The sequence below is a fragment of the Paenibacillus caui genome (assembly GCF_019904135.1).
Taxonomy (GTDB): Bacteria; Bacillota; Bacilli; order Paenibacillales; family Paenibacillaceae; genus Fontibacillus; species Fontibacillus caui.
The window spans coordinates 57,672-109,182 of record NZ_JAIOGQ010000016.1 but is presented as its reverse complement, the minus strand read 5'-3'; the positions used below and the strand labels follow the sequence as shown (position 1 = coordinate 109,182).

The window sequence follows — 51,511 nt, the reverse complement described above, 5'->3', positions numbered from 1 at the left end:
GCATCTGTTTATTCCTTCTTCGATGGATTGGTCGCACAACCATCTTACGGGATATGCAGATGTTTTTTCTATATGTTCCCTAGCATAACGTTCTATGGGGTTCAAGCACTACGTTTTGTGTAGAGCCTTATTTTATTTGGGATATTTTATTACAATGTTAATAGCTTACGGCGTATATATCAATTATGAACTTTCACACATGAAGAAGTCGCTGCAGTGGCAACAGAAAAGTTTTTTAACCCGAGATGATTTTCAAGCTATTGCTCATGCAGGGCAATATCAAACTAGACTTGAACAAACATTTATAATTATTTTTTTAATTTTACTGTGCATTATTCTTGTTCATTACCGCCAAAACAGGAAGAAACAATTTATTTTCTTATTCGCCAATATCCTCTTATTTATTATGTTTTTTACAATTGGATATGTAATTTCACTGAATTCGGAATCAGCAGTAGGTAATTTAACGCAACCTTTAGTGTGGCCTTCATTTATACTCATTTGTCTATTTTTCTTTCTTTTACTAAAACGCAGGAGCAATCATAGTCTTTAATAAAAAACGATTTTCCCACTAAAAACGACCAAAACAGTGTTTATTTTTACAATTAATTGTGAAAGATATTAATTACGAATATACATCAGTTAAGGTTAGCGGACATTTTTTATTCACTAAAAAAGATCATTTCTAAAAATTTTTACGAGTTGTAGAAACCTTATAACCTAAACATTTGTACACAAGTTCAAGAAAATGCGATCCAGTCACCCTCCAACGATTATATTTCTCTCCAAGGTATTCAAGTTCAGTAGCCTGGACCTCCTTACCTTCGGTATCCTGACAGTGAACGTAGATTGGTCTCGTCCTCAGGCGGGATTGACCTGGCGTTTTGAAGCCTTCCTGATGGAATTGATGAAAGAGATGCCAGTCGCAGCAGCAGCCAGACAAGTGAACGAACACGATATGCGGTTATGGAGAGTACTCCGCTATTACGTGAATCGAGCCATGGTAGAGATGGATGTAACGGGAGTCAAACGGATCGCCATTGATGAAACATCAAGTCGGCGCGGACATCAATACATTACCCTGTTTGTGGATGCAGACACGAAACGATTATTGTTTGCAACCCCACCCAAGTGTTGTGCAGGGAGTCGGCGGAATCCGACTTCTTTTTCTATTGTTATCTTAGCATTTTGTATTGTATACCTCTTTAATAGACTAAAGGTTAGAACAATGTTGGAAATTCACCAAAAGCAACAAAAAACGCGACCCTCCGAAACCTCGGAAAGCCGCGCCCTGCTTGACTATGAAGGGATGCTGGTGAAGGGAATTGAACCCCCGACCTACGCATTACGAGTGCGTTTAGTCCTCGCTATTGCTTCGTTTCCTTGCCGTAGCCTAATACGATCATTCAGCCGATAACCTACGGATTCTACGAAGCCCTACGTATCACCCATTATAACGGATGACCCCGCGCGTTTCAACCGGATAAACATTTCGACCGTCGAAACAAAAAAAGCGCCCATCTACGAATTTTTCTCCGTAAATGGACGCTAATATAAATCGGACTCTACCTCCGCAAAATTGACCCCCGCTTAAAAATTTGATTCGCGGAATGTATGTGCGCTTGCCGTAGGGGATCGCGCATACCCCTTGGGGGCAACGCTTCACCATGATAAAGCGCTATGCATCGTTATGCAATGCGACGACCAACGCACTGGTAATACGTAGGCCCTCCAATCGGCCGCAAACCCGCGCCACTACGCCATTATTTCGAGTGTATACGAAAATAGCGTCTATGCACTGTTTATGCAACCGTCAGAAACCGCGCTGTTATGCGATTCTTGCTAGATCGTAATTCTTACATTATACAAACGTTTATGCATCGGCAACCCCCGAGTTTTACGGTAGGCGGACGCCGGGAGCGCGCAGTAGGTAAATCGCGCTCTTAGTCCGAAAGAATCCGAAATAAATGCGCCTGCAATCCGCAAGGTTACACGTTATCACAGGCGCAAGCATACCGGACTATTCCTCGCTTTGCCGGTTAATCATCGCATCCAACTCGCTAATCTCTGCTTGAATCTCTTCGTCGGACTTACGCCGTGTCTCTATGGTTTCGCGCGTATCCTCAACGACAGTTCGATCAGTGAGCAGTCCGTATCTGCGGAAGTATAGATCTAGAGCCTTAACGGAAGGCACACCGTTCGCACCTCCGCGAATCGCCTTCATGAGCTGAACGTTAACCTCTGATCTCATTGCACTGAGTTGTAAGTCCGTAAGGTAGTTAACGTATGCCCCGAATACCTCTTGACTCTTCCATTCAAAGAAGGTACTACGCGCGATTCCAATCTCATCCGCCAACTCTTGCGCCGTCTTCTTCTTGCCGTCCTCATTCAGTAGCTCAGCCCACTCGTTATTAACGATAAGTTGCGCTGCCTTTCGTTGTTGCGGTGTTAGCTGCGATTCAAGCACTCTGCGTTGTCTCGCATTACTCATAGTTTACCGCCTCCCCTTTCGTTGGTATTTGTGTCAGGGCTTCGTCATATGCTGCCTGGAACGCAGCCGGATCGGATGTTAGGCGCTTCATCTCCGCCTCTGCTGCCCGTAGTTCCTCCGTATATCCGACGTGTACCTCGTACATGTCCCAACCTACACCGTGCTCTTTATTCAAAAACGTGCTTATAGCGAAGTGTATGCGGCGCATAGTACCGTTAACGTCAAAATCTGCGGTCTTCCCCTCGTCGATTGCGCAATTAATCCGCTTAATCTCACCGAACACTATGCGGACTCCGGTTGCGTAATGTGCGCCCCGCAAACCGTGAGAATAGTAAAGCAAGCGCTCGTACTCGCGGTATTGTTCAAGTTTGCTAACGTCAACCCTCGTGACATGCCCCTGCGCTAGAATAGATGCAAGCTTAACCGCAATAGCCTTAAAGGGTTCTAAACGCTTGATTAGTGCGCCGGCAAGCGGAAGCTCTACGATTTGAGGACGCGGTAACGGCTCCGGCGGCAGTCCCTGCTCAATACGTATCTGGCGCAACCTCTCCGTAAGCTGTGCGATGTCGCTGCGAAGTTGATCGTTAGTCATGTGCGACCTCTCCTTCCGATTCTAGTTGTAATAGAGCTCCGGTTATTTCGTCGTCAATGGCGCGAAGGATACTCTCCGCGTTGTCCCGATGTACGGACAAAACTGCCGTAATGACCGCGATAAGCTCCGGAATTGGTTTAGATAAATCAAGCGTACATCGTAGTAAATTGGCGTGCTCCATTACGTTCCCTCCCGTTATTTATGCCGGTATATTAACCGTAGCCAAAAGCGAACCGGTCGCGCTGTACATCTTAAGATTCCGAGTCGCGGTATCAAACGCGAGGTTGTAGCCGGCCTCGCTGCGGTCTGCCTTAGCGGCCAGGTCCGCTATATCCGCTTTCGACGCTAGGTCGGCCGCTACCGCGATCTTATTAGATGATGCAGAGGACCCGAGATAAGCGTCGTACGGCAACGTTGCCCTCATCGCTGATATCGTTACGTCAAGGCCGCTCGTTATCCGCAAGTCGTTAGCAGCGTAAACTTCGAGCTGCTTCGTCGCATCGGTGAACGCGATATAAGAATGATAAGGTCCGCTATCTACGAACTCGATGCGTCGGTCATTCGTCTGACCGGTTAATCCGAGATATATATTGTTTCCGACGCGAATGTCACGTGTAATATTAATGTCAGTGTCCGAGGTTATCCTCCCCCCAGTTATTAGCGCGCCGGTAATCGTACTACCCGACGTAATACTCCCGCGAAACGTGCCGTTTCCTGCGTACATATTGCCGGCAGTGTCTACGGTAAATTGGCCGTTTCCTACGTTGATCGAAGAGCCAATAATCGCACCGTCTTTGAAATTGGATTCAGAAATATTTGCCGTTTTCGCGGTTAATTTACTGGCGTAGATGCTTCCGTCCATTGTCGCCGTGTAAGGAAATGATAAGTCATGTACTTTAGTTACCGGCTTACGGTCTTTTATGGCGGATCGATTACATGTGATACCGTCCTGCCCGATTGCAAACATCGTTAAGTAGCCTCCGACAACCTCGTCGGCTACGGATTCAAATGTCCGGAGGGCTGCGAGCTCGATCGGTATTCCGGAGTTAATTTTGCGTACAAATAACGGCAACGCTATGTCTGAGTGCGCGGCTACACCGAAGACATCCGCTTCTCCCGGGTCTTGCTGATTGATTTCGAAGTGATCTCGGTAGCCAAACTGCACGTAAACGGGCACTCCGTCCTTAATCTCGTGGAGGTAGATTCCGAACTCAATTCCGTACCTGGAATCCGCATAACCTGGCGTATCTTTGTGGGCAGCGGAAAAGTCGGCAAAGACCTCTCTCGCCTCACGCTGAATATCCTCGTATGTGCTATCGGGAAGGATGCGGCTAAACACCTCCTCCACTATCTCGCTCATCCCGGACATGAAGATAACACGATTCCCAATCTGGAGGATCTTTTTGTACTCGTCGGTCACAACGTAACTCTTGCCGCCTACCTCGACGCTTACGCGACTGTCGGCCCAAACGAAAATCATATTATCGTGGTATAAAGACAGGCATAAACTCATTCCGTTTCCCCCTTAAAATAGAAAGAGCCCGCGTTTTGGCGCGAGCCCCTTAGATAGTGCGTATTTATTAGACTTTCCGACCGGCTGCAACGCTGGTTTTTAGGATCTGTCCGTGCTTGTATGCGCGCATAATCTCCGTCTCACTGATGCCGTGTACCTGCCGTGCGCCACCTCGATAGAATAGTGCGGTATCCTCAAAGTAAGGTTTAGATAAATACTCCGCCCTGTTTGCGTTGGTTTGGCTAACTGCATCATTGTATATATCGCGCGCATTCTTTCGCATATTATGCAAATCGACTAGCGCTGACAGATACGCATACTTTGCGTCCTCAATTGTCGCAAGCTTAGCGTCTCTATTCTCGATAAAATACCGGTGGGCCTCAGCGCGGCCGGCGTTAATAGCAGCGTCTGCTAACTGTGTGAGCTGACTTGATTGGCTCGTTAATGCCACGGATAACCGCCCTTGCTGCGCAGTGATACCCTCGTCGATCTCCTTTACCTTCCGGGCTAGCTGCACCTCGGCTTCGATACTCGCGGGCGTTGGCTTTGTAAGTGTAGCAGCAGAAGCAGCCGCAAGTTCTGCTTTTGCAGCCGCAAGGTCTCCGTTAAGCTTGTCTAAGGCTCCTCGGTGCGCTGCGGCTAGTTCATCAAATTTGATGTGTTCCGCCCGATACGCGTCTACCGCTGTTTGGACGTTTTGAGGTAATTTCGTCATGCTATCTTCTCCCCTTATTTTTTATTGTTACTCGCCGTGTGCCTGAAGATATCCCTCGTGATCAGATAGGGCCGCTGTAGCCGCGTCACCTAGTGCGGACGAAGCGCCCAGCGTAACCATTGAGTTAATCGGCTTCACCCTGCGGCATGACTCGATTTCGGCGAGCGCTTGTCTTGCCTGCGCCCGGCTATCTGTGAGCGCGACGGATTTAACGTTGTCATACATCGTCCGCAAACTCAGTTGGTTGGCGTGCTTACGGAGTTCTGAGCCCGTTGTAGCAAACTCGTCCAGGATCGTACGCGCTAGATATGGGTCCTTGACGCCCTTCATAAACTCAATCAGCTTTGCCGCAGCCTGCCCGCTGCCAAATACGGTTAGTTCCGTTTTGAGCGCGCCGTATTTCTCGTTAAACTCACGGAGTGCCTCTGCGTCAGGCTTAGCATCTGGCTGCGCGAGAGCTGCGCGGGCACTCTTTTCAGCCGCAGCAAGTTCCGCGTCAATCACAGACTTATTAGCTCGCATAATCTTAGCAAGTTCGACCGCGCCTCTCTCGCGGGCTTCGCGTTGCTTTTGAGCGACTCCGATCGCTGATAGCGTAGCGTCCGTTTGGATTTCACTCACCTCCGCTTTAACTCGGGCAAAAATCCCCTTTGCAGCAGTGATAGACTCCGGGCCATAAATCAATTTTTTTACTTTTGCGATACTTTCAGCGTAATTTCCCATTTTTTAATTCCCCTTTATTATTGGTTTTTGGTTTGTTGTAACTGAGCAGCCGCGCTCGATGGCGGCATTAGCAAGTTTCATTAATTCCGGGATGCTTCGGTCAATCCCCGGCTTATACGCCACGTTAACGTAAACCTGCGTCCATATACTCGCTTCCTGTCCGATGCTGGCGGACTTCATAAATTGTGGCACGTTACCTTTGACGCTCAGCAGGCGCGTACCAGGCCGGACCGTCCGCAGAATATCACGGATTATGACCGGGATTGCCTGGCGCGTTGACGCGTTCCGGATATCGCCCGGGCCATAGTACAACGAACAGACCGCATAAGGCTCGTACCAAACCCGGTCGTCCTTCGCTATGCTGCGCGTAGACAGCCGAGCGCCGGCAGCAATGCGTCCATCACGGAGGTTGATTATTGCCAGATGCGCGTATGTTATTTGCTCCGGATCATAACGCTCCTCCATACGCTTAAACCCGCTTTACATTAATTGCGACATTGCGGCCGGTTCGGTCTTCCGAAATCAAGAACGTGACGCGTATCCCCGACGTAGGACGTCCGGGTCGAAATCGGGCGAGCTGCCGATGTGGAAGAAGATGTCGCCGTGTTCCTGGCTGCGGACGAAGCCGAAACCGCGATCTCCGTTGTAATTGATGAAGCGACCGGCGATTGCATCGGGGTCCGCCAGGCTCTCCGGTTTCTTTGCCGTCGGTGACTTGCCGAGTGACGGGCCTATCAATGCGTTAATTTCGTCCATACTTTCGTTTTTGATGCCGTCCCAAACTTCCGATTCAATAACTCTGCTCATCGTCGCTACTATCTCCCTCTTCGTCTTGTTCTTTTTGCTGTTCATGCCAAACTACTCGCTTATTTAGGTTAGCGGCTCCAAATCGAGGGTGATTAATTAACTCGAAGTCCCATCCTCCGCCCTTCGGCGTGAACTCTACACGGCCCAGAACGTTGCAGTCGTAAATAATCTTGTCAACGTTTAAGCTGCGCTGGAGGGCTTTAATTGTCAATTCCCGGTGCTCTCGGGCGACGCTGTAAAGCGGATAAGGTTCGTAGTTACTAAACCGACGTTCAAGCACGACGCCGGTTCCGTCTACGATCGTTATGTGCGCCCGCGTGCTGGCACCTTGAACGAATACTTGCTGATAGACCGTTAATACCATTCCGACCACACCTCCCGCAGTAGGTCCGCCCTTTCAACTTCGAGCCAAACCGTGCCGTCATATTTTTTCTGTACCTCTCTTACTCCGCGCGCGACCGACTCTTTGACCGCCGCGCCCTCCGACATGTAAGAGCAATCGCGAACAAACTCGTCCAATATCTCACCCGTGTCCGGATCAACAATGGTAAAGAGTGCCGCGCAAGCCCCTCCGTACCCCTTACTCAATTTGAACCGAGAAATTACGTCCACCCCTGCGGGCCCCCTTCGTGTTCAGTACGACAAGTTCTAAGTACCGGCACCTCGTACGCCGTTCCGGCGGCCTAAAGCACTTACATGTCGAGTCGCTCTCCGTGGACAACGCGTCCATTATGTAGCAGGTACGATCCGGCTTCATATACTCGCACCACATCGCGGCCTTCGATTGAATATCGTCCATACTGCAATCACCTTCTTCAATTTAACGCGTTCAATTATTAAAGTATTTGAGCAAAAATAAGACGCTTATTACAGCGCCAGTTTTCCGGACTCCTTCGCCCGCGCAATCGCCGTCATGATGTCATCACCGGTCCCGAACGTCTGCGCGATCTTAATCCGCAGGTCGCGAGATACGGCCCGGCGGCCGTTTTCGACGTCTGACACCAACGACTGGCTAACGCCGAGCGCGTCTGCAAACTCGGCCTGCGTCATGCCGGCCATAATCCGGATTCCACGGACTCCCATCCCGTCCATATCACAAACCCCCTTCGTATATTTGAAATAACGCACATTCCATAAATAAAATAGGAGAGAACATCCGTTCCCTTCCCTCCTTAAGCCGAAATGTCCGAAGTATCACGGGGCCACTCGCAGACACGATTGGCAATTCCTTGGCAGTCTGTAAACGACGGAGTAAGCGGATTTTCATTGGTATTGTACGTAACAATATCTGCAGGTTCTGGTGCTCGATGCCGCGATAATGGTCGGCCATCGTTACGGTTGCTCGTCCACATCCAGTCATCGATCCGTATCGTTGTCTTCTTGCCCCCGCGCTCCAGTTTCGTCGCCTTGGCCGCTATCGCCCGGGACATGTAATCGGAATCTCCCTTCGATTTCTCTGACCGCTGCGAGATGCTTCGCATTTCATTCGGCGCGTAAAAAGGGTATTCGATATCCATCCGGGTCCGTTCGCCCTCCAACTCCGTAGTTCCGTAACGCTCGATTCGCTTACGCATCTTGTCCCGATGCTGGGCGCAGGACTTTCCGCAAACTTTACTATTGCCTGCGCGTGACTTGTCCTCGAACGGATATCCGCAGCATTCGCATAGCTTCACTCCTTCGCCGGTGATTGCCCGAACGTCCGGCATGTATGAGCGGACTATTCCGCTCTCCTGCATCACGGCGGAAACCTCTCCTCCTGACTCAATCGCGGCCTCCACGTCGAGGATGCCTTCAATACACGAAATATCGCCGTTAAAATAGGCGTCATGTTTCCACGCGGCTAGATTATCGAGAACCTGCGCAAAGGCGCTCTCCTGCGCTAATTTTGTGCGTAAAAACGCCCGCGCGCCCGCGCCCATCGGGACTCCGAGCTCCTTTTCGCTAGGCTTGTCGTAAGGATCGCGGATAATGAGAAGACCGCGAGCGTGGTCCTCGGCGAGAATATAGTCGGCCAAGCGTTCGAGACGCGCCTTATCTTCTTCGGCGGGATGTCGGCCGTCTCCGCCTACGTGGTGAGCGTTATAATAAGCAATAGCTGTTTCCGCCATCTCTCCGGCCACTTTCAGGCGCGTTTCAAGAGAATGCGCGGCATGGCGCTCGTAATCCGCTTTCGCGCGGTTCGGGAACATTTCACACGCGGACAGGGCGGAATGACGAGGCAATGGCGCCGACCGTTCGTTATTCTCGATTATGTAGTCGAGGCGTTGGCCCATCTTAGTCAAAGCGTCCCAAAAGGGCGAATAGTTAACGCGGATGGCTCGATTGCCTTCTGTCGTTTCAGGGTTCGTCCCCCAAACAACGAGGTCGCGCCGATCTATGGTAACGAGGTATTCTTCTATTGCCTCCGTATATTCTTCTATAAGCGGCGCGGCGTTGAGGACGTCTGCCCGCACGGTCTCCTTCGCCTTAGCGAAAAGACGAGAAAGCGGAGGCGTAGTAATAACGGTTAGTTCTGGCGTCTGTTTCAGTTCTTCCTCCAACTGACGTGCTGTACCCATGCCACTCCTCCTAACGGAAATTAAATAATTCAATGTCGGGGTATCTTTTATTCTGTCTCCTTTTCTTTTACGCGCACTCAATCCCTAATAAGTACATCTTTTTCCGCGCGGTCCGTGAGTCACGAAGTGGCTCGCGGTATTATTTATTACTCTTACTACTTAGTCTTACTCTTTAATCTTTCTCTAGTTAAATGGATTAACTACGGTTACTAAATAATTCAATAACGGTAGTAAAACTGTTTAATATCCGCTAGAAATCGACCGGTATTCCGTTGTGATCCTGCTCCGGAGGCATTGGCGGTGGGACCTGCGGTTGCTGTTTTTCCAGTAACCGCTGCTTATCGGCGCTTAGCTCCGCCTCAATCTCGGATAATAACCGCCCAAACTCTGCAACCGCCTCCGGATATTGGGCGCGGAACTCCGCTTCGGTCATCGGCTCCAGGCACTCGTATATTCTCTTGTTCGGTACTCGGGAGGATCTTAGTAACGCGGAGCAGTCCGTACATTTCCAGTGTTTTCACGTGCTTGCGGATTTTGTGCGGAGAAAGACCGCTTTGGACCGCCATTTCCTGCTGATTCAGCCACGTTTTGCCGAACATCGCGTGATCCTTGTTACTCTGCCGCCACGAACGGAGATACCCGTAGAAACCAGCGGTCTCTACGGTAAATCCGTCAAGCAGCGGGTACATTCGGTACATGATGTTCGGGACGCGTGGGAACCCTTCGTCGTAGGCGAGCGGCTTAGATACGTCAATCATGGCGTGCCTCCTTTCAGTACGTGCAGTAAAACGGCTCACCGAGCTTCTTGCACATTTCTTCTGCAACTTCGTAATTCGTCTCCACGCTACCGGTATCCACTTTCGCAACCACTGTGCCGTCTGGTCGCGTTATACTAACCGGCGCGCCGTCTTCGGAAAGATCGCAGTCTACGATTAACCGGGCCTTTAAAAAGGCTGCCATGTCCAAGTCCATGTGGTCGAGAAGTCCTCTTCGCGTGGCATTGTGCACAACGAGGTACAAACCGTAAGCATTCTCGATCAAGCGCGAGGCTCTCACGGGGACTCCCTTCTCAAATCGCGCAAGTGTACTGCTGCTCACTCCGATTTCAGTTGCGACCTTCTGTATCGTCAGGTTAAGACCTTTGCGAGCTTCGCGGTAGGCCGCCCCTACCGACGCCCATTCCGGCGCTTTTGCCTTTGTGTATTCTTCTCGTGGTACAAATCCGATAACTGCTCCCATGTTCAATCGTCTCCTTTAGTTTTGGTGTTATAGCGTAACCGATCACTCCGTCTTGCTTTCGTATATTGTCGGCGCTTGTTCCAAGCCACGCCCTCTTTTTCAACGGACGTAGCTTGGCTCTATAACTCGTTCGTCAAATGCAGTAGCACCTTCTAACGTTGAAACAACAAATACGTCCGTATAACATTGAACATCCCCTATAAATTCATTAACGTAAATAAAATATTCGAGGTCTTCCGCCTCTTCTTGACTAACACCGTTAATTCGCAGAAGTTCCTTGTAGACATCCTCCCTAACTTCGTCCTCCAGCCAATGTGAAGCATAGCAACCCTTAATGTCGTTTCCTTGAACGATTTCTTCTTCTAACCAAGCCCTCAATGTAGTGTGCTTCCACAACATGTACGCAGCAGGCGCGCTAAAATTATTTAGATAGGTTCGATTTCTACCGCATTCATTTACTGTCTCGTAATAAAAAATCCTACCTTCGCGGAGCCATTGCTTGTACAATTCCAAGGCTTTGCACGCCATCTGGTATTTGAAAGTTTCGCTAGGCATTTTAACCTTAATACTCATAATCAATCGTCTCCTTTGATTTGGTTTTATAGTCAAGCGGAAACCTCCGCCGGCCTACCTACTCTTTTTGTTGCCTGTCGATCGGGTTCTGTACACTTTTCGCGAAAGTTTTCTGCGTTGGTACTGTATTATCTACACGGAATCATCCATCAGCACACATTTTCGGAATATTCTTGCGCCCTCCGACCTATTAACATCCGAAATGACCAAAGCCGGCCGCACGTTTCCGTTACCCAGCTCCTTATGTTTATATTGACGACGTCCGCGCAGAATATCGGGCGTATTACACGTAGGGACAATATAAGCTTCGTGCCCATACTAATAGATTGCCGGCGCTTCTCAATTCCCTCACACTTTCGCTCCTTTCACATACTTCAACGGACGACTTTTTCGTTTCGCACACTTTTATTACCGTTATTTCTCCAAAGCCGGGGACTTTTGCCTCCCCTTTCTTTCTTATTTAGTCTTTGTCACAGGTGCTCGACTGTCAATCTTGCTGCTCATATTGTCTGTAAAAAATTATTAGAAAAATTTGAAACATAGAGAACACTCGTTCCGTATAACACAATATAAGCAACGGACGATACGGTGCCTGACCGGAGCTACCGGACGTATCGCCCGCTTAGTTGAGGATACGGGCAGAAGCTGCCTGAATAGCGGAGCACCCCCTGCACCTGTCCGTTAGCATCTATGTTAAACGCGCCTGCATTTCGGAGCCCGTGAAGCTCCGGACGCGGTAATAAGCGATCGCCGGCCGGGTGTTGGCGCACCTGACCGGATTTGCCGAGTATTTACTACTCAAAACGTGTCACGTAGCACGATATACTCGCATGGCGATGCCTGACGTTAGCGGTCGTCAGACTACGAGCTTAATTTGTCCGCATGGCGATCCGCGCTGCAACGCGGTACGGACATACTTTTAGCGCGAGCAGCACGTCTCCTCCGCTTATCGGCCGTTGGCGCGGCCGGCATCATCGGGGAACAGTATGCCGGTCATGATAGTAACTCCTTTGCGACGATAATCAGAGCGTAGATTAAACGGATTAAGTCGCGGCGCGGCCTTTTGTTAAGCGTATAGCGCCGTGGAAACTCTAGCATCATGCCCACTCACCCCTTCCACACGGGAAATCACGAATCCACATTCGGCAGCCTGCTTGTCCGTTAACGTCACGGAGCCTAACACAGCCCTCTCGGACACGCCCGCTACTTTCCGGAAGAATCGAGCTGATGCCGAAATCTCCTGCTTTGTACCGAGTAGGCGCGCGATATAACGGTTAAGGCCCGGGACGTATACATAACGTACCTGGTGCGGTATGTCCGCTAATTTCACGTCAATTTTCGGATAAACGACGTTGAATCCTAGCGCAGCAAGTTCGTCCGGTGCGGCATCGATGGTGTCCCCTAGCCAACGGCGGTCGATCGCGGGAAATACTGCGAGAAATAGCGTCGGAGATACGGTGATGTGCTGCGCCTTATTGCCCATTTTGAGCGTCGCGTGGATAAGGCCAGTCCGGTGACTGCGGTAGTAGCCGAGTGTTTGCGTTGGGATAATCGTGTATTTTTGCATAAATGAAACCTCCGTTTATTTGATTTTTACCTTTGTTGCATCCATGAACGCGCGGCTCATTTCACGGATCTCCGAGATTATTTCCGCATCCGACCGCCAGGTCTCCGCTAACTTCGATTCGATCATCCTAGCATGAGCTCTTGCGCATACTCCATAGCCGTCCTCATCGAGTATCTGACGAATCCACGCGCTATAATTTTCGTGCGTCAGCATGCGGGCTTTCTCGTAAGTAGACCGATCGCGGTATCGATGGCGGTAACGTAAGCGTCTGTGAGCTCGTGGAAAACACCTTCCGCGATCTCCACAAACTGCGGGAATGATCGAAACGAGTGACCGGAAAGTGCGGCAGAAGCTCCGGATGCGCGCGCCTGCAGGACGATCTCAGCAGCGACGGCAGCTACTAAAAGTAAATTCATACAAACAACCCCTTTTCAATTGATAAAGTCGGAACCATTTGGTACGATGAACGTAAATAGTCTTGTTAGTTAACATTTCGATATGTCAACATGTTGTGTAATATATGACTACATATTACACCCGCTTTTTCAACATGTCAACATTTTGTGCATAAAATTTTTTGGAGGAGTTTTTATGGAGGAAATCAATATCCGCTGTCGCCTTGGAGATATAATGAAAGAGCGCGGCCTAACTAATAAGAATGTCGTTGAAATGACTGGCGTGAGTCGTAATACGATTACATCACTGGCTGGAAACGCAACGAAAAGGATAGACTATGAAACACTCGGCGCTTTATGCCGTGGGCTCGGGCTTAAGCCTGGGGATTTGCTAGAGTACATTGAGGAGTGACGTGCCATGCCAAAAAGAAAGATAATAACTCCAGACCTTGATTTAGACTGGATCGACGATCGGCCCGTAATACGCTTCCTTAAAGACGGTCGTACCGTTAATTATGTGTATGGGCCTAACGGAGAGGTCACGGAAATCATAATAGACGACTTGGAGGAAGAAAACGAAGAGGAATAACCGGCCGCCCGGCGTTAAAGGGCGGTCTTTTTGTTAAACAAAAGAATAGCGCCCCCGAGTACGAGAGCGCTGATTAGTTCAATTCAGTTATTTCAATCACATCCTGCATGTCGATTTCTGCAAATCCTCCGCCGAAGTAATCTTTGTTACCAGTGTAAAGGTAAACCAAAAACCTGTAGGGGATATCGTCGTCGAGGTCCACCAACGTCTGCTGTGGCATCGCTTCGACGCTTGAACCGTCCGATAGCTTTATCTCTACCCGCTTGTCTATTAATCTCTCAAATTCGTTTCGTACGCTCACTACGGCCTACCTCCCTTTATGATATCTTAACATACTATAGATTTCGGATGAATCGTAAAAGCGCCCTGCCTATTTCGCGGACTGAGCGCTTATTTATCTTCTAGCGCGCGACGTCGAGCGGTTTGTGGCAGCGTACGAGAATTCGGAGAGGCGACGACGTCGTCGCTACCTGTCGGAAAAATCTTCGAAATGCTCACGCCGCACCCTATTCCGTCATCAAGACGTGCATATAGCGAATCTGAGCGTGAAATTAGGCGTTCTGGACACGTGGAGATAGGTTGGTAAAGGTACGGAAATTGATCGTTAATATGTAGGCGTCGGCAAGCTTAGAAATAGGAATGGACTGCGGACTGGTTTATGTACGATTTGACGTAATGGGTTTGTTTTCTTGTTCTTGAATGTTCGAAAGTAGTTTTAAGGGCATTTGTGACCAAGAAAGAAATGAAAAACTCTCAAAATTTAGGACTAAAGAATCAATTAATTATATCAAATTGACTATTTTCAGGTTATAATTGGTAATAATACATAACGGAGGAGGAAATAGATTGAAACGAAGTATAATAACGGTTTTGTTTTTATGTCTTGCACTGACTACAGCTTGTAGTAATAATCCAGAAGCTGATACGCCCCTATCCGTGTCAACCTCTGCGACGCCTGATCCGGCTCTCGTCAAAGAAAACCAGGAACTCAAAGAGAAAGTAGAGGCACTCACCAAAGAGTTGGAAGAAGTGAAAAACGAACCCGGCAATCTCTTAAAACTGGCCCAAGACAACGCTAAAGAATATCCGAATACTGCAAAGGACAAGATCAAGACCTTACTAGAAAAATACCCAGCGTCGGCCGAGGCCGTGACCGCTAAAGAGCTATTAGCTGAAATTGAAAAGAAAGAGAAAGAAGAAGCCGCGATCAAAGTTGCTGAAGAGGCGCAAGCTAAAGCAGAGGAAGCCAGAAAATTAAAGGCAGCCCTTTCTAACACACGAAAACAAAGAGATAGTGTACGAGAGATCGACTGGTATTATGCTAAGACATCAACGGAATATGCTGATGTTAACGAGGCGTATATATACATCGGCAAACAAGAAGGCTCTGACCCTTGGATTCGTTTCCGAATACAGTACGAAGGTGATGACTGGTTATTTATTAACAACTACATATTTAAGGTTGACGGAAAAACATATACGGTAACCCCCGGCCTCACTGACGTGCAACGCGATAACGATGTTAACGTATGGGAATGGTACGATTACGGCGTAACTGATTCTGATATCGATATGCTTCGCGCGATAGCTTCATCTAAGAAAACGGTACTCCGCTATGAAGGCGATCAATATTACAAAGATCGAACGATTACATCCGCTGAAAAGAAAGCAATCCAAACGGCACTTGACGCGTACACCGCACTTGGCGATAAATAACCATTATTGGCGCTTGTTCCCTTCCGGAGCGAGCGCTCTTGTATTTTCGTGCATATATAATTAGGCGCTTTAACCACGCGGAAGGGTAATCGTTAGGGGACGTAGTAGGCGCAGTTATTTCACGGTGAAAATGCCAAAAAGGACTCCCACGGGGATGCTGCGGAGTCCGGTATTTGAGAGGTTTATTCTGTAAAGTTGTATTTTAAGAATTCCATTTTAGATAAAAAGCGAAGAAGGGGTCAGCTATATACAAAACGTCATCCTTGACCCACTCAATGACGGGCTCTCCCTGGTCTCTCTGCTCAAAGGCGATGTCAGACATTTTTTTTAATACTCTTGTTACCTCATTAGCATTAGGTACTTGGCCTATAAGAAGGCTTCTTAGTGCGCTCCTAACTTCTTCGTACTGTATCTCTGTTTTGGGACCCGTTAAAGCAAGAGCTTTTAATACTGCAATATATATGTCACCTTTCGAACCGTCGGTGAACTCTCTTACTACGCGGTCTGTTCGCTGTCTAGGGCCCTTAGCTAGCCTCTCAAAAGCAATCTTGGAAGCCGATTGAGCTATAAGTTTGAAAAAGTTTGTGTAATCCCCTGGCTCCATTATAAATACTGGGGAATCGGAAGCTTCCCGTAGATTATTATTGAAGCATAGATTCAAACAAAAATCCTGAATTAAATGGGGACTGCCAAAGCTCTCCTCTACGAACTGTACTATTGTTTCGTTGGGGCAGTGGGCGTTTAATTCAGGAAATCCCCTCATAGGTATTTCTTTTAGTTCTTCATCCGTCCACAAAGGGATTTGTAATTGAGAGACCCTTCCAGTCATCTCACTTTCTACTCTAACTGCGTCATACGCGCGATGGGGAACTGCAATTATTATGACTCTCAGGCCTTCAAATATAGGGTCCTTTAAGGCCCTTACTATTTTGGACTGAATATCCCGATGAATGTAATGAAAATCATCAACAATTAAGGGCATTTTTGACTCGATTAATGCATCTATTGCAGTAGTTCTTGGGCTTCTCAAATATTGATGAACTACCTTATTTGAGGACGTAGAATTTCTGGAAGCCTTGAACTGACCTTTTGCCTTAGCCACTAAAGCACTAACCTCTCCATCAACACTAACATCAGTTCCATACGATTGCCCAGTTTGGTTCTCCTCGGTGTAATTCCATGGAATTCCTAATCTGTCTAATATAATTGTCCAAAAATCGTCTTCTACTTGTACCTGTCCTCCAGAAACCCATATCCCCTTCTTTAAAGGAATAACTTTTCTACTCAAGACAGTTTTTCCACTCTTAGTAGAACCAGTGACTGATAGTAGCTTATAGCCTGTGTCTAAGTAATCTAAAAGTTGTTCTTCTAATCTATGAGTTTTTCTAGGATTATAGGTTATGTTTGGCTGCCCGCCTGCTATAAAGATTTCTCCAACTTTTTTAGTTGTCACTACGTGCCCCTCTTTCGGATTGTTAATCACTTACTTAAACGTACAAACTGCGCGAAGATAGCGCCCATCCCCGATCTTTACGCTATCTTTCGTAATCTCCGCAATCCTTCCGTGCCAACGAGTTCTCCCGCGACTAAGACAGCGCCGGAGTGCCGTCCATTTGCGCGGTGTAAAAGTGTATATGCGTAGTCCTTTCGTCATAGTATCTAATACTTATTTCGACAAATTACCACCTATTTCCTCCTGCCCGATGATATAATTCCGTTAAAAAAGGAGTAGTTTAATGCAGCAGATAAGACGCACTATTCAAAAAACAAATCGACATTGGAGCGAACTTTTAGACGAATACCTAAGAATGAAGTTGCTCAACGGAATAAGCCAGAACACTCATAAGGATTACATACGGACAGTTAACCTGCTGTTCAAACGTTTCCCGAATGCTTGGGATTCATACTTTAGTCTTGAAGAAGCTGTTATCGCGCACTTAGGGCAGGAAGGAATAGCACCATCAACCTTTAACAGCCGCTTGACTTATCTCCGAACATTCTTTAAGTGGTGTGTTGAAGAAGGCCACCTCAAAAAGAATCCCCTTGCCAATATAAAGAAACGAAAAGAAGGATCGCGCGTTGTCGCGATTGATATTGAAATCCTGCAGAAATTACTTCAAGTTCCCGATCGTAATACATTCGTTGGAATGCGCGATTACTGTCTGATACTTTTAACCCTGGACACTGGCATCCGCCCGTCGGAGGCTCTTTCGCTGCAGCCAAACGATTTTAACTTGCTATCCGGATGGGTTCGCATACCGGCCGGAGTAGCGAAAACGCGCGTTTCCCGTACACTTAATCTGTCTCCGTTCACTGTTGACGCGCTCAAACGTTTTCTTAAGATGCGGCCGCGCTCCTGGGCGAATAAGGTTACGGTATTCTGTGCGGAGTCCGGAAACAAGCTAAATCGTCACGTATGGGGCGATCGGCTCGAACGTCACAGCAAGAAAGTCGGGTTCCACATCCGCCCATATGACCTCCGTCACGCGTTCAGTCTGGAATTTATTCGTAATGGAGCGAGCGCATTTAGCCTCCAAAAGACGTTAGGCCACGTGGACATTACAATGACAAAGCGTTATGTCGCGCTCGTTGATGACGACTTAAAAGCGGATCACGCGAAGGCAAGTCCGTTGTTGAAACTTTTAAATCCGGATAAATAACGAATAAAAGCGCCCGATCCGCGTAGGACCGAGCGCTATTTTTATCGTTTCTTCCTTCCGCGTGATAGACGTATTTTAGACATTGGCGAATACTGGGCGTGGCTGTCGCGGATCGCCGTTTCGTTCAACTTAACGTAGCCCTGCGTTGTCTTAATGTCGGCGTGCGCAACGATTCTTTGTAATGTGAATAAGTCGCCCCCATTGAGAAGGTAATTCGTGCAGAAATAGTCGCGGAATCGGTGCGGAGATACCTTCGTTTTCTTCTGGTCAATTCCGGCATCAATCGCGTACTGGCGCAGCCGCTTACGGAAATGATCCGCCTGTAACCGATCACCGTAGTTTGATACGAAGATAAACGGCGTATCGAAGTAGCCTTGCGTCTCTTCCATTAACCGGATTAGCTCGCGCAGTACCGAAACGGAGACAGGGACAACGCGCGGCTTGCGGTTCTTATTCAGCGGCCCCGGCAACCGTATGCAGCGCGCCTGAATATCGAGGAACGCGGGCTCTAATTGGAGCGCCTCATTGATCCGTAGGCCAGAATCCGCGAGCAAAAGCATAAGTGTGCGGTCCCGATAGCCGGCGTATGTACTTGTGTCTGGCGCGGCCAACAATGCTGCAAGCTGCTCGTCAGTGAATACGCTTTTCTCCGGCATGTCCATGCGCGGTGCCTTTATCTTCTCCGCCGCGTTTTTCTCCGTAAGCCCTTCCGATTCCCAAAACTTGCAGATCGTTTGGAGCGCGCGAAGCCTGGAGGACACGGTCGCCGGTGAGAGTGTTTTCCCATCCTTCTTGCGACATTCTACGCCCTCGTAACGCTTGTGCTCATACGACATATACTCGATGTACTCGCGCAGGGTAACGGTCGTAATTTGACCGACGGAGACCGTTTCCGGATGACTCTCCGATAACCATTCGCGGAAATAACGCCAATAACTCTTATAATCGGCGAGGGTACGCTGCCGCACCCCCTCCGTCCTCTTCGCGCTGTAAAACAAGTCGAATCCGATATCTAACGCCGTTGACCCGATATCCTTGCCGCGCATCGTTCGTTTATTGATTACTGCCGTTTTTCCCGAACGTGGATCTTTCGACATATCAAAAAACCTCCTACAAAAATTATCGTAGGAGGCTCCGTATTCACCGCGTATCTGAACCAACGTTCTTACGAATTATCGCGCGGAATGCGTTGGCCTTTCGTCAGCCTAACCGTGACATTCAACGGCTAACAAACGTTGATCTGGCGGGAAATATTAGCAAGGGATGCTGGTGAAGGGAATTGAACCCCCGACCTACGCATTACGAGTGCGTTGCTCTACCCCTGAGCTACACCAGCAAGTTATTTTGGCGTCAAACAAAATATATTATAAACTCGTCCCGTACATTTTTCAACCCCAAAATAACTGGAATTTTTCCGTCCCCGCAGATCAGAAACAACAAACACTACATCTTCTCGCGCACAGAGCGAAGCTTCTGTTCCGAAGAAGAGGGCTTGTCGCGGCGGTCATCAATCTTGACCGAAGTCGATACACGCTTCGCTCCCTGGTTGAACGGAGCTTCGTGCAGGGCTGCAATCGCGGCGAACACGTTGTCCAGCGGACCTTCAATAATGGTGCTCATCGAGGTCAGCTGGTACTGAATCCCTTCCAGTTTCTCAAGCACGTGCTGCATTTCGGCTACATAAGAGCTTAAGCTCGTCGATCCTGTGCCGACCGGAAGCACCGTTACCTCTGCAATGGCCATTTCATTCACTCCTCGCCTTATGGATGCTTTCATTGTACCAGCACCCGGCCGGTTTGCCAAAATTGCCCTCATTCAAATTTGCAAAAAATTCACAAACACCCGGGAGCCCAATAGGGACAGGCCATACGGGCTTCCGGCGCAGCGCTGTGTGTCTGTTACCTCATTGCGAATCACTATATGTTGGTGTATGATCTTCAAAACACAACGATATATAGTGTATCGTTTAGGGTCATACGAATGTATGTGCATATACTTTACATAGCAATTAACTGCTTATTTGGGAAAGGAGTTTCGGGTCATATGGCACTGCTGAATCCAACTAATAACGTTCGCGAGCAAATGCTGCTGCATGAAATCATTTCACTGGGTGAGGACATTATCGAAAGCAAGGATCTGGAGCTGCTGCGGGAGAATGCCAATCTCAACGGGGAGAGTTTTTCGGGAAAAATGAGTAAATTCGGGAGCGAATATGCCAAATGGTATGCCAAGAACTTTATTATGCCAAAATCCGTCGTTCAGGCGATTGAGGAAAATTACGTTTACGTCCATGATCTGGATCAATACGCGATCGGCACCACAAACTGCATCTTCATTCCGTTCGACAAGCTGCTGCATGAAGGGTTTAATACCGGCAACGGCAGCGTCCGGCCACCGAATTCGATCATGACGGCCATGGCTCTTGTAGCTATTATTTTTCAATCTCAGCAAAATTCCCAGTACGGCGGGGTGTCTGCCAACAAGATCGATTTTGACCTGGCGCCTTTTGTCGCAAAATCTTTCTCCAAATATTTTCGCAAAGGCCTCGAATATTTTGAAGAACAGGACGGGGCGGATCTCGGGGAAATTACGCTGTCCCGGTTCGATCTGAAGCTTCGCTATCCGAAATCGTTCCGATATGCGCTTAAGGAAACGGAAAGCGAGACGCTGCAGGGCGCCGAAAGCCTGATCCATAATCTGAACACGATGTCGAGCCGGGCCGGCGGACAAATTCCGTTCACAAGCATCAACTACGGGACCTGCACTTCACCGGAAGGGCAAATGGTGATCGGTGCGCTGCTGACCTCAACGATCCGCGGGCTGGGCAGCGGGGAAACGCCGATTTTTCCGATCCAGATTTTCAAATGCAAGCAGGGCGTGAACCAGTCGCCCAAAGACCCGAACTATGCGCTGTTCCTGAAAGCGGCCGAATGCTCGGCCAGACGGCTGTATCCGAACTTTGCCAACCTCGATGCGCCGCTGAATCTGCAATATTACGATCCGGCCGATCCGAATACGGAATTTGCCACCATGGGCTGCCGGACACGCGTGCTCAGCGACCGGTTCGGGCGAAACCATCTGTCCGGCAAAGGCAATCTGTCGTTTAATACGATCAACCTCGTTAAGCTGGGCATTGAACACGGAATCGTGCTGGGCCGCAAAAAAACGGCTGACGAACCAGGCTTTTACCACGCTTTGGACCGCTATCTGGACATTGCGCTGGAAGGGCTGCTCCACCGGTTCAGCATCCAGCGCAAACAGAAAGCCAAAGCTTCCGACTTTATGATGCGTGAAGGGGTATGGGAAGGCGGAGAGACGCTGGCTCCTGACGAGCCCGTAGGCGATTTGCTGAAGCACGGCAGCCTGTCCATTGGATTCATCGGACTGGCCGAGTGCATGAAGGCCATGTACGGCAAGCACCACGGAGAAGACGAGCACGTATACAGCAAGGCGCTTGACTTGATCCGGTACATGCGGGAGTACTGCGACCGCAAAAGCGACGAGTTGGATCTCAACATCACGCTCTTCGCCACACCCGCGGAAGGCTTGGCCGGAAAATTTACGAAGCGTGACCGCCACACCTACGGCTCTCTTACAGGGGTAACGGACCGGGAATACTACACCAACTCGTTCCATATTCCGGTATATTATCCGATTCAGGCGGCGAACAAGATCAAGCTGGAAGCGCGTTTTCATGACCTTTGCAACGCCGGCGCCATCTCGTATATCGAGCTCAACGGAAATGCCCGCAGCAACCCGGAAGCTTTTCTGAAAATCGTTCAATATGCGCTTAAGCAGCAGGTCAGCTACTTCAGCATTAACCACCCGATCGACCGCTGCTCAGCCTGCGGATTTGAGGGCATTATCGGGGCCGTCTGCCCTTCCTGCGGCAGCCATGAGGAAGATGTACATATCCGCCGTCTGCGCCGGGTTACCGGTTACTTGACCGGGGATTTCCAAACCCGCTTCAACAGCGCCAAGCAGGCGGAAGTGCGTGACCGGGTGAAGCATACCCCATGAATCTATGCGGCTACTATCCCGAAAGTATTAACGAAGGCGAAGGACTCAGGGCGGTCGTGTTCATCAGCGGCTGCCGCCACCGCTGCAAAGGCTGCTTCAGTCCGGCGACATGGAATTTCGGGTACGGAGAACCTTTTACGATAGAGAAACAGGAGGAGATCATTGCCGATATCGCAGGCAACCCGCTGCTCAGCGGACTTAGCCTGCTTGGAGGCGATCCCTTCTTCTCTGCGGCTGAGGTGAGCGCGTTCATTGACCGGCTTCAGGCAAGGACAGGTCCTATCAATATTTGGATCTACACCGGTTATACCTATGAGCAATTGATCGCCGACCCCTCGTCTCCGGAGTACGGGCTGCTCCGCCGCTGCAGCGTCGTGGTGGACGGGCGCTTTGAAGAGAGCTTGCGCGATCCTTCCCTCCGCTACTGCGGCAGCTCCAACCAAATGCTGATCGACATTCCGGCAAGCCTGGCTGCGAACGAGATCGTGCTTTGGCAGCCGACCTATACCTTTTAATAAGGCATCTCGCAAAGATAAAAACCTGCTCCCGGCAAATAAAGCGGAGCAGGTTTTTTATCGGCTTACACGTTATCGCTGATGAACGATTAAATAAATCCGCCGTTGACCCGAATCGTCTGGCCTGTCACCCACTGGGACTTGTCGCTGGCGAGAAATTCAATGACACTCGCAATATCTTCGGTTTCCCCGAGCCGGCCGAAGGCGTTCATCTTTTTCATGCCCTCGATTTGCTGCTCGGTCTTGCCCACATTGAACAATTCGGTATTCACAGGTCCAGGCGCAATGGCGTTGATCGTAATCTGTTTCGGACCAAATTCCTTGGCAAGCTGCCGGGTAAACTGCTCCACAGCGCCTTTTGTGCCTGCATAAATGCTGTAAGCCGGGAACATTTGGCCCACGACGGACGTGGACAGATTGATAATCCGGCCGCGTTCCTCCATATGCCGCAGGGCCTCCTGGCAGGCAAAATAAGTACCTTTGACATTGATGGCAAACTGCTTGTCAAACTCCTCTTCCGTTACTTCCCCAAGCCGCTTGGTAATCATGATTCCGGCATTATTGACCAGAATATCGATTTGGCCAAAAGCCTGGATCGTCTGCTCAAACAGCGTGGCAATCTCGGATACCTGGCTGATGTCGGCCCGAATGGCCTTCGCTTCTCCGCCCTTGTCCTTGATCTCCTGCACTGCGGCTTCTGCGTGCTCCGGGCTGCTGGAATAATTGATGACCACCTTAGCGCCCAAATCCGCAAGCCGGCTTGCGATCGTGCGTCCAATTCCTCTCGATGCGCCGGTAACAAGCGCCACCTTGCCATTCAAATATTGTTCCATGTTCATCCTTCTTCCTTAGGGTTATAAAATAAAACCTCGGGCCAGCAAATCCCACACCTGTTCGAACTGCCCGTCAATCTCCGGAGCACTCCATTCATACGCATGGGAGGGATGATGAAACCGGGACGTCGCATGAAAAATCGCCTGCGCCAATGCGCCCGCATCGCCGCTTCTGATCTGCCCGTTCTCCATTCCGGCGGCAATCAGAGACTCCAGCTGTCCCGTAATGACAGACAAATGCTGATAGATCAGGTCCGCAGCGGCTTCCGTGACCTCCGCATACATCCTGAACATCTCCGGATCATTCCGGGAAAACTCCCTTTTCAACTCGATGAGGCCGCGAATATACCTTTTCAGATGCTCGGCTTTATTCTCTTCCTGCATGCTGCTCACTTCGGTTAAAGGCGCCACAATTTTCTGCTCCAGCCAGCGCTCCGTTACGGCTTCTTTCAGCGCCGATTTGCTCTCATAATGCCGGTACAGCGTTCCATGGCTTACCTTGAGCATCTTCGCCACATCGGTGACAGAGGTTTTATCGGGACCGTACTTCCGCAAAGCGGCTTCAGCGGCGTCCAAAATTTCGGCTTTGGTTAAAACCGTTGATTTCTTGTTCATGAAAGAAACGGATCACCTCCTAGTTCCTCATTATAGCACACATAATATCAAATGACAAATTTTATTATTTGTCATTTTGGGAATGTTCAACATTTTGCCATAAACTCCCCCATTTTCTTGTACTTTTATCCAAATGAAGTTAGAAACCTAACATTCTTCCGCAGTCTTTTCTTTCTATAATGTTCACATCATTCCAAGGGGTTAAATGGTATATCCGAATTCCTTGGTGCAATCCAACCGACTACCTGGAGGAATTTCAATTTGAACAAGAAAAACATGTTTTTTGCTCTGGTCGCCCTGTTCGTCGTGCTGTTCGGTGCGCTTGTCTTTATGAATAGACAAGAGCGCGCTTCCGAGCTTGAGGGTCTCCCGAATTACACGGATGACAAGGAAAAGATTGTGGTAAACGGCTTCAAGTACGAAGAGCAGCCGCATCTCGGCGATCCCGCAGCCAAGGTGAAAGTGATCGAATTTGGCGATTTCAAATGTCCGGTCTGCCGAAAATGGACCCTGCAAAACTTCGCGAAATTCAAAACGGAATTTGTTGATACCGGCAAAGTGGAATTCTTTTTCATGAATTATGCATTTATTGACCGCGATTCTTATCTAGCCGCCGTAGCCGGAGAAGCTGTGTACCGCCAGAGCAACGACAAGTTCTGGGAGTTCTACGAGAAGATGTACGAGCATCAAGGGAAGGAGACCGAAATCTGGGCGACTCCGAAGTATTTGATCCGGTTCGCCAAGGACAACCTGTCCGGCATTGACCAGGCCCGGTATGAAAAGGACGTGAAGGAGCACACCTACCTGCATCAGGCGAAGGAGGATTTTAAAATCGGGGGATATTACGGGGTTAACGGAACTCCAACCTTTGTCGTTAACGGCAAAGTGCTGCGCACCATGGCTTATGAGGATATTAAAGCCGCGATTGAGCAGGAGCTGGCGGGCGAATGAGATTTCTATGGATGTGCCGAGCCGTGCATGGGAGAAGAACAGGTAGGTCAGCCCGCGATTTAATGGCAAAAAAAGAGGGCTGACCCTGGAAGGCAGCCTGCGGGAGGCTTGCATAACAAGCCTCTCCATCAACCTCCCTGGCCAAAGCGCCCGCGATTCCCGAATTGCCTTTTCTATTTGCCGTCCAGCAAATTGCCGAGCCCGCCGAGCAGGCTGCCTTCTTCCTTTCTGCCGAAGCCGGCGGAAGCGGCCAGAATGCGGTCGGCCATCCGGTTGAACGGAAGCGACTGTACCCATACTTTGCCGGGACCGCGCAGGGTGGCGAAGAACAAGCCTTCGCCGCCAAACAGGGCGGATTTAATCCCTTTGACGAACTCGATATCGTAATCAACGGAAGACGTGAAGGCCACCAGACAGCCGGTATCCAGACGGAGCACCTCACCCGGCGCAAGTTCCTTCTCCATGACATGGCCCCCGGCGTGGACGAAGCCGAGTCCGTCTCCCTCCAGCTTTTGCATGATGAAGCCTTCGCCGCCGAAGAAGCCGGCTCCGAGCTTTCGCTGGAATTCAATTCCGATGGAGACGCCTTTGGCGGCACATAAGAACGAATCCTTCTGACAGATGATCTTGCCGCCGTACTGCAAAAGATCAAGGGGAATAATTTTGCCCGGATATGGCGATGCAAAAGTTACGCTCTGGCGTCCATAGTGACCGGCATGCGTAAATACGGTCATGAACAGACTCTCTCCGGTCAGCAGCCTGCGGCCCGCGCCCATCAGCTTGCCAAGCATGCCGCCACCGCCGCCCCTGCCGTCGCCAAACACGGTCTCCATCCGGATATCCGGATCCATCATCATAAAGCTGCCCGCTTCCGCTATCACGCTTTCGCCCGGATCAAGCTGAACCTCCACGCATTGCATTTCATTACCATGAATCATGTAATCAATTTCGTGAGCACTCATTTTCGAATTCTCCTCCCATTCTAGGACTGATGTTTATTCAAAAATTCCAGCATGCGGCGATAGACGACGACTTCATTGTTGCGCTTGGAAAAGCCGTGGCCTTCATCGTCCAGTACGATGTACTCAACCTCAGTCCCCTGTTCCTTCAGAGCGGCCACGATTTGATCGGATTCCGCCTTGACGACGCGCGGATCATTGGCGCCCTGGATGACCAGCATCGGCCCCCCCATATCCTTCAGATAGGTAATCGGCGAATCCTTGATCAGCCGTTCCTTGTCCCGCTCCGGATGGCCGAGCCACCGTTCCATGATCGGCTTCCAGTCTTCCGGGACGGACTCGATGAACGTGAACAGGTTGCTCGGCCCGAAAATATCGACCGCAGCCCGGAAATACTCCGGATGGCGTCCGGCGAGCAGCAGTGTCATGTAGCCGCCGAAGCTTCCGCCGACGACAAACAGCTTGTCGCGGCTCGAAATGCCCTGCTCGAACAGCCATTCTATCCCGGCAACGCAGTCCAGGCGCGGCCCTTCGCCCCAGTCGCCTTCGACCATTTTCACAAATTCCGAGCCATAGCCCGTACTGCCCCGGAAATTTGGAGCAAAGATGTTGTATCCGTAGGCCAGCATAAACTGGAACATCGCGCGGAAGAACTTGCCCTCAGCCGCCTGCGGCCCGCCGTGCGGCCAGAAGATTGTGTAGCCGTTGGCCGCTTCCGGCTTCGCCTTGAAGAGAAGCGCTTCGATTTCCAGACCGTCAAAAGATGGGTACCGGACTACATCCGGATAAACCAGATCATCCTTCGCAAGGCCCGTTACCCGGTTTTGGGTCAGCGCGGTCCATTTCCCGTCTTCGAGACGGTAGATGTTGAACGGCTGAACAGCGCCCCGCCCCAAGATATACACATTGCCGGAATCCGCGATATGGGTCTGTTCCACGACATCCACCGGAAGGTCGATCGGCTTCGCCTCGCCTGTGCCTGAAGGCTTCACATACATCCGCTGCTCCGTCCCTTTTTCAGTCCAGAAATAAAGGGTTCCGGGCTCCTTGTGCCATTCCAGGGGCCCCACCACTTCACCGGCAATTTGGCAAACAATCGAAAATTCGCGGCTCGCCAGGCTGTACTGCATCACATAAGCATATTCGCTGTCAAAATCCGTGGTAAAGATAATCGTATCGTTATCTGTAAAAATAAAATTCTGGTTCACCTGCACCCGCTCCGGATCGGGAGACAAGGCGATCTGCTCGTCACCAGCCTGGACAAAGGCGATCTGGTGGGTATTCGCATACATTTTCACCAGGATAAACCGGTCTTCATCCGGACTGACCGCTGCCAAAGACGTCGGAGCTTCCTTTCCCGAATAAATCAGCTTGTCTTCGCCGGTAGACAGATTGCGAACCCGGGAGTTCAAATAATTCGGATTCTCTTGGGAGGTCACGTAATAGAGTCTCTGGCCGTCTTTCGACAAATGGCTGAAATAAAACTTGTCCTCCGCCTTTGCCTCGATGAGCTTGAGCGGACTTCCGCCTTCGGGAGGCAAAGCGTACAAATGATAGTTCTCGTCCCCGTCCCGGTCAAACCCTGCGAGAATAAACCGTCCGTCTGGATCCGGCTTTATAAAATTCGCATTTTGATTGTTATATGTAAGCGGGATTGGATACGTATCCGGCAAGTTCATCGCCCACAAATTGGGATGGCCGTTCAGATTGCTGCTGAAAATCAGCCGCTTCTCGTCTTTGGTCACAGCGAAGCTGCGAATGACATACGTTTGAAAAAATTGCTCGACATCCGGTTTCGGAAATTGAATCATTGCAAGGCCTCCTAAGGTTAGATTGCCAAGGCAGCGCTCCCCTTGAACTGAATCACAAAGTCAAAAATTGATACAGTCCTTCCACCTTCTCGTCCGTCAATTCCCCGCTGTTGTCAAAAATCCGGATGGAGGACTCGGGAATATCCCAATTGATTGTCGGCACGAAGTCCACCCGCTGCTTGAAGTCGTCCCAGTGCTCAAGCTTCCACGTATCGCGGTCGGTCTTTCGCTCGATAATCCGCTGCTTCTGAACGTCCATATCCTGCAGCGTCACCACGATGACCTTCACGTCCACATCCGCCTTGCTGCGTCCTGCCGCTGCCAGCACCTCTTCAATCCACGCCTTGTTCTTGAGCTCCGCCGTAAACGGGGAGATCATGAACACGCTCTGGCCTGCCGCGAGATTATCGATACAGATGTCTTTGGTCGTGTCGTACTCCAGATCGCGCAGATGCTTCTTGTAAAACTCCGAATCGCGGTCGTTCTTGTCCAGCCCGTTTGATTCGAGAACCTTCTCAACGAACCGGCCGCCAACCGTATCGCGATCCAAAAATGCCGCAGGCATGCGCTCCGCAAGCTTACGGGCAACCGTGGTTTTGCCTGTTCCGGCTACTCCGACAAAGAATACTAGCTTTTGCAATATCATTCCCTCATTTCTCGTGTTGTTGTGTTGTTGTACAGGGTCACCTGCAAACTTCCGGCGAAGCGCCGTTTCCTAAAGCCAGCTCGGCAATGCCGGCCTGCAGGCGGAGCTTCTTTCTTGCTGTTAATCTCTATTTTAGACGATCGCCTGGGGAAAGTCGAAGATAACCTGTGCGCTGTCCGTAACGTCCCATAGGCGAATGCATATAGCTAGTGCATACGATTTTTTTCAGCAGAAAGGAGTCTTTGCGCTATGAACCCGGTATATCCGTACTATGAAAAAGAAACGGTATGCGAGGAGAAGATCCTTACGTTTCCTCCGCAGCATCAGGACCGTCAGCGGCGAAGTGGTGCATGTGAGGCGGCGGGCAAATGGTGACGACATAATTCGCTTTAATCGCGTCACGGAAGCAATCACAAAAACAGGTGCCGCCTGTCCCGGCTGGAGCAATTGAACCACGGGAGAGGCGGCACCTGTTTTTTTTCACATCAAATCCTTATAGAAGTTGCACAATGTTATCCCTTAACCCTTAACGAATGAAACTGCCTCAGCCAGCACCTTCTCCGCGCTGTATACTTCGCTCACGTCCTCGGCGCGGTTTTTGAACTCGACCAAGCCTTCTGCCGCCTGCTTTCCGACGGTGATCCGCAGCGGAATGCCCATCAGGTCGGCATCCTTGAACTTAACGCCCGCCCGCTCGTCGCGGTCGTCGAGGAGCACTTCAATACCGGCGGCTTGCAGCTGCGCATACAGCTCCTCCGCCAGCTTGCGCTGCGCTTCGTCCTTGGCCGAAATCTGAATCAGATGCACATGGAACGGCGCGATGCCGACAGGCCATACCATGCTGCTTCCGTCACTGCGCTGTTCTGTCACGGCGGACAGGATACGCGAAATGCCGATGCCATAGCAACCCATAATCATGGTCTGCGTCTTGCCCGCCTGATCCAGGTAAGTAGCGCCAAGCGCTTCGCTGTACTTCGTTCCCAGCTTGAACACATGACCCACTTCGATGCCTCTGTGGAACTGCAGCGGCTGGCCGCAGTGCGGACAAACGTCGCCTTCGGCCGCGTTGCGCAGGTCGCCGATCTTCTCCAGCTTGAAGTCGCGGCCGGGAACCACCTGCTTCAAATGGTAATCCCGTTCGTTCGCGCCCACGATCCAGGCTGCCAAATTGGCGGCATCGCGGTCTGCAACTACAGGCAGATCCAGCCCTACAGGTCCGGCAAAGCCAACGACGACACCGGCAGCTACAGCTTCTTCATTCTCGGCAAGGCGTACTTCCTCCGCTTCCAGCAGCGCCATGAGCTTGAGCTCGTTGACCTCGTGGTCGCCCCGGATCAAGACCGCCACCGGCTTGCCGTCAGCGATATAGATCATCGTCTTCACAAATTGGTCGGCAGGAATCCCCAGCGACTCCACCAACTGGCTGATGGAAGATGTTCCCGGCGTATAAATTTTCTCGATTCCTGCAAGCTGATCCACGTTGCGCGGCGGCGCCTCCGCAAACCCGGCTTCCGCCTTCTCCAGGTTGGCCGCATAATCGCAGGCGGTACAGCTTACGATTGTGTCTTCGCCAATCTCGGCTAGCGCCATGAATTCATGGGTTTCTCCCTCGCCCCCGATGGAACCGGAATCCGCTTCTACAGCCCGGAAATCAAGGCCGCAGCGGGTAAAAATACGTTCATAGGCCGCGTACATTTCCCGGTAAACTTTGTCCAAGCTTTCCCAATCCGTGTCAAACGAATAGGCGTCCTTCATCAAAAATTCGCGGCCCCGCAGCAGCCCGAAGCGCGGACGGCGCTCATCGCGGTACTTCGTCTGAATTTGGTACAAATTCATCGGCAGCTTGCGGTACGAAGTGACATCATTGCGAACGAGTGTCGTAATAACTTCCTCATGGGTTGGTCCAAGGGCAAATTCCCGATCATGACGGTCCTTGAGCCGGATCAGCTCAGGCCCGTATACATGGTAGCGGCCGGACTCCTGCCACAGCTCTGCAGGCTGCATCGCGGGCATGAGCAGCTCCTGCGCTCCGGCGCGGTTCATTTCCTCGCGCACAATGTCGGATGCTTTCTTCAGCACCCGCCAGCCCAGCGGCAAATACGTATACACGCCCGCCGCCAGCTGCCGGATATAGCCTCCACGCACCAGCAGCTTGTGGCTGTTCGCCTCAGCGTCGCCAGGCGCCTCTCTCAGTGTAGGAATTAACAATTTGTCCTGCCTCATCTTTTCGTTTCCTCCTTTGGAAAATAAAAAAGAACGCATCTCCGTAGGGACGAATGCGTTCGTGGTACCACCCTAATTTATACGCTGCCCTTCGCTCGTCATTAGAAAAGCTCCGGCTCTTAGGACGGAAGGGACGTATTCTCTGATCTGATAACGGAGATGAACCCGGTACCTGACGGCAAATTCCCGCCGGTACAGCTCGCAAGTAGGGAGCATTTAAGCGTACCGTAAAGCCTCTCAGCGTGTTGCCTGGCTTATTCTCTGAACGGCCGTATTTAAAGCTCATAGCTTGGTCGCAGCTGATTGCATGTTAACCCGTATAACTTCATTTCGTTATTAAGCCTAATTTAACGCGAATCGGTCCGTCCGTCAATGGGAAACATTCGCCCCCGGTTCAAGAAGGCTTCTCCGGCGGCCGGGAACCATTATCCATGATAGGAAGGACTGATCAAGTTCGCTCTGATTCCTTTAAGCTCCTTATTTCCAAGTTGGCCCATTTACGCAGCTTTTATTCCTGCAGGCAGCGCTTGGGCAAGAGGCGAGGCCAGCACGGAAGCCAAATGCTAAAGCGCTTCAATCAGGTCGCCGGCCAGCACGGAAGCGGCATGGCCCCGCCGGGCCGCTGCCTTGTCGCCGGCGGCGCCGTGCAGGTAGACGCCGAGCGCTGCGGCCGCGACGGCGTCGTACCCTTGGGCGAGCAGGCTGGCGATGATGCCTGTGAGCACATCGCCCGAGCCGCCGGTCGCCATGCCGGGATTGCCGGTCGCGTTCACAAAGACGCGGCCGTCCGGCACCGCAACGACGGTGCGGGCCCCCTTGAGCACGAGCGTCACACCGTGCTCCTCCGCAAAGCGGCGGGCGAGGCCGAGGCGGTCGCGCTGCACCTCGGCCGTGGTGACGCCGGCCAGGCGCGCCATCTCGCCGGGATGCGGCGTCAGCACCGTGTCCGCCGCTGTCCGCCGCGGCCAGGCGCCAAGGCCGCCGGCCGCGGCGAGAATGTTCAGCGCGTCCGCATCAAGGACGAGCGGCGTCCGCGCGCCTTCCCAGAGGGCGCGCAGCCAGGCGGCCTCGCCGTCGAAGCGGCCGAGCCCCGGCCCGGCGGCGAGCACGTCGCGCGCGCTCAGCAGCCGCAGCACATCCGCGGCGGCTGCCTCGGACCAGCCCGCCGCGCCGCTTGGGCCGGCCGGGGCGAGCATCAGCTCCGGCACAGCGCCGCACACATGCGGCAGGACGCCGGGCGGCAGCGCCCATGTCGCCAGGCCGCAGCCGGCGCGGAGTGCGGCCCGCCCCGCGAGCAGGCAAGCCCCGGTCATGGCCAGGCTGCCTCCGGCCAGCAGCACATGGCCGTAGGTACCCTTGTGCGCGTCGGGCTGCCGCGGAGCGGCGGGGTCTGCGCCCAGCGCGCTGCGCAGCGATTCCTCCGTCAGCAGAAAGCAGTTATAGCCGGCCTGCTCCGCAAGCGTGTCCGGAATGCCAATGTGGCGGACAACGACTTCTCCCGCTGCCGAAGCCGCCGGATACTGCGTTAAGCCTGCCTTAAGATAAGCGAGGGATACCGTCAGGGATGCCCGGATGCAGGCGCCCGGGATTTCGCCCGTGTCGCTGTCCGCCCCGCTCGGAATGTCCACCGCTATAATCGGCAGCCCGCTGCCGTTGGCTTCGCCAATCAAATCGGCATAGGACCCGCGAGGGGCTCCCTTGCTGCCCGTGCCCAGCAGCGCGTCGACAATGCCGGTATAGGCATCGAACCGGGTTTCACCCGGCTGATACACCTCAAAGGGAATTTTCAGCCTTTCCGCGATGCCGCGCTGCACCTCCGCTTCCCCCGAGAGCGAATCGGGAGAATCCGCATACAGAAGCGTCGCCGGAATCCCAGCACCCAGCAAATGACGGGCGCAAACGATGCCGTCGCCCCCATTGTTGCCTTTGCCGACCAGAATCAGCCATCGTTCGGCTGCGGCAAAACGGGCCTTGTCTTTTTCATGAAAAAGGCTTGGCCCTGGTCCCGTACCGTGAGAAGCCGGCTGAAGCTGTACAGCTCTGCGGCCTGCTTTCCCTTCTATTCCAGTTGCCTCCAAGTTACCCCTAGAGAGTTCAGCATGTCTCTCGCACCAGCTTGCTACTTCCTCCGCCACAGCCCGTCCCGCATTTTCCATCAGCACCAGCGCGGGAATGCCGAGGCCCTCTATCGTTTCCTTGTCGAGCGCGCGCATCTGCTCCTTGTTCACGATCCGCATGACAGACGTTCTCCCCCTTGTTCTCCTGTACTCCCCTTAGTAAGCTGCTGTAAACCGCTCCCGCAAAAATTGCGGGTCCTCGATCTCGTCCAGCAAAGCCACGGCATAATCCTCGGCCGAAATGCGGCTGTTGTCCAGTTCATCCACAATGAGCCGTGTCGTTCCGATCCGGAAGCTCCCGGTCCGCTCTCCCGGCTCGATCACAGCCGGCGGACTGAAGTAGGTCCAATCTACATCCGATTTGCGAAAAATATTATAGGCCTCGGCATGCGCCCGGGCCAGCGGCCTAAGCTCCTCCGGGAATTCCGGCGTGTCCATCAGGACGACGCCCGGGGAGGCCTCCAGTGTTCCGGCTCCCCCAACGACAATGAGACGACTGGCCCCGGAGCGCCTTACCCCCTCTACCAGCGCACGCGCGGCTTCGGACAGTTCATCCTCTGAACCAAACTTCGGGCCGAACGCGCTGACGACAACTTCGTGGCCCGAAGCTGTTTCGGTCACCGAATCCGGCTCAAGGATGTCGCCGGTCACAATATGCAGACGCTGCTCCGAATCCAAATCGTGAAGCCGGGAGCGATCGCGTACGACAGTCGTCACCTCGTGTTCCCGGCGCAGAGCTTCCTCCAAAATCCGGCGGCCAATCGTGCCGGTTGCCCCGTATAATACTATTTTCATATACGCATCCTTCTTTCCTTATCATCCATTTTAACCCATGTATGTTGCACGGCAAGATTTGTCTATTTATCATTATCACCCAAGTGTGCTTTTCAAACACGGCCCCTGCTGGATAAAAGTTGGTCTGCACCGACAGACAATCGGTAAATACCGACTGACATCAGCCTCAACCCTTATTATGACTTCGCTTTTTCTTCTTTTTCTTTTTCTTTTGGATAAAGGACAAATTCGTATTGCTTCCCCTTTAACTGATCTTCATAGAATACAATCTTACGATTCAAGATATCCAGGTTTTGCTCTAACGCTTGAATCTCCAGTTCCACGAGACGTTTGCGCTCTTCAAGTAAATCAAGCCTTTCAGGAATCGTTTTATCCCCCATTGCACGCCACTCGGTATATCGTTTTAGTTCTGTCATTGACATTCCTGAATTTTTCAAATGGAGCAAAAATTGAACCAATCCAATATCGCGTTCCGTATATTCGCGAACATTATTTTCATTTCGATAAGGAGTAAGCAAACCTTCCGCTTCATAGAATCTGAGCGTACTCGATGGTACACCGACAATTTTTCCGAATTCTCCAATTGAATAAGTCATTGTCTCCACCTCGGTTTATGATTTTTTGCTTCTCTACTCATAAGATACACTTAAAGTGAACTTTAAGCGAAGACTAATAAAAAACCAAATAGAGTTTCCCATCATGTGACATTGATGAAAGAATTCTATTTGGCCCTTTTCTTGGTAGCTAATAGTACACCAACAAATGACTAGATGACTTGTTTCGTTGGACGAATCATGATTTCACTTACCGCAACAGTTTCAGGCGTGCTAATTGCATATGCTACTGCATCTGCGATATCGCTTGATTTTAACCCGAAACCTTCTGTACTTTGATTATTTTTCAACCATTCTTGTGTTTCAGGGAAGCGTGTTTCTGAAAGGGGGGCAGTTGGCATGACTCCTGCATTATTGTAGAGTACATCTACACGGCCATATTGTTCGACTGCCAGATCTATCACTGCTTGAACTTCCTCTTTGTTCGATACATCTGCAACAGCGTATGAAATTTCAGCATTGGGTAATGATTCAACAAGAGCTTTCAAGCGATCTTCACGACGAGCAGCAATTACTAATTTTGCTCCATCTTGTGCAAGTTTCTTGGCAGTTGCTTCGCCAATCCCACTTGATGCACCCATAATAATGACAACTTTCCCTTCAATATTTGCCATGGTCATTTCCTCCCTGATTATTAATACAGCTAGACTTTACAACTTAAAGTTAACTTTAAGTCAAGGCAACACCATTCCCAAGTTGTAACTTTATTCGATGTTTTATTTCTTGCGTTAAAGTTTACTTTAAGGCCTATACTTAATCGCGAACAAAAGAAAAATAGGATGGAGGAAAGGACTTATATGGCAGAAAAACAAACAGCGGGACGAGATTTACTAGGAGAATTCGCGCCAAAATTTGCTGAACTTAACGATGATGTCTTATTCGGTGAAGTTTGGTCAAGAGAGAAAGAATTATCTCCTCGCGATCGCAGTATGATCACAGTTTCTGCATTAATCGCTGGAGGAAACTTTGAGCAATTAACACCACATCTTCAAAAAGCGAAGGCAAACGGAATAACAAAAGATGAAATTGCCGAAATCATTACTCATCTTTCGTTCTATGCAGGATGGCCCAAAGCTTGGTCAGCATTTAACATTGCCAAAGAAATCTATAAAAATTAAAAGAAAGCAGGAATTAAAATATGGCATATGAAGAATTAAGCAATAGCACAATCTTTCCATTGGGACAAAAAGTTGAAGCAAACTTTATCGGGGATGCTTACTTACAAATGGTGTTTACCGATGCGACACCCCTCAATGCACCCATCGGGAATGTAACCTTTGCTCCAGGAGCTCGAAATAACTGGCACTCTCATAAAATTGGACAAGTTTTATTAGTTACAGGGGGTGAGGGTTGGTATCAAGAAGAAGGAAAACCAGCTCAACTTCTCAAAAAGGGGGATGTGGTGAATATTCCTCCGCATGTAAAACATTGGCATGGCGCTACAAAAAACAGTTGGTTTGTGCACTTAGCAATTACGCCGGGAGAAACGGATTGGTTAGAACCTGTCGATGATGAAACCTATAAAAAATTATAAAAATTAACGCATCGAGTCAATTGATTCGATGCGTTATTCTTTCTATGTGATAGTGGAAGTACCCAAATTCAATACTTCGGTGTTTTCTAATGCCATCAAATTTGGAGAAAGCAAGACCAGGTTAAGGGTTTTATATCTGGACCAGACGAGTCACCTTCTCCTTTTTGGACATTATGTACTTATCGGCTTAATTGGCTGCTGTATTTACCCAAGTTAGGCCTGCCGCTGCTTGAATTTATATCCTCTTGTGTGCAATAGTGGAAGAAGTAAAATCAAGAGGAGTGAGCTTGGTGTTCCTTACGGATTGGCTTAGTTGGATGGATCATTATCCGCTGCGGGCCGCTGCGGCGCTTACGGCCGCTGTGCTGTTCGCGTGGCTGTACTTGGCTTCACAGCGTTCATGGAGGAAGGCGGACGAGGCCAGGGCGGCAAGGCTGCTGGAAAGCTTGCGTCTGTACGGAGCTGCGGAACATGCGCTGCGGATTCTGCCCTCGGATGATGAAGGCATGCAGAATGAACCGCTGCCGGAGGATGAACGGACAGGCAGTCTTCTGTCCTGTCTTGCAGCCCCTTACATAACGCCCGATTTGCGTTCCCAAATCGGCGCCTACTTGCAGGATTTCGACGCCGCACGCCTTGCGCTGCTGCGCCGGACCTTAAGCCGCGAAGCTTCGCGCCTTGCGGCCGAGCACCTGAAGCTGCTGAACGCCTGCGAGCAGCCCGGCTGGGGCCGCACGCTCTGGCGGCAGCTTCGCCCCGCCCTGCCGTTCGCCTTCCTCACGGCAGGAATCCTGCTCTGCGCCTGGCTGGCGCAGGCGCTGTACGAGCTGCCGGCGCCAGCCAGCGCCGGCTACGGATGGGACCTCGCCTGCACGCTGGCTCGCTTTGTTTCGGGCCTGTTCTCGCTTCTTATGTTCGGACAGGCCCTCCTGGTAAACCGCAGGCCGGCCCCGGGCAGCGGCCTGCTCCGCGGGCTGGCGGCTGTAATCGCCGCCCTGTTCCTGGTCCATCTCGCCGGCGCGGAAGCCGCGCCTTATACGCTCGCCGCACAGCTGCTGCTGTTCTTGCTCGGATTTCGCTGGACCGACGGCAAGCCGCGCAAAGCGCGGCCCTTCCCCGGCCATTATGACCCGGCAGGGTCAGAGGAAGCTCCCGCTTCTGCGGAGGAGCCCCCTCCTTCGAAGCCAACTCCTTGATGCGCGGGAGACGGGCCGAAGGAGAAGGGGAGCTCCCTCGCACAGCCAAAAAAACGGATTCAGCAGCCCGCCCGGGATGGAGCGGCTTGCCGAATCCGTTTTTCATAATTTGGACGAAATTAATGGGCATGCTTTCGGGTGAACCACGCCTTCAGCACAAGGGTGACGAGCGCAAGCAGAAGCAGCAGGGACGCCACCGCAAATGACGCGGAAAACTGATACTCGTTGTACAAGATTTCAACATGCAGCGGCAGCGTGTTCGTTTCGCCGCGGATATGTCCGGAGACAACCGACACCGCCCCGAATTCTCCCATCGCTCTCGCATTGCAGAGAATAATGCCATAGAGCAAACCCCACTTGATATTCGGCAGCGTAATGTGCCAGAATACCTTCCAGCCTTTGGCGCCAAGCGTCACCGCAGCCTCTTCCTCCTGCTGTCCCTGGTCTTCCATCAGCGGAATGAGCTCACGGGCCACAAACGGAAAAGTTATAAACAGCGTGGCCAGAATAATGCCGGGCAGGGCGAACACAATTTGAATATTATGGTCATCAAGCCAGGTGCCGAACCACCCTCTTTTGCCGTAAACGAGCACGTACATCAAGCCGCCGATCACCGGTGATACGGAAAAAGGCAGATCAATCAGCGTAACGAGCAGCTGCTTGCCGCGGAATCTGAACTTGGTGATCGCCCAGGCGGCGGCAATGCCGAACAAGGTGTTCAGAGGTACGGTTATGAAAGCCACCAGCAGAGTAAGGCGCAGGGCCGATAATGCATCCGGATCGGTGATGCTTGCAGCGTAGACCTCCCAGCCTTTCTTAAACGCTTCGGCTATAACAACCAGCAACGGAAGAACTACCAGCCATAGCATAACCAGTCCGGCAAGGGTGATCAGGGTCCATTTCACCCAGGTGGACTCGGACAGCGCCTGATTGCGGGAAACCTGCCGGGCTTTGGCCTGAACAGCCGGAACAGTGCCTGCCATCAATGATTACCTCCTAAAAGTTTTGTATAGCATCAGCTTCCTTGTTCTAACTTCGTTCTAACTTCATCAAAACTGGCTTCGAAAGCATAAGCTTAGCAGTTTAACCATCTCATGCAACCTTGCCTGTAAGCATACTAGCGTGCGCTTTTGCGCATCCAGCGCTGCAGCAGGTTTGTCGCCAGCAGCAGCAGGAAGGAAATGAGCAGCAGAATGATCGCGACTGCCGTAGCTCCCGCATAATCGAACCTTTCCAGCTTGGACATAATCAGAAGCGGAGCGATTTCCGTCTTCATGGGCATGTTGCCGGATATGAATACGACGGACCCGTATTCGCCGATCCCCCGGGCAAATGCCAGAGCGAAGCCGGTCAGGAGCGGGGGAGCCAACTGCGGAAGAATGACGGAGCCAAACGTCCGCAGACGGCTGGAACCGAGCGTTGCCGCAGCCTCCTCCACATCCGCTTCCAGCTCCTGAAGCACCGGTTGAACCGTTCTGACTACAAACGGAATCCCGATAAACATCAAGGCGATAATGATGCCGAGCGGCGTAAAAGCCACCTTGATGCCGAGCGGCTCGAGCAAAGAGCCGATCCAGCCGTTATTCGCATAAATCGCCGTCAGGGAAACTCCGGCAACTGCCGTCGGCAGGGCGAACGGAAGATCCACCAGCGCGTCGAATATGCTTTTGCCGGGAAATGTATACCGGACCAGCACCCAAGCCAGCAGCAATCCGAGTACGGTATCAACCAGCGCTGCCGCGGCTGCGGTTAAAAAGCTGACCCTGTAGGAAGCGATAACCCTCGGGTCGGTAGCCACGCCCCAAAATTTCTCCCAGGTCAGGCCCGTTGAATTGAATAACAGAGCTGATAGTGGAATAAGTACGACGAGGCTCAAATAGAGTATCGTGTAGCCCAGCGTTAACCCAAAGCCGGGCAGTACCCCCCTATTTGATGCTGTTGCTGTCTTCATCTTAGGCACCCTTTCTGTTGAGGTTGAGAATTTGGAGCGGGCTCCTTACTTACTGGCCGGGCGTGTAGATCTGGTCAAAGATTCCGCCTTCACTGAAATGTTCCTTCTGAGCTTTGGCCCAGCCGCCAAATTCATCGTCTATCGTGTACAGCTTGATATCTTGAAACTCGTCTTTGTACTTTTCTTTCACGCTTTCGAGGGTAGGGCGATAGAAGTTCTCGGCTGCGATCGTCTGCCCCTCTTCGGAATACAGGTATTGCAGGTAAGCTTCTGCAGCCTCCCGGGTACCCTTCTTGTCGACATTTTTGTCCACGACCGCTACCGGAGGCTCAGCCAAAATGCTTTCCGAAGGATATACGATTTCGAATTTATCCGGTCCAAGCTCTTTGAGGGACAGCAGCGCTTCATTCTCCCACGCGATCAGAACATCGCCGATTCCGCGCTCCACAAAAGTAGTGGTCGCTCCCCGGGCACCGGTATCCAGAACGGGAACATGCTCGAACAGCTTCTTGACAAACTCCTTGGCTTTATCCTGGTCGCCGTTGTTTTGATGCAGCGCGTAATCCCAGGCGGCGAGATAATTCCAGCGTGCGCCTCCAGAAGTTTCCGGATTCGGGGTAATGACCTCTACACCGTCCTTGATCAGGTCATTCCAGTCTTTAATGCCTTTCGGATTTCCCTTTCTGACCAGCAGTACAATCGTAGATGTATAGGGCGAACTGTTATGTTCAAATTTGCTCTGCCAGCCCTCATTGATCTGGCCTTCCTTTTGGATCGCGTCAATATCATAGCCCAGAGCCAGTGTAACTACGTCGGCATTCAGGCCGTCAATCACCGCACGGCTTTGCTTGCCCGAGCCGCCATGGGACTGCTTGATGGTCACTTCCTGACCGGTCTTGTTCTTCCAGTAAGCGGCAAATGCCTTATTGTAATTCTCGTATAATTCCCTTGTCGGATCGTAGGAAACGTTTAGCAGTTCAATCTTCTTGCTGTCTGACCCCGCCTCTTTGTCTCCGGAGCCGCAAGCCGTAACCGCCACGGCCAAACTAAAAACCAGACTAATCAGAATTCCCTTTCTTAACCCTTTCTTCACAGTATCACCCCTCTAAAGCAATAAATTGGTTTTGAAAAAAGAGATGAAGGTTCGCGTCTTCCAGGGTCAAACCAGGCTGCGCCCGTGTCTGCCAGGCAAGATGCTTACCTCCATCTTGATTGAAAAACTTTCCTGTATTAATCCTACCTGTTTAGTATGTTATATCTGACATTTTATAGTTGTATTTGTCTCGTGTCAAACCTTTTCTATCTGAAATGTATGATTTTTTTATATGGTTTATGAACCTAATACCAAAAAGCCGCTCTGCCAGGCAGAAGCGGCTCTATTATGGCTTCGGGTTTAACGCAAGCCTTCCCAGCCCGCAATGCAGACCGGTTTGGGTACAGGCAGCGTGAATCCGGTTTCGCTTAGCGCTCCGGTTTCCGGATCGACGAAGAACGAAACGATCACATCGCTGTCCTGGTTCGCGGCAAGCAGCAGGCCATTCGGAGTAAGCGCAAAGTTCCGCGGTCCGGCTCCTCCGCTGCGAAACCATTCCGGCTCGGACAGCTCGCCCGTGGCGGAATCGATTCTGAAGCGTACAATGCTGTCAAATCCGCGGTTCGATCCGTACAGAAAACGCCCGCATAAAGAGACGTGAATGTCTGCCGCCGTGCATTCCCGGTTAATGTGTTCCGGCAGCGCGGAAATATGCTGCAGAGGCGTTAAATCGCCTTCCTGCCCATGATAGGCATAGAGCGTAACCGTGTTGTTCAGCTCATTGATGCCGTAGGCCCATTTTTCCGATGGATGAATGACAAAATGGCGCGGTCCCGCTCCGGGCGGAAGGGAAACCTCCTTATGGATTACAAGCCGCCCTTCCTCCAGCCGGTAGATCACGATCCGATCCAACCCCAAATCCGAGACGTACACATATTTCCCTTGCCGATCCGGTATAGCGGAATGGGGATGCGCCTTCTCCTGCCGTCTTGGATTCGGTCCGCTGCCGGTATGCTGAATGCGCGAAGCGGTTTTGCCGATTGCCCCTTCGGCGTCCGGCAAATAACTGCTCACCTGCCCTCCCGTATAGTTGACGGTCACCAGGACATTTGCGGGCGAATAGGCGATGTGGCACGGATGCTCGCCGCCGGTGTTTTCCCGGCTTAACTCCTTGAGCTGCCCCTCCGGAGAAATCCGGTAGCTGACCGCTTCGCCCTCGTCAGTTTCCGTCACGGCATAAAGCGTCCGGCCGTCCTGATGAAGAGCCAGAAACGACGGATTTTCGATTCCGGACGTACTGCTGATTAGTTTCATTTCTCCGCTCTCCGGGTTTACCCCGGCCAAATGAATGCCCGGCTTATCAGCCGGCGAGTAAGAGCCTATGTAGAATAACCAATCCTGACTATTTTTCACATTCGAATCCATGGTACTGCACCCCTTCTCCTTGTGTTCTGCGACGAACCTATGAACCTATATAAGCCTGCACAAATGATTGAATCATGTGTCACTGCGAAGATGGATAGTTCCTTAAGGTCGCTGTTCCCCCCGGATTTCTTTGAATAAGCCTCTTTTACATATTATATTATATTCTGAAACAGGAAGTCCCAAGGCAGGATATGCTATAATGGTTGCATTCGAAATCCATGTATAGAGAGGAAGACCCCAGGTGGATGTCAATAATCTGATGACTCCCGCAACCTTAAGAATAGTGGTTACGCTCTGCACCGTGGCGTTCGCGTTAACCGTTATTTTTGTACGCCTTAAAGCCAGCAGCCGGCCTGTTACCGTGAAAAAAATAGTCATGCCGCCGATCGGCATGGCGACAGGTGCGCTGATGTTTGTATATCCTCCCACGCATATTCCGTTCTGGTGGGGGCTGGCAGCTTTTGCTGCGGGCTGGCTGTTCTTTTCTTATCCGCTGATCCGGACCACAAAATTCGAAGTCAAAGGCGGCGAAGTATTCGCCCAGCGGTCTCCCGGATTTGCCTTTATTCTGCTCGGCCTGCTTGCTGTACGGCTAATCCTGCATGAGTTCATCCAGGAATATGTCAGCATTCCGCAAACCGGCGGCCTGTTCTTTCTGCTCGCCTTCGGTATGATTACCCGCTGGAGGTTATTTATGCTGAAGGAATATCATCTGATTACCGGAAAACAGGCTACCCCCGAGTAAAGCCCATTCTTCGAATAAGCAGCCGGCGGGCAAAATATAAGCCGCTTCGCTGTCCAAGCATCCTTGGCGGCAAAGCGGCTTTATTGTTGAGGCAGTCCGCCAGGGACTGCCCTCTTTCATTTTTATCTAATCTGGTCGAAGGCATCGCTGAACCAGGCCATACGCCTGACGTCAAGCTGTTATGGCGTTTCGAAAGACGGCGAAGCCTCCCGGTTTTCCGGTTCTACGCTTTCTTGTCCCTGCGCAGGAACGAAAAAGCGAGCGCCAGCACCAGAATGGACCCTTTCACGATATCCTGGGCGAAATACGGAACGTTCATCATCGTAAGCCCGTTCAACAGCACGCCGATGAGTATGGAGCCCAGCAGCGTACCGATAACGCTCGGTTTCTTCTCGCCGAACAAGGCGTAGCCAATATACGCCGCCGCTACCGCGTCCATTAGAAGCGGGGCTCCGGCCGATACCTGGCCCGTTCCGATCCGGCTCGTCAGGACGATTCCGCCGACGGCTGCAAGGAGTCCGCTGAGTACGTATGCGAGCACCCGGTAACGGTTGACCGGAATGCCGAACAAATTGGCGGCCTCCGGATTGCCGCCGACCATGTACATATGGCGCCCTATCGTTGTTCTTTCCAGAAACAAGTGCGCAAGGAGCACGATCAGCAGCATCAGAATGACCGCTACCGGAATGCCGAGCAGTTCTCCCTGGCCGATGAACAGGAAAGACGGAATGAAGCGCCCCGTTGCCGCGCCGTTATCCAGCGCCATTCCTTCGTAAATGGTGTATCCTTTGGTATATGTCAGCTGAATGCCGTTCACAATGTACATCACGGCCAGCGTTGCGAGCAAGTCCGGCAGTTTGACTTTCACAACCAGGAAGGCGTTGAACAAGCCTACCGCCACCCCGCATAGCAGCGGAACAAGCAGCGTCACGAACAGCTCCTGGCGATGAAGGACCAAGGCCGAAGCCGCCGCAATCGTGGCCAGGCTGGTGGTCGATCCGACCGATACATCAAATCCGTCCACAACAAGACTGAACGTTACGCCGAGAGCAAGAAAAGTCGTCACCGATATAGCCTTCAAAATATCCTTCAGGTTGTTGTAAGTCAAGAAGTGCTCATTCACAATGGAGAAAAATACGACAACGCCGATTACCGTAATGACGGCTCCATAGCGGAACAAATAGGCGCCAAGCGGCTTTCCGCCCCTCAGGGGGCGCGCTATCTCAATCGTTTCCAACAAATTCAACCTCCTTATCCGCTGCCAGCAGCAGCTCTTCCAGGGTAAGCTCGTGCGCTTCCCGTTCCTCTACGATCTCTCCGCCGGACAAAATGACTATCCGGTCCGATATCCGCAGCGCCTCATCCGGCTCCGCCGTCAAATACAGCACCGAGGTTCCCTGCTCGGCGAGCGATTCAATCATTTGAAATATGGTCTCTTTGGCAGCCACATCGATGCCTTTCATCGGCTCATCAAATAGCGCCAGCTCCCTGCCCTGGGCAAACCACTTCGCGATCGCCACCTTTTGCTGATTGCCGCCGCTCAGTCTGCCGACTTTGTATTCCGGCGATTCGGGTCGAATGGCGAAGGAAGAGATTAAATTCCGGCTGTAATCCGTCTCCTTGCGTTTTGAAATCCAGCCTTGGAAAGAAAGCGCCAGATGAGTCCGGATATCCTCCTTCTTCCAGATCCCCTGCCTGCCCCGTTCCTCCGGAATAAAGGCTAGCCCCGCCTTCACCGCCTGAAGCGAGCTTCCGATCCGCCGAGTCGTCCCTTTCACCTGAGCCTGATAAGGGCGGCGCAAGCCGAACAGTGTCTCGGCAAGCGAAGTTTTGCCGCTGCCCAGCAGGCCGAACACCGTAACAATTTCGCCTTTCCCGATCCGCAGTGACACAGGCTTCGCGTCCCGATGAAGCCGAAGACCGTTCACCGCAAATTGCACTTCGTCAAACGCCTTGTCCTTCCGCTCTTTCCGGATGACGGCAGATTCGCCGTTCGTCATTTTCTCAACTATGTTCTCCAGGGTTACTTTGGACGCCTCCTCCTCAAGAACGGCAGAGCCGCCCCGCAGCACGGTGATCCGGTCCGACAGCGCCATCACCTCGTGCAGCTTATGGGAGACAAAGACGATCCCTATTCCTTGCTCCCGAAGCTTGCGCACCGTTGCGTAGAAGCGCTCCGCTTCGCGCGGATCGAAGGAAGCCGTAGGCTCGTCCAGCAGCAGATACTTGGCCTCATTCGTGACCGCCCGGATGAGGGAGAGCATCTGCTTCTCATAAAGGGACAACAGACGGACCGGTTTGTCGACATCAAGTTCAAGTCCGTACTCGGCAAGAAGCTGACGGGCCCGCAGCCGGTTCGCTTTCTTGGGAAACAGAACCGCTTTCTCTTTCTTGAGCAGCGCGACAGTCAAATTTTCGTGAACGGACAATTGCGGTACAAGCCCGCGGTCCACTTCCTGTGTCAGGAAGACGACCCCATGAGCTGCCGCGTCTGCCGGACTTTTGAAGACGACAGGCTTTCCGTCAATGACTACGTTCCCTTCCTTGGGCGAAAAAACGCCGGCGGCGATATGAAGCAGCGTGCTTTTCCCGGCTCCATTCATGCCGAGGAGGGCATGCACCTCCCCTTTTCGAACGGTAAATGACACATTATGAAGCACAGGTCCGGCTCCGAAATCCTGTCCGATGCCACCCAGCTCCAGCATCACTTTTTCGCACCCTTCTCAAGCTCCGTCATCCATGGAGAGCGGGCTTCGTTGGAATCACCCCAACCCGGTACGTATTTTCCCAGATCGGCAAAAGAAATTTTCTCTTTGGGAAGCGCGGCCCGCTCAACCAGGTGCGGTTCAATAGATACATCCTCCGGCACCTTCTCGCCGGCTATTTTCTGGTAAGCAAGTCTTGCCTGGATTTCTCCTACATTCCCCGGGTTCGTTGCGGAAGCCGCCACCCAAGGGCTGTTCGCTTCCTTAAGCAATGGAAGCTCCTCGTCAGTGAGGTCGATTCCGTACACCTTAATATCCGTGCGTCCGGCCTGCTTCAAGGCTTGAAGCGCCCCGCGTGTGAATTCGTTCCAGTTGGAGTAGATCGCCTGAAGCTCTCCCTCTTTAGGGAACTTCTTAAGCAAAGCCTCTACCTGAGCCTGCGTATCGAGCGATGTATTGGACGTAACGCTGCCAAAGCGCGCCACCTCCTTGATTCCCGGATACCGCTTGTAGAATGCATCGATCATCACCTGTCTCCGCTCCATTGGCAGATAGCCCGCAACCCACAGCACAGCAATGTTGCCTTTCCCGTTCAAATCGCCGGCCATTTTCTTCAGCGACTGCCAGGCAAGCAGGTAATCGTCCTGGTTGATGGAAGACACTCCGGGCAAGCTGAGATCCGTATCATAGGCCACCACGGGAATTCCGGCAGCTACAGCCTTTTTCACGGCAGGCTCGAGCGCCTGTGCCGTACCGTTGTTCACCAGAATCGCGTCGACCTTCTCATTGATGGCCGTTTCGATATTGGAAGCCATTTTGGACAGATCGTTGCCCGAATCATAAATTTTCAATTCGCCGCCGAAGGCGTCTACCTGCTTCTGAACCCCTTTGTTATAAGCATTGAAGAACGAACCCGAAGTAATGCGGGTAACCAGCGCGATCTTAACCGGGTTCTTCAGCTTGTCCGGCAGCTCTGTACTGGAACCGGTACCGGATTGTCCTGTTTCCGCCGGTGAGGACGCTGGCTGTGCGGATGCATCCGCTGAAGCACCCGTACCGGAATTCGAAGCACTCTGATTCGCTGCGGACGATGCAGCGGGGCTTCCTTGCTCATTCGAGCAGGCAGAAAGCAGCACAAATACTAAAATCAAAACAACACTAAACCATTTTTTCATGTTTCTCCCCCGTTCATAATTACCGATTATTCCAAGCACGTTAGTTTGAAATTGATTACCATTTTAGGAGCCTTGGATATGTCTGTCAACACAAAATTTTAACAATTTAAATCGATAAACTCATAAATCCTACTTGACAAATCAGTTTATATGTTTTTATGATCATTTCAACTCATTCAACATTTCATTTTAAGGAGCGCGGTTTAGTTATGGGATTTAAAAAAGTTGACCACGTCGGCGTTGTCGTACGCGATCTTGAAGCAACCCTAACGTTTTATACGGAAGTGCTTGGCTTGGAATTGAAGGAACGGTTCACGCATACGAACGGGGTATTTGAGCTCGCTCTTCTCGGGTTTGGCGGCAGTGACGAAACCGAAATCGAGCTGATTCAGGGGTATAGCGACAAGCTTCCGTCAGAAGCCACAGTCCACCATTTCGCAATTACTGTGGACGACATTGAGCAGGAGTTCAGCCGTCTCAAATCTATAGATCACGTGGAATTTGTTGATCAGGAGATTACGACTCTGCCGAACGGATATAAATACTTCTTCATTTATGGACCTGAGAAGGAATGGATTGAACTGTTTCAAAGATAATTTTTATAAATACGGGTGTAAATGAAAAAAACCGCAGTGAGCCACATCATACGTGACCCCTGCGGTTGTTGTTAAAGCTGCAGAAACTTAAGACTGCTGAATGGAAACACCCTTTTTGAGGGCCTTCATTTCGGTGTTGTTATTGACCAGAAGGGGAAGCACCTTGGTTCCCTTTTCCATTGATGCGGAGCATAAAGGACAAACGGGAGTGTAGTCAAACGTAAAGTTATCCCGCATCCAGCCATTGCAGCTTTCATTGGTGCATGACCAAATGGGCGTAGGCTCCTCGGGTATTTCCTCGAACGTTTTTTTACGGTAATTCATGATATCCCTCCTAGTTCAGAATAAAAGAAAACTGCCCTTAACCTTTCATGTTAAGGGCAGAATCCAAGCACACCATTACAGTTTTACAACGTTGTCCGCTTGCGGGCCGCGGTTGCCTTGTACGATGTTGAATTGAACGCGTTGACCTTCGTCCAACGTTTTGAAGCCTTCGCCGGTGATAGCGCTGAAATGTACGAATACATCGCTTCCGCCTTCAACTTCGATGAAACCGAAGCCTTTTTCCGCGTTAAACCATTTCACTGTACCAGTTTCCATGGGTAAGTTCCTCCTAATGTAAATTAACATGTTCCTTTTCAATTTCCCGCAGTGAACCTTAGCATCTCCCAAAGAGAGCGATTAAGATTTCATCTGACGATGCAAAAAAAAATTCACACATTGAAAAAAGCTCCATCTTCAAAGTGACACTCTTTTCAATATGTGAATATCGCTTCAAAACAGAAATGAATTAATCTCATTATAGCGCCTTTCCCAGAAAAAAGCAAATTCGGCGAAAACGACCAAGCCTTCCCAATGCTTGACGGGACGGGACACGATCCCGCTTCAAATAAGCCGCGTTTGCTTTCGCTTTGTTTCTTATTGTTTAATAAACAAGTGAAGGAGTTGATACGAAAGATGACATTCCCCAATGAAACGTTAAACGTGATCATGAATCATCGTTCTATTCGCAAATTCAGTGACCGGCCGGTCGACACGGCCACGCTGGAACAGATTGTCTCGGCCGGTCAAATGGCTTCAAGCTCAAGCCACGTTCAGGCTTACAGCGTAATTGCCGTTACCGATCCGGAGCGGAAGGCAGCTCTAGCGGAGATGTGCGGCGGACAGGCTTATGTACGGGAGTGCCCCGTCTTCCTTGTCTGGTGCGGTGATTTGCACCGGTTGAAAGACGCTGCAGCCCGTTATACGCCGGAGCTCGCTTCCTACGAGGGCTCGGCAGAGAACTTCATTATTGCAACGGTCGATACAGCGCTGGCTGCCCAAACCGCAGCGATCGCCGCGGAATCGCTCGGGCTCGGCATCGTATATATCGGCGGCATCCGCAACCGGATCGCCGAGGTTTCGCAGCTGCTGGAGCTTCCCGATCTGGTCTATCCGGTATTCGGCATGTGCCTGGGCTATCCGGACCAGTCGCCGATGAGCCGTCCGCGCCTGCCGGTACGGGCAGTGCTGCACATGAACCGTTTTGATGCGGCCACAGCGGACCGGGAGCTTGAGCCATATGACGAAACGATGGTTCAATATTTGTCCGAGCGGACAAACGGCACGAAGGATACTCCCTGGACCCGGTTAATGGCCGATAAATTAACACAGCCTGCCCGGCCCCATATGCGCGAGTATTTGCGAAGCCGCGGATTCAAGCTGGAGTAAGCACCCGGTAACCTCCCGGCTCCGGCTTATGATATAATCATATTTAAGATGAAAGCCTAAGTTGTTTCTTTGGACAGGAGCCTTAAACGTGAGAAAAAAAACAAGTTTTCCAAACCGATTATACAGAGCGTTCAAACTGAATTTTCTGCGTCTCTTCCGGACCCCCGGGGGCGTGAAGAAGATTTCGCTTGGATTCTCCATTGGCTTCGGCCTTGAAATGATCGTCATATCGACCGCCTGCCTCGTCTACCTGATTTTCTATCCGGTAGTCAAGCTTTCCGGCGGCTCCATGCCGGCAGCTATCATCGGCAATGTCGTCGGGAAGCTTACCTTCCTGCCGATCCTGTTGATGCCCTTGGCCAAAATGCTGGGGGAATGGATTTATCCCGCCGCTTCCGGATCCAGCAAAGTGAGGGAAGCCCGGATTCTGGATATTCTTCAGGGAGATTTCTCCGCTGTACAAGCTATTCTCCACGGCGGGCTGCACATCCTGATCGGGATGAGCATATTCGGCATCTTGTCTTCGGTCATTTCCTATTATGTAATCCAGTACTTCCATAACCGGAACGCGAAGAGACGGCTCGCCAAGCGCAGAAGAAGAATGATCGTATCCGAGTCAGCCTGACATAGAGGCTACAGCAATTTGCCTGGACGAAGACGCATCTATTTCACCTCGAATTGACCGGAAGCCATTTGCATTCGAGCGGCATTCTTGGGCGTCACATGCACGATAACATAATAAGAGCCCTTCTCCGCAAATGTTCCCCTTAAGACGTAGCTGTCCTTCTTGTCAAAGCTGGCAGCGGCTTGTAGGTGTTCGTCCGGATTTCCACCTGCTTTCCATATTTCAAATTGAACGGTGGCGTCCGTTACCGGCTGACTCTCTTTCGACACTTTGGCTGTGAGATTCACAGGACTATTGACAGTCACGTTGTCCGGACTAGTCGAAACCACGATTTGCAGCTGATCCCCTTCTTCCGCTTTCGCTGCATCCGCCGCAGCTGTCTTGGCACCAGGCTGTTCAGACGGATTCGCGGCGCTGCAGGCAGAGATCATGAGCAGAACCACCACTAACAGCAGCGCATGTATCCAAGATGGAAGTTTCAATTTGAAAGCTCCTTTCCCCCCTGCGGAACCAATTGAAAGGATTCCATAATTTGCGAGCGGTAACGGAAAAACGGCTGACTGTTTCGGGCTCGCGGTCTCGGCAAATCGATCGTCCATATTTCTTTGATTTGCGCAGGTCGAGGTGTCATTACGATAACTCTGTCGCTCAAATAGATGGCTTCATCAATATCATGGGTAACAAAGACGATCGTCGTGCCGCGATCTTGCCATATCCTTAGCAGTTCATCCTGCAAATTCATCCGGGTAAAAGCGTCCAGGGCTCCTAACGGCTCATCCAGAAGCAGAACTTTCGGATGATTTACCAAAGCTCGGGCAAGCGCTGCGCGTTGGGCCATCCCCCCTGAGAGGGCATGGGGATAGGCTTTCTCAAAGCCTTTCAGGCCGACGAGTTCAATAAAGGCGCTAACCTCCTCCGATTTGTGCTTGAGGATGCCGCGTGCATCGAGTCCGCTCGCCACGTTGTCCCATAAATTTTTCCATGGAAATAAAGTAGGGTCCTGAAAGACCAGTCCCCTCGTGTGATGGGTGCCCGTAATCGTTTCGCCGTCGACGGCAATGGTTCCCTCGGTTGCCTGATCAAGACCGGCGATCAGCCGAAGCAGCGTGGACTTGCCGCAGCCGCTCGGACCGATCAAGGAGATGAATTCTCCCGGCTCGATCCGGAGGTTCACATGATCCAGGGCGACCACGCTATCTCCTTCGCTGGTTTGAAAAGTTCGTCCGACTTGCTTGATATCTATTCTTCCGGATGAAGCGGCCCCTACCATTTGATCAACCCCTTTTGCCATACCAATACTTTATCCCTAGCCTTAAACAACAGCGTAATGATGCCTGAGAACAGCAGCGCCATGATGAAGAGAGCCGCGTATACCTTATAATATTCTCCCCAACCTTGCGCCCACGTAATGTAAAAGCCGAGTCCGGCTTTGACTCCCAGCATTTCAGCTACAATTAGCGTTACGAAGGAGGTCCCGGTGCCCATGAACAAGCCCGTGAAGATGCTCGGGAACGCCGCCGGAATGGCCACTTTGGCAATCAAGTATTTCTCATTGGCGCCGAGAGTTTTGGCCACCTCGAAATAGGATTTGTTCACGTTCGCGATTCCGGTCCATGTCATGACCGTAACCGGAAACCAGGAAGCGAGCACGAGCAAGAAGATGCTGGCCGTGAAGCTCGTTGGAAATATGACAAGCACGATTGGAATCCAAGCCGTTGATGGAATAGGACCTAGTATGCGAAGGACCGGATTTGCCCAATAGCGGAACCGCTGATTCCATCCCATCAAAATCCCCGTAATCAAGCCGAGAACAGTTCCGAGCGCAAAGCCGATAACCAACAATCGGAAGGAATAGACGGCGCTGATAGACAAATTGAAGAAATCGTTAATCAGCCCATCGAGCACTTTAACCTGTGAAGGAAAATACGGCATCGGGAAGAGAGCGAGCTTTTGCGTACACAATTCCCATAAGGCCGACAGCAAAAAGACAGCGCTGATCAATGGAGCCTGCTCACCCAATTTGTTGTCCCATCTGGTGCCAGGGCGAACGGAACCGATGGCAAAGCGGATGAAGTAATACACAAGGAAAATGGTCAGCACAATGCTGTAAACCTGATTCGAAGCTACCTTTTGTTGATCGGGGACAAACAGGTGCAGGAAAAGCGACAAGGCCACCGAGAGAGTCGGCAGCAGTTTTTTTAATCTGATTGCTTCCGCATTGAATATCCCTGCGCGTAAACGCTTATTCAATACGATGTTCTTGGCATTATCCATGATTAGCAGTGCCTCCTTCTTAAACTCAATAATATACATTAAATTCCCATCGGTTAAGTAAGATATTAGTATAGGATGAGCCGGCGGTCTAATCAATATTATTAATATCCTTATAGATAATCCCTGTATTGACTGGAAGTTTATGAGAGCCTATCCTATAATCAATTCCAAGAAATTCAGGAAATACATATTGGAATTATCGGATTAGTTGCCCGGATTTCGGGAGACGGTCCGAATGGACAAATTCATGAAAGGATGTGGAGTAGAACATGAAATCACGTTGGGTAAACCGGAAAGCCATTTTA

59 protein-coding genes, 2 tRNA genes and 1 pseudogene (1 of these 62 running past the window's edge) are annotated in these 51,511 nt (G+C 51.2%); 17 read left to right on the top strand and 45 right to left on the bottom strand.

The features are described from left to right. Positions 1–748 precede the first annotated feature (748 nt). Positions 749–979, top strand: a pseudogene (locus K7397_RS21850) (transposase family protein); the annotation flags it as partial. Positions 980–1,313: 334 nt separating this feature from the next. Here K7397_RS21850 and K7397_RS11550 read toward each other — a convergent pair. From K7397_RS11550 to K7397_RS11465, 18 genes are all read right to left on the bottom strand, one after another. Further along, positions 1,314–1,377 (bottom strand) — tRNA-Thr (locus tag K7397_RS11550). A gap of 643 nt (positions 1,378–2,020) precedes the next feature. Then, positions 2,021–2,491: a phBC6A51 family helix-turn-helix protein gene (locus tag K7397_RS11545; RefSeq protein WP_223068110.1), complete on the bottom strand. Its 471-nt coding sequence runs from the start codon at positions 2,489–2,491 to the stop codon at positions 2,021–2,023. Continuing rightward, positions 2,484–3,083, bottom strand: coding sequence for a hypothetical protein (locus K7397_RS11540; protein WP_223068109.1), 600 nt, complete (start codon positions 3,081–3,083; stop codon positions 2,484–2,486). Before K7397_RS11540 ends, K7397_RS11545 begins: the two co-directional genes overlap by 8 nt. Next, complete coding sequence (locus tag K7397_RS11535; protein ID WP_223068108.1) at positions 3,076–3,264, bottom strand: hypothetical protein; 189 nt, start codon at positions 3,262–3,264, stop codon at positions 3,076–3,078. Before K7397_RS11535 ends, K7397_RS11540 begins: the two co-directional genes overlap by 8 nt. Positions 3,265–3,282: 18 nt before the next feature. Continuing rightward, complete coding sequence (locus tag K7397_RS11530; protein WP_223068107.1) at positions 3,283–4,422, bottom strand: hypothetical protein; 1,140 nt, start codon at positions 4,420–4,422, stop codon at positions 3,283–3,285. 241 nt (positions 4,423–4,663) lie between these two features. Continuing rightward, positions 4,664–5,311 carry a hypothetical protein gene (locus tag K7397_RS11525; protein ID WP_223068106.1) on the bottom strand — a complete coding sequence of 216 codons (648 nt, stop codon included), beginning with the start codon at positions 5,309–5,311 and terminating at the stop codon, positions 4,664–4,666. Positions 5,312–5,338: 27 nt separating this feature from the next. After that, positions 5,339–5,815 (bottom strand): hypothetical protein, encoded by a 477-nt coding sequence (locus K7397_RS11520; RefSeq protein WP_223068105.1) that lies wholly within the window; start codon positions 5,813–5,815, stop codon positions 5,339–5,341. A gap of 222 nt (positions 5,816–6,037) precedes the next feature. Continuing rightward, positions 6,038–6,499, bottom strand: coding sequence for a hypothetical protein (locus tag K7397_RS11515; RefSeq protein ID WP_223068104.1), 462 nt, complete (start codon positions 6,497–6,499; stop codon positions 6,038–6,040). A 57-nt stretch (positions 6,500–6,556) separates the two neighbouring features. After that, complete coding sequence (locus tag K7397_RS11510) at positions 6,557–6,841, bottom strand: hypothetical protein (RefSeq protein WP_223068103.1); 285 nt, start codon at positions 6,839–6,841, stop codon at positions 6,557–6,559. After that, a complete protein-coding gene (locus tag K7397_RS11505) occupies positions 6,825–7,205 on the bottom strand; it encodes a hypothetical protein (RefSeq protein WP_223068102.1) in 381 nt (126 codons plus the stop codon). The genes K7397_RS11510 and K7397_RS11505 overlap by 17 nt, the downstream gene beginning before the upstream one ends. Then, on the bottom strand, positions 7,196–7,453 hold the full coding sequence (locus K7397_RS11500) for a hypothetical protein (protein WP_223068101.1): 258 nt from the start codon (positions 7,451–7,453) through the stop codon (positions 7,196–7,198). The genes K7397_RS11505 and K7397_RS11500 overlap by 10 nt, the downstream gene beginning before the upstream one ends. 255 nt (positions 7,454–7,708) lie before the next feature. Continuing rightward, positions 7,709–7,933, bottom strand: coding sequence for a helix-turn-helix transcriptional regulator (locus K7397_RS11495; protein ID WP_223068100.1), 225 nt, complete (start codon positions 7,931–7,933; stop codon positions 7,709–7,711). Positions 7,934–8,013: 80 nt separating this feature from the next. Next, the gene (locus K7397_RS11490) at positions 8,014–9,399 is read right to left on the bottom strand and encodes a hypothetical protein (protein WP_223068099.1); all 1,386 of its coding nucleotides are present in this window, start codon (positions 9,397–9,399) and stop codon (positions 8,014–8,016) included. A 359-nt stretch (positions 9,400–9,758) separates the two neighbouring features. After that, complete coding sequence (locus tag K7397_RS11485; protein WP_223068098.1) at positions 9,759–10,157, bottom strand: hypothetical protein; 399 nt, start codon at positions 10,155–10,157, stop codon at positions 9,759–9,761. A gap of 13 nt (positions 10,158–10,170) precedes the next feature. Then, positions 10,171–10,638, bottom strand: a complete 468-nt coding sequence (locus K7397_RS11480; protein ID WP_223068097.1) for a helix-turn-helix domain-containing protein — start codon at positions 10,636–10,638, stop codon at positions 10,171–10,173. Positions 10,639–10,737: 99 nt separating this feature from the next. Further along, entirely contained in the window at positions 10,738–11,211 is a 474-nt protein-coding gene (locus tag K7397_RS11475) for a hypothetical protein (RefSeq protein ID WP_223068096.1), read from the bottom strand. 1,066 nt (positions 11,212–12,277) lie between these two features. Then, the gene (locus K7397_RS11470) at positions 12,278–12,778 is read right to left on the bottom strand and encodes a hypothetical protein (protein ID WP_223068095.1); all 501 of its coding nucleotides are present in this window, start codon (positions 12,776–12,778) and stop codon (positions 12,278–12,280) included. A gap of 206 nt (positions 12,779–12,984) precedes the next feature. After that, the gene (locus K7397_RS11465; RefSeq protein ID WP_223068094.1) at positions 12,985–13,194 is read right to left on the bottom strand and encodes a hypothetical protein; all 210 of its coding nucleotides are present in this window, start codon (positions 13,192–13,194) and stop codon (positions 12,985–12,987) included. A 175-nt stretch (positions 13,195–13,369) separates the two neighbouring features. On the opposite strand from K7397_RS11465, the gene K7397_RS11460 reads away from it, so the two are divergent. After that, a complete protein-coding gene (locus tag K7397_RS11460; RefSeq protein ID WP_223068093.1) occupies positions 13,370–13,585 on the top strand; it encodes a helix-turn-helix domain-containing protein in 216 nt (71 codons plus the stop codon). A 6-nt stretch (positions 13,586–13,591) separates the two neighbouring features. Continuing rightward, the gene (locus K7397_RS11455; protein WP_223068092.1) at positions 13,592–13,762 is read left to right on the top strand and encodes a hypothetical protein; all 171 of its coding nucleotides are present in this window, start codon (positions 13,592–13,594) and stop codon (positions 13,760–13,762) included. Positions 13,763–13,835: 73 nt separating this feature from the next. Here K7397_RS11455 and K7397_RS11450 read toward each other — a convergent pair whose 3' ends face one another. Beyond that, positions 13,836–14,063: a hypothetical protein gene (locus K7397_RS11450; protein WP_223068091.1), complete on the bottom strand. Its 228-nt coding sequence runs from the start codon at positions 14,061–14,063 to the stop codon at positions 13,836–13,838. 545 nt (positions 14,064–14,608) lie between these two features. Here K7397_RS11450 and K7397_RS11445 point away from each other — a divergent pair. Beyond that, complete coding sequence (locus K7397_RS11445; protein WP_223068090.1) at positions 14,609–15,478, top strand: DivIVA domain-containing protein; 870 nt, start codon at positions 14,609–14,611, stop codon at positions 15,476–15,478. A gap of 202 nt (positions 15,479–15,680) precedes the next feature. Here K7397_RS11445 and K7397_RS11440 read toward each other — a convergent pair whose 3' ends face one another. Beyond that, a complete protein-coding gene (locus tag K7397_RS11440) occupies positions 15,681–16,931 on the bottom strand; it encodes an ATP-binding protein (protein WP_223068089.1) in 1,251 nt (416 codons plus the stop codon). Between the two features lie 283 nt (positions 16,932–17,214). On the opposite strand from K7397_RS11440, the gene K7397_RS11435 reads away from it, so the two are divergent. Next, on the top strand, positions 17,215–18,138 hold the full coding sequence (locus K7397_RS11435) for a tyrosine-type recombinase/integrase (protein ID WP_223068088.1): 924 nt from the start codon (positions 17,215–17,217) through the stop codon (positions 18,136–18,138). A 41-nt stretch (positions 18,139–18,179) separates the two neighbouring features. Here the strand turns inward: K7397_RS11435 and K7397_RS11430 are convergent, their stop codons facing one another. The 3 genes from K7397_RS11430 to K7397_RS11420 form a co-directional block, all read right to left on the bottom strand. Then, a complete protein-coding gene (locus tag K7397_RS11430; RefSeq protein WP_223068087.1) occupies positions 18,180–19,235 on the bottom strand; it encodes a tyrosine-type recombinase/integrase in 1,056 nt (351 codons plus the stop codon). A gap of 167 nt (positions 19,236–19,402) precedes the next feature. Then, positions 19,403–19,474 (bottom strand) — tRNA-Thr (locus K7397_RS11425). Positions 19,475–19,581: 107 nt separating this feature from the next. Continuing rightward, a complete protein-coding gene (locus tag K7397_RS11420) occupies positions 19,582–19,881 on the bottom strand; it encodes an MTH1187 family thiamine-binding protein (protein WP_223068086.1) in 300 nt (99 codons plus the stop codon). A 300-nt stretch (positions 19,882–20,181) separates the two neighbouring features. Between K7397_RS11420 and K7397_RS11415 the strand changes: the two genes are divergently transcribed. Together K7397_RS11415 and nrdG are read left to right on the top strand one after the other, a co-directional pair. Next, positions 20,182–22,158, top strand: a complete 1,977-nt coding sequence (locus K7397_RS11415) for an anaerobic ribonucleoside triphosphate reductase (protein WP_223068085.1) — start codon at positions 20,182–20,184, stop codon at positions 22,156–22,158. Further along, complete coding sequence (gene nrdG / locus K7397_RS11410) at positions 22,155–22,673, top strand: anaerobic ribonucleoside-triphosphate reductase activating protein (protein ID WP_223068084.1); 519 nt, start codon at positions 22,155–22,157, stop codon at positions 22,671–22,673. Before K7397_RS11415 ends, nrdG begins: the two co-directional genes overlap by 4 nt. An 89-nt stretch (positions 22,674–22,762) precedes the next feature. Here nrdG and K7397_RS11405 read toward each other — a convergent pair whose 3' ends face one another. Together K7397_RS11405 and K7397_RS11400 are read right to left on the bottom strand one after the other, a co-directional pair. After that, positions 22,763–23,506 (bottom strand): SDR family oxidoreductase, encoded by a 744-nt coding sequence (locus tag K7397_RS11405; RefSeq protein ID WP_223068083.1) that lies wholly within the window; start codon positions 23,504–23,506, stop codon positions 22,763–22,765. A gap of 21 nt (positions 23,507–23,527) precedes the next feature. After that, positions 23,528–24,121, bottom strand: coding sequence for a TetR/AcrR family transcriptional regulator (locus K7397_RS11400; RefSeq protein ID WP_223068082.1), 594 nt, complete (start codon positions 24,119–24,121; stop codon positions 23,528–23,530). 261 nt (positions 24,122–24,382) lie between these two features. Between K7397_RS11400 and K7397_RS11395 the strand changes: the two genes are divergently transcribed. Beyond that, a complete protein-coding gene (locus tag K7397_RS11395) occupies positions 24,383–25,072 on the top strand; it encodes a DsbA family protein (RefSeq protein ID WP_237690858.1) in 690 nt (229 codons plus the stop codon). A 173-nt stretch (positions 25,073–25,245) separates the two neighbouring features. Here K7397_RS11395 and K7397_RS11390 read toward each other — a convergent pair whose 3' ends face one another. From K7397_RS11390 to K7397_RS11380, 3 genes are read right to left on the bottom strand one after another with little or no spacing between them, the layout of a single operon-like run. After that, complete coding sequence (locus K7397_RS11390) at positions 25,246–26,034, bottom strand: TIGR00266 family protein (RefSeq protein ID WP_223068081.1); 789 nt, start codon at positions 26,032–26,034, stop codon at positions 25,246–25,248. A 20-nt stretch (positions 26,035–26,054) separates the two neighbouring features. Beyond that, complete coding sequence (locus K7397_RS11385; protein WP_223068080.1) at positions 26,055–27,842, bottom strand: S9 family peptidase; 1,788 nt, start codon at positions 27,840–27,842, stop codon at positions 26,055–26,057. Positions 27,843–27,894: 52 nt separating this feature from the next. Continuing rightward, positions 27,895–28,482, bottom strand: a complete 588-nt coding sequence (locus K7397_RS11380; protein WP_223068079.1) for a P-loop nucleotide/nucleoside kinase family protein — start codon at positions 28,480–28,482, stop codon at positions 27,895–27,897. Positions 28,483–28,737: 255 nt separating this feature from the next. On the opposite strand from K7397_RS11380, the gene K7397_RS21845 reads away from it, so the two are divergent. Next, entirely contained in the window at positions 28,738–28,863 is a 126-nt protein-coding gene (locus K7397_RS21845; RefSeq protein WP_273545614.1) for a hypothetical protein, read from the top strand. Positions 28,864–29,007: 144 nt separating this feature from the next. Here the strand turns inward: K7397_RS21845 and K7397_RS11375 are convergent, their stop codons facing one another. The 5 genes from K7397_RS11375 to K7397_RS11355 all read right to left on the bottom strand — a co-directional run bounded on the left by K7397_RS11375 (position 29,008) and on the right by K7397_RS11355 (position 34,851). After that, entirely contained in the window at positions 29,008–30,711 is a 1,704-nt protein-coding gene (locus tag K7397_RS11375; RefSeq protein WP_223068078.1) for a proline--tRNA ligase, read from the bottom strand. 563 nt (positions 30,712–31,274) lie between these two features. Then, positions 31,275–32,948, bottom strand: a complete 1,674-nt coding sequence (locus tag K7397_RS11370) for an NAD(P)H-hydrate dehydratase (RefSeq protein ID WP_223068077.1) — start codon at positions 32,946–32,948, stop codon at positions 31,275–31,277. A 36-nt stretch (positions 32,949–32,984) separates the two neighbouring features. After that, positions 32,985–33,623: an NAD(P)-dependent oxidoreductase gene (locus K7397_RS11365; RefSeq protein ID WP_223068076.1), complete on the bottom strand. Its 639-nt coding sequence runs from the start codon at positions 33,621–33,623 to the stop codon at positions 32,985–32,987. A gap of 176 nt (positions 33,624–33,799) precedes the next feature. Continuing rightward, complete coding sequence (locus tag K7397_RS11360; RefSeq protein ID WP_223068075.1) at positions 33,800–34,219, bottom strand: MerR family transcriptional regulator; 420 nt, start codon at positions 34,217–34,219, stop codon at positions 33,800–33,802. A 170-nt stretch (positions 34,220–34,389) separates the two neighbouring features. Then, positions 34,390–34,851 carry an SDR family oxidoreductase gene (locus K7397_RS11355; protein ID WP_223068074.1) on the bottom strand — a complete coding sequence of 154 codons (462 nt, stop codon included), beginning with the start codon at positions 34,849–34,851 and terminating at the stop codon, positions 34,390–34,392. Between the two features lie 183 nt (positions 34,852–35,034). On the opposite strand from K7397_RS11355, the gene K7397_RS11350 reads away from it, so the two are divergent. The 3 genes from K7397_RS11350 (at position 35,035) to K7397_RS11340 (ending at position 36,967) form a co-directional block, all read left to right on the top strand. After that, positions 35,035–35,355, top strand: a complete 321-nt coding sequence (locus K7397_RS11350; RefSeq protein ID WP_223068073.1) for a carboxymuconolactone decarboxylase family protein — start codon at positions 35,035–35,037, stop codon at positions 35,353–35,355. A 20-nt stretch (positions 35,356–35,375) separates the two neighbouring features. Next, the gene (locus K7397_RS11345; protein WP_223068072.1) at positions 35,376–35,771 is read left to right on the top strand and encodes a cupin domain-containing protein; all 396 of its coding nucleotides are present in this window, start codon (positions 35,376–35,378) and stop codon (positions 35,769–35,771) included. A 290-nt stretch (positions 35,772–36,061) separates the two neighbouring features. Then, positions 36,062–36,967, top strand: coding sequence for a hypothetical protein (locus tag K7397_RS11340; protein ID WP_223068071.1), 906 nt, complete (start codon positions 36,062–36,064; stop codon positions 36,965–36,967). A 119-nt stretch (positions 36,968–37,086) separates the two neighbouring features. On the opposite strand, the gene cysW is transcribed toward K7397_RS11340, so the two are convergent. The 4 genes from cysW to K7397_RS11320 form a co-directional block, all read right to left on the bottom strand. Further along, on the bottom strand, positions 37,087–37,950 hold the full coding sequence (gene cysW, locus K7397_RS11335; RefSeq protein ID WP_223068070.1) for a sulfate ABC transporter permease subunit CysW: 864 nt from the start codon (positions 37,948–37,950) through the stop codon (positions 37,087–37,089). Positions 37,951–38,084: 134 nt separating this feature from the next. Further along, entirely contained in the window at positions 38,085–38,918 is an 834-nt protein-coding gene (cysT, locus tag K7397_RS11330; RefSeq protein WP_223068069.1) for a sulfate ABC transporter permease subunit CysT, read from the bottom strand. 49 nt (positions 38,919–38,967) lie between these two features. After that, positions 38,968–40,011: a sulfate ABC transporter substrate-binding protein gene (locus K7397_RS11325; protein ID WP_223068068.1), complete on the bottom strand. Its 1,044-nt coding sequence runs from the start codon at positions 40,009–40,011 to the stop codon at positions 38,968–38,970. A gap of 300 nt (positions 40,012–40,311) precedes the next feature. Then, positions 40,312–41,376: a lactonase family protein gene (locus tag K7397_RS11320; protein ID WP_223068067.1), complete on the bottom strand. Its 1,065-nt coding sequence runs from the start codon at positions 41,374–41,376 to the stop codon at positions 40,312–40,314. Between the two features lie 259 nt (positions 41,377–41,635). Here K7397_RS11320 and K7397_RS11315 point away from each other — a divergent pair, with 259 nt between their 5' ends. Next, on the top strand, positions 41,636–42,121 hold the full coding sequence (locus tag K7397_RS11315; RefSeq protein ID WP_223068117.1) for a CcdC family protein: 486 nt from the start codon (positions 41,636–41,638) through the stop codon (positions 42,119–42,121). 223 nt (positions 42,122–42,344) lie between these two features. Here the strand turns inward: K7397_RS11315 and K7397_RS11310 are convergent, their stop codons facing one another. Genes K7397_RS11310 through K7397_RS11300 form a run of 3 tightly spaced genes read right to left on the bottom strand, consistent with a single transcriptional unit; the run spans position 42,345 to position 46,001 of the window. Then, positions 42,345–43,331 (bottom strand): ABC transporter permease, encoded by a 987-nt coding sequence (locus K7397_RS11310; RefSeq protein ID WP_237690862.1) that lies wholly within the window; start codon positions 43,329–43,331, stop codon positions 42,345–42,347. Positions 43,332–43,344: 13 nt separating this feature from the next. Further along, a complete protein-coding gene (locus tag K7397_RS11305) occupies positions 43,345–44,826 on the bottom strand; it encodes a sugar ABC transporter ATP-binding protein (protein WP_237690861.1) in 1,482 nt (493 codons plus the stop codon). Continuing rightward, on the bottom strand, positions 44,826–46,001 hold the full coding sequence (locus K7397_RS11300; RefSeq protein ID WP_223068065.1) for a sugar ABC transporter substrate-binding protein: 1,176 nt from the start codon (positions 45,999–46,001) through the stop codon (positions 44,826–44,828). Before K7397_RS11300 ends, K7397_RS11305 begins: the two co-directional genes overlap by 1 nt. 209 nt (positions 46,002–46,210) lie before the next feature. Between K7397_RS11300 and K7397_RS11295 the strand changes: the two genes are divergently transcribed. Further along, positions 46,211–46,597 carry a VOC family protein gene (locus tag K7397_RS11295; protein WP_223068064.1) on the top strand — a complete coding sequence of 129 codons (387 nt, stop codon included), beginning with the start codon at positions 46,211–46,213 and terminating at the stop codon, positions 46,595–46,597. Positions 46,598–46,684: 87 nt separating this feature from the next. Here the strand turns inward: K7397_RS11295 and K7397_RS11290 are convergent, their stop codons facing one another. Then, the gene (locus K7397_RS11290) at positions 46,685–46,921 is read right to left on the bottom strand and encodes a cold-shock protein (protein ID WP_223068063.1); all 237 of its coding nucleotides are present in this window, start codon (positions 46,919–46,921) and stop codon (positions 46,685–46,687) included. A 75-nt stretch (positions 46,922–46,996) separates the two neighbouring features. Beyond that, complete coding sequence (locus tag K7397_RS11285; RefSeq protein WP_223068062.1) at positions 46,997–47,197, bottom strand: cold-shock protein; 201 nt, start codon at positions 47,195–47,197, stop codon at positions 46,997–46,999. Between the two features lie 357 nt (positions 47,198–47,554). Between K7397_RS11285 and nfsA the strand changes: the two genes are divergently transcribed. Further along, positions 47,555–48,307 (top strand): oxygen-insensitive NADPH nitroreductase, encoded by a 753-nt coding sequence (gene nfsA, locus K7397_RS11280; protein WP_223068061.1) that lies wholly within the window; start codon positions 47,555–47,557, stop codon positions 48,305–48,307. An 88-nt stretch (positions 48,308–48,395) separates the two neighbouring features. After that, complete coding sequence (locus tag K7397_RS11275) at positions 48,396–48,932, top strand: DUF2062 domain-containing protein (RefSeq protein ID WP_337926713.1); 537 nt, start codon at positions 48,396–48,398, stop codon at positions 48,930–48,932. Positions 48,933–48,970: 38 nt separating this feature from the next. On the opposite strand, the gene K7397_RS11270 is transcribed toward K7397_RS11275, so the two are convergent. From K7397_RS11270 to K7397_RS11260, 3 genes are read right to left on the bottom strand one after another with little or no spacing between them, the layout of a single operon-like run. Then, the gene (locus K7397_RS11270; protein WP_223068059.1) at positions 48,971–49,414 is read right to left on the bottom strand and encodes a FixH family protein; all 444 of its coding nucleotides are present in this window, start codon (positions 49,412–49,414) and stop codon (positions 48,971–48,973) included. Next, positions 49,411–50,223 (bottom strand): ABC transporter ATP-binding protein, encoded by an 813-nt coding sequence (locus K7397_RS11265; RefSeq protein WP_237690857.1) that lies wholly within the window; start codon positions 50,221–50,223, stop codon positions 49,411–49,413. Before K7397_RS11265 ends, K7397_RS11270 begins: the two co-directional genes overlap by 4 nt. Next, positions 50,196–51,206, bottom strand: coding sequence for an ABC transporter permease (locus K7397_RS11260; RefSeq protein ID WP_223068058.1), 1,011 nt, complete (start codon positions 51,204–51,206; stop codon positions 50,196–50,198). The genes K7397_RS11265 and K7397_RS11260 overlap by 28 nt, the downstream gene beginning before the upstream one ends. A 269-nt stretch (positions 51,207–51,475) precedes the next feature. On the opposite strand from K7397_RS11260, the gene K7397_RS11255 reads away from it, so the two are divergent. Further along, positions 51,476–51,511: the 5' portion of an ABC transporter substrate-binding protein gene (locus K7397_RS11255; protein ID WP_223068057.1), read on the top strand. It continues 1,029 nt past the right edge of the window; 36 of the gene's 1,065 nt are visible here — the first part of the coding sequence; it begins with the start codon at positions 51,476–51,478; its stop codon lies beyond the right edge, outside the window.

Excerpts from the sequence above, each read along its gene's own strand:
- K7397_RS11355 (WP_223068074.1), bottom strand. The coding sequence starts at position 34,851 with ATGGCAAATATTGAAGGGAAAGTTGTCATTATTATGGGTGCATCAAGT.
- cysW (WP_223068070.1), bottom strand. The coding sequence starts at position 37,950 with ATGGCAGGCACTGTTCCGGCTGTTCAGGCCAAAGCCCGGCAGGTTTCC.
- K7397_RS11405 (WP_223068083.1), bottom strand. The coding sequence starts at position 23,506 with ATGGAACAATATTTGAATGGCAAGGTGGCGCTTGTTACCGGCGCATCG.
- K7397_RS11320 (WP_223068067.1), bottom strand. The coding sequence starts at position 41,376 with ATGGATTCGAATGTGAAAAATAGTCAGGATTGGTTATTCTACATAGGC.
- K7397_RS11475 (WP_223068096.1), bottom strand. The coding sequence starts at position 11,211 with ATGAGTATTAAGGTTAAAATGCCTAGCGAAACTTTCAAATACCAGATG.
- K7397_RS11385 (WP_223068080.1), bottom strand. The coding sequence starts at position 27,842 with ATGATTCAATTTCCGAAACCGGATGTCGAGCAATTTTTTCAAACGTAT.
- K7397_RS11300 (WP_223068065.1), bottom strand. The coding sequence starts at position 46,001 with ATGAAAAAATGGTTTAGTGTTGTTTTGATTTTAGTATTTGTGCTGCTT.
- K7397_RS11505 (WP_223068102.1), bottom strand. The coding sequence starts at position 7,205 with ATGGTATTAACGGTCTATCAGCAAGTATTCGTTCAAGGTGCCAGCACG.
- K7397_RS11305 (WP_237690861.1), bottom strand. The coding sequence starts at position 44,826 with ATGCTGGAGCTGGGTGGCATCGGACAGGATTTCGGAGCCGGACCTGTG.
- K7397_RS11430 (WP_223068087.1), bottom strand. The coding sequence starts at position 19,235 with ATGTCGAAAGATCCACGTTCGGGAAAAACGGCAGTAATCAATAAACGA.
- K7397_RS11485 (WP_223068098.1), bottom strand. The coding sequence starts at position 10,157 with ATGATTGACGTATCTAAGCCGCTCGCCTACGACGAAGGGTTCCCACGC.
- K7397_RS11455 (WP_223068092.1), top strand. The coding sequence starts at position 13,592 with ATGCCAAAAAGAAAGATAATAACTCCAGACCTTGATTTAGACTGGATC.
- K7397_RS21845 (WP_273545614.1), top strand. The coding sequence starts at position 28,738 with ATGAACCCGGTATATCCGTACTATGAAAAAGAAACGGTATGCGAGGAG.
- K7397_RS11390 (WP_223068081.1), bottom strand. The coding sequence starts at position 26,034 with ATGAGTGCTCACGAAATTGATTACATGATTCATGGTAATGAAATGCAA.
- K7397_RS11460 (WP_223068093.1), top strand. The coding sequence starts at position 13,370 with ATGGAGGAAATCAATATCCGCTGTCGCCTTGGAGATATAATGAAAGAG.
- K7397_RS11470 (WP_223068095.1), bottom strand. The coding sequence starts at position 12,778 with ATGCAAAAATACACGATTATCCCAACGCAAACACTCGGCTACTACCGC.
- K7397_RS11295 (WP_223068064.1), top strand. The coding sequence starts at position 46,211 with ATGGGATTTAAAAAAGTTGACCACGTCGGCGTTGTCGTACGCGATCTT.
- K7397_RS11285 (WP_223068062.1), bottom strand. The coding sequence starts at position 47,197 with ATGGAAACTGGTACAGTGAAATGGTTTAACGCGGAAAAAGGCTTCGGT.
- K7397_RS11360 (WP_223068075.1), bottom strand. The coding sequence starts at position 34,219 with ATGACTTATTCAATTGGAGAATTCGGAAAAATTGTCGGTGTACCATCG.
- K7397_RS11490 (WP_223068099.1), bottom strand. The coding sequence starts at position 9,399 with ATGGGTACAGCACGTCAGTTGGAGGAAGAACTGAAACAGACGCCAGAA.
- K7397_RS11515 (WP_223068104.1), bottom strand. The coding sequence starts at position 6,499 with ATGGAGGAGCGTTATGATCCGGAGCAAATAACATACGCGCATCTGGCA.
- K7397_RS11435 (WP_223068088.1), top strand. The coding sequence starts at position 17,215 with ATGCAGCAGATAAGACGCACTATTCAAAAAACAAATCGACATTGGAGC.
- K7397_RS11535 (WP_223068108.1), bottom strand. The coding sequence starts at position 3,264 with ATGGAGCACGCCAATTTACTACGATGTACGCTTGATTTATCTAAACCA.
- K7397_RS11290 (WP_223068063.1), bottom strand. The coding sequence starts at position 46,921 with ATGAATTACCGTAAAAAAACGTTCGAGGAAATACCCGAGGAGCCTACG.
- K7397_RS11375 (WP_223068078.1), bottom strand. The coding sequence starts at position 30,711 with ATGAGGCAGGACAAATTGTTAATTCCTACACTGAGAGAGGCGCCTGGC.
- K7397_RS11525 (WP_223068106.1), bottom strand. The coding sequence starts at position 5,311 with ATGACGAAATTACCTCAAAACGTCCAAACAGCGGTAGACGCGTATCGG.
- K7397_RS11510 (WP_223068103.1), bottom strand. The coding sequence starts at position 6,841 with ATGAGCAGAGTTATTGAATCGGAAGTTTGGGACGGCATCAAAAACGAA.
- nrdG (WP_223068084.1), top strand. The coding sequence starts at position 22,155 with ATGAATCTATGCGGCTACTATCCCGAAAGTATTAACGAAGGCGAAGGA.
- K7397_RS11365 (WP_223068076.1), bottom strand. The coding sequence starts at position 33,623 with ATGAAAATAGTATTATACGGGGCAACCGGCACGATTGGCCGCCGGATT.
- K7397_RS11345 (WP_223068072.1), top strand. The coding sequence starts at position 35,376 with ATGGCATATGAAGAATTAAGCAATAGCACAATCTTTCCATTGGGACAA.
- K7397_RS11465 (WP_223068094.1), bottom strand. The coding sequence starts at position 13,194 with ATGAATTTACTTTTAGTAGCTGCCGTCGCTGCTGAGATCGTCCTGCAG.
- cysT (WP_223068069.1), bottom strand. The coding sequence starts at position 38,918 with ATGAAGACAGCAACAGCATCAAATAGGGGGGTACTGCCCGGCTTTGGG.
- K7397_RS11400 (WP_223068082.1), bottom strand. The coding sequence starts at position 24,121 with ATGAACAAGAAATCAACGGTTTTAACCAAAGCCGAAATTTTGGACGCC.
- K7397_RS11480 (WP_223068097.1), bottom strand. The coding sequence starts at position 10,638 with ATGGGAGCAGTTATCGGATTTGTACCACGAGAAGAATACACAAAGGCA.
- K7397_RS11415 (WP_223068085.1), top strand. The coding sequence starts at position 20,182 with ATGGCACTGCTGAATCCAACTAATAACGTTCGCGAGCAAATGCTGCTG.
- K7397_RS11260 (WP_223068058.1), bottom strand. The coding sequence starts at position 51,206 with ATGGATAATGCCAAGAACATCGTATTGAATAAGCGTTTACGCGCAGGG.
- K7397_RS11370 (WP_223068077.1), bottom strand. The coding sequence starts at position 32,948 with ATGCGGATCGTGAACAAGGAGCAGATGCGCGCGCTCGACAAGGAAACG.
- K7397_RS11350 (WP_223068073.1), top strand. The coding sequence starts at position 35,035 with ATGGCAGAAAAACAAACAGCGGGACGAGATTTACTAGGAGAATTCGCG.
- K7397_RS11315 (WP_223068117.1), top strand. The coding sequence starts at position 41,636 with ATGACTCCCGCAACCTTAAGAATAGTGGTTACGCTCTGCACCGTGGCG.
- K7397_RS11540 (WP_223068109.1), bottom strand. The coding sequence starts at position 3,083 with ATGACTAACGATCAACTTCGCAGCGACATCGCACAGCTTACGGAGAGG.
- K7397_RS11495 (WP_223068100.1), bottom strand. The coding sequence starts at position 7,933 with ATGGACGGGATGGGAGTCCGTGGAATCCGGATTATGGCCGGCATGACG.
- K7397_RS11545 (WP_223068110.1), bottom strand. The coding sequence starts at position 2,491 with ATGAGTAATGCGAGACAACGCAGAGTGCTTGAATCGCAGCTAACACCG.
- nfsA (WP_223068061.1), top strand. The coding sequence starts at position 47,555 with ATGACATTCCCCAATGAAACGTTAAACGTGATCATGAATCATCGTTCT.
- K7397_RS11265 (WP_237690857.1), bottom strand. The coding sequence starts at position 50,223 with ATGGCAAAAGGGGTTGATCAAATGGTAGGGGCCGCTTCATCCGGAAGA.
- K7397_RS11420 (WP_223068086.1), bottom strand. The coding sequence starts at position 19,881 with ATGGCCATTGCAGAGGTAACGGTGCTTCCGGTCGGCACAGGATCGACG.